Here is a 56150-nt window from a genome sequence, read left to right as displayed (position 1 = left end):
GATGAAATCATGATAATAAGTGGTGGACGGATAGCCCCAAGTCAATAATTTTAAGATTGTTTTAATTTGAAATTATGATGGAGCGCCGTGTGCGGTGAAAGTCGCATGCACGGTGTGGAGCAGGGGAAAAGGTGGAGATGATTTCAAAGCCTTACCTATTGCTATTAATAAAATATTTAGAATATTTGGTTGAGTATAATTCACATACAAATTTAACAGCAATTAGAGATATGAAAGATGCATTGGAAAAACATTTTTTAGATTCTCTTTTACTTCAGAATTTATTAGACAAAAAGCAGTGTAAAAAAGCCATTGATATAGGAACTGGAGCAGGTTTCCCAGGTATGGTTTTAGCTATATTTAATCCAGATATAGAATTTGTATTAATGGATTCTGTTGGTAAAAAAACAATATTTTTACAGAATGTAAAAGAGTTACTAAATTTAGAAAATGTTACAGTTATAAACTCTAGAGCTGAAGATTATATAACTTCTGAAAATAGAGAAACTTTTGATGTTGGGCTTTGTAGAGGTGTAAATAAGCTAAATGTAATTTTAGAATATATGATACCGTTTATAAAAATTAATGGTCATTTTTTAGCGCAAAAAATGGTTGGAACTGAAGAAGAGGATGAAGCAACAAATGCTTTAAATACTTTAGGAGCTAAAATAATAACAATACATAGATACAATCTTCCTCACTATGGTGATGAAAGATTGGTTGTAGAAATACTTAAAGATAAATTAACAGATATAAAATATCCAAGAAGAGCTGGTGTAGCTTTAAAAAAACCATTGTAAGAAAAAAATAAAATTTAGGGAGGGAAAGTTTATGATAATTTTTGAAAGATTAAAAAAATTAATATTCGTAACTTTTCCTCTTTTTATTTTTTTGAGTGGAGCATTGTTGATTAAAATTAATTTACCTAAGATAGTTGAAATTATACTAAAAGTAGCAATAGGACCAACAATATCTTCTCAAGAAATTAAATTCCCAAAATTTGGAGAAATAGAAATAAAAAACTTAGTGTTATCCAAAAACGATAAAGATATAATAAGAGCTCCAAAAGTTATAATCACTTATTCAAAAAAATCATTAAAAAACTTTAGATTAAAAGAAATAAACCTTGAAAATCCTTGGATTCATATTGAAAGAAAAGGAAGTGATGCAAATATAGTAGAAGCATTTTCTAATTCAAATAATCCAAGTTCGAATACAAAAGCAGGTACAACAGTTCCAATAGATATTATAACTGTTAAAAATGGAGTTTCAATATTTACAGACAATACATATTCTAGACAAATAAATCAAGATATAAAAAATGTGGATGGATATATTAAATTTGATAAAATCAAAGGACTCGATTTACAACTTAAAGGAAATAATAAAAATGAATTATATGAATATAGAATAAATAATTTAAATGAACCATTAAATATGAATATTATTTTGAAAAATGTGGAATTAAAATCAGAGTTAATTCAATATGGTTATGATGATAAGAATTTAAGTGAAGCAACAGGATTGATCAATATGAATTTAACAATAGCTACAAGTGGTTTAAAGGGATATGTTGAACTAATGGATGGAATTGTCAAATATGATGATTTGAATGAGTTAGTAAGAGATATAAATGGAAAAATTAAATTTGACGAAAAAGGAATAGGGATAAAATTTGAATATAATTTAAATAAAAATCCAGGTATATTTAATGTTTTTTATTCTGAAGAGTCAGGAGTAAAAGTAGAGTTTAAGTTTAAAGATTTACCATACTCAACTGCTAAAAGTTATAAATTATTAGAAGATTTAAATTTACCATTAGATGAACTGAAATTTAAAAATCTTGATGTTGAATTAACTTATAAACAAGATTTAGGATTTAAAGCTCAAATTCTTTATAATGCTTATCCTATTCTAAAACCTAAAATAAAATTAGAAAATTTAAATGGAAAATTAGAATTTGAAAATGGAATTTTAGGTTTATCTGGAAATAAATTAAAAATAACCTTGCTCGAAATTGATTACAAAAAAGATTTTACTTATAATTTAGATTTAAATTTAAGAGAAGAAGATTTGAAGTTTAAAGTAAAATCTAATTTTATAAATTTAGATGGAGAATATAATAAAAAAGATAAATTAATAAACTTGTATCAAAACTCTAAAAAGTCTTTTGTTTATGACCTGAAAAATAACAATCTAAATTTTATAAATTTAGAAGGTGAAAATTTAATAAATAATTATAAATTTTTTATAAAAGCAACTGAAGAAAATAAAACTATAAGAATTGAAGAGATTTCAATGATAAATGATGAAAATCAAAAAGTATTTCAAACGAAAGGTGAATTCAATACAGAAAATTTCAAATATAATTTAAAAGTTTATGCAAAAAATTTGAAAGAAAAAGAGTTGTTTGGAGAAAAAAAATTAGAAATAAAATTGGATTTTATAGGTGAAATATCGGGAGAAAAAGAAAAGTTTATATTAAGAGGAAATGTAAAAGATTTTAAAGTCAAAAATAAAGATGTGTCATTAGATAGTTATGCTAATATATCTATTATTAATAATAAAACTATTCAAGCTGAAATAGATGGTGAATTTAGAGAAGTAAAATATAAAAAATATGGAATTCAAGGTGTGAAAGTTAATTCAATCTATTCAGATGGAAAATTAAAAATTACTGATATAAGAAATGATTTGTTTAAACTTGTAGGAGAGGTAGATGTTTTAAAAAAGCATATTGATTTAAGTTATAATATAAATGGATTGATGAGTAATGAGTTTGAAAATAAACCATTAAATATTATACTAGAGGATGTAGAAGGAAAAATTGTAGGTAGTTTTAAAAATTTTGAAGCTTTGATAGATGTAAAAAAAGCATTTGTAGAGATGCCTAATAAAGAATTGGTACTATTAAATGGAACTATAAATTATAAAGATAATTTAATTTCAACAAAATATTTTAAAATAAATCAGAGTTTAGCAACAATAAATTACAATACAAATGAAAAATCAGGAGATTTTATTTTAAATATATTAGAAGAAAATTTAGCTAGATATTACAATTTCAAATCATTAAAGTATAGAATACTTTCTAGAGTTTCTGGAAAAATTGAAAAAAATAATATAAAAGCTGAAATTGCCATAAATATAGATAAAGCATACTTAAATGGAAAACCAATTCCAAATATAATGTCAAATTTAATTTATAAAAAAAATTCATTAGAGAATGTTTTGAAAATAGAAAATTTGGATATGTTAAATCTTAATGGAAAAAAAATATTATTTTCAAAGGGTCTGATAAATTTAATAGATAACACAATGGATTTCAATATTCCAACACAGAACGTAGCATTGAAAGATTTTGAGGGTATAATAAATACAAAAGATATGAATGGAAATATAAAAATAAAAAGTAGTATTAACGGTGAATTAAAAAACCTGAAATATTCATTAGAGTTATTTAATGGTAATTATGTGATAAAAGGATTTGAATTTAGTGGAATATCTTTAAATTTAATTGGAGATAAAGAAAAAATAGATGTAAATGAAGTATTAGCTTATTATCAGAAAAATGAGATTAGAGGAGAGGGAGAATATAAATTAAATTCTAAACAGTATGATTTTAATATATATTCTAAAAATATAGATTTAACTTTTTTAAATGCACTATTACCAAAAGAGGTAATAAGTGATGTAAGTGGCATAGCGAATATAGATGTTAAGCTTTCAAGTTTGTTAAAAAATAATAGTGGATATGTAGATTTAATAGATTTTAATGCTGATTTACCAAAAGCATTGCTTCATTTAAAAAAATTAAATATAATATTGAAAATAGATAATGAAAGGTTAACTGTTAATTCTTTAGTTGGAATACTAAATAAAGGAGAGATAAAAGGAAATGGTTATTTAGATTTACCTTCAATAGATGAGATTTCAGCAGATGAAGAATTCTATAAAAATCTAAAATATGCATTTAATTTATCACTAAAGAATGTGATTTATGAATTGAAAGATTATTTTAGAGTAGATATGTCAACTAATTTAACTTATTCTAAAAATAAGATTTCAGGAAATGTTATATTAAATAATGGAGAGATAACTGGAATTTTAAAAGAAGATAAAGGCTTGATTTTAACTGTATTAAACTTTATAATAGATAAAACAAGAAATATAATTGGAAAAAGTAAAAAATTAGGAGAAGATTTTGAAATAAAAGGAAGATTGGATGAAACCCCAGAATTTGATGTGAAAGTAATGATAAAAGATGGTATAGATATAAATATCTTAGATATTTCAACATTTGCTCAAGATATACAAGGAGTTTTACTAGGGAGGTTTGATTTATTTGGAAAAAATGATAATATAAATATAACAGGAGAGTTAGAAATCCAAAAAGGAAAATTTGTTTTAGGAAGTGAAGATTTTATAGTCACAAGAGCCTTGATTTTGTCTGATAAAAGAAATGGAAATATAACAGATTTTAATCCAAACCTAATTTTTGATATTTCCTCATTAACTTCAGGAGGAAATATAGAAATTTCTTTACAAGGAGAACTAAATAGTTTAAGATTAAATATAGTTACAAACCAAGGTAGTGAAAGCAGTAGTTTGAAAAATTTATTTGAAGGTAGTGGAACAGGTGGTGATAAAAATATTATTGCAATGCTGTTTAAAACCCTGATAGATAGTCAAATTTCTAGTACGTTATTAAGACCGATATCTAAAACAATAAAAAATACATTTCATATATCAAAATTTAGAATAGTTTCAGATGTTTTTAATCAAGAAGTTTTAGTAAACTCGGATAATCCAAAATCTCAAGATCCAAATGCTTTTAGTTTTGGAGCATACTTAGAAGCTGAAAATCCAATTTATAAAGACAAATATTTTTGGATTTTAAAATTAGGAATAATTGATGGAAGTAAATACGATCTTAGTGAAAGTACTACTGAAAATAAATCTAATGAGATTTCAAGTTCTGTTAATCAATTTGATTTTAAAGTTGAAAGAAGATATAGATCTGGTTGGTCTTATGGTGCTGGAGTATCTAGATTAAGTGAAACAAATATGATAGATGAAAAAAAAGAGGGGAATTTAAATTATTATGTTGATTTTAAATTCGAAAGAAAATATAATAATATAAAAGATATTTTTTTGAAATAAAAAATAATTGGAGGGCAATTTAGGATGAAAAAGCACCTGATAGGAATAGTATCGCTAATAGCTTCTATAGTTTCTTTTGGAGCAGAAGGAGAGTATTTAGTAAAAGGGGTAGAATTTAAAAATTTGAATGAAATACCTCAAGATGTTTTAATACAAAAGATGAGCTTAAAAAAGGGACAAGCATTCTCAACAGATGCATTATTAAAAGATTATAACAATATAAAAAAGAGCAATTATATAGAAGAATTATCAATTTATCCTCAAGTTTATGATGGTGGAATAAAGTTAGTTGTAGAAATAAAAGAAAAAAGAGATACAAAAGAATTGCTAGAAAAAGAGGGTATTTTACCAGCATCAGAAAGAGAAAGAGTTGACACATCATTAGTTGTTTCAAGTCTAGAAATAATAGGAAGCGTAAATGTACCAGTTAATGAAGTGATAAAAAAAATACCTATCAAAGCTGGGGGTTATTTCTCTAAAAATAAAATAGTTAGAGGACAAAGAGAACTTTTAGAAACGGGTATGTATAGAGAAGTAATGCCAGATGTTTATCAATATCCTGAAGGACTTGTTGTAGTTTATTCAGTTATAGAGAATCCAATTATAAATGGAATAACAATAACAGGAAATACTAAATATAGTGCTGAAGAATTAAAAGCCTTAGTAAATATTGAAAGTGGAAAAGTATTAAACTTAAATAAACTAAGAGATGCTAGAGATAAAATTTTAAAAAAATACAATGAAGATGGGTATGTTTTAGCAGAAATAGAAAATATAGATTTAACAGGAGCTAATAATCTTGAAATTTCTATAAATGAAGGTGTTATTGGTAATGTTGATTATACTAAAATGGTAACAAAACAAAAAGGACAAAGAAGAAAAGCTACAGATAATCTTTTAAAAACAAGAGATTATGTTGTAGAAAGAGAGATTGAAATTAAGCAAGGTGAAGTTTTCAATATAAATGATTATAATGAAACAGTTTCAAATTTAATGAGAACTGGTTACTTCAAAAATGTAAAATATGAAACAAAACCTGGTTCAGGAGATTTAGTTTTATTATTAGAAGAAGAAAGAACAGCAACTTTACAAGGAGCAATATCTTATGGTTCAGAAATTGGGTTCTTAGGTATGCTATCAGTTAAAGATATGAACTGGAAAGGAAAAGGTCAAGAGCTTGGAGTAACATTTGAAAAATCAGATGAAAACTATACAAGCTTCTCAATTAACTTCTCAGACCCTTGGATAAAAGACACAGATAGAATCTCTTGGGGTTGGAGTCTTTATAAAAATGAATATGAAAATAGTGACAGTGTACTTTTTAACGAAACAGATACATATGGAGCTAAAATTAACATAGGAAAAGGATTAACTAAAAATTTAAGACTAGGACTTGGAACAAAAGCTGAGTATATAACAGAAAAAGCCGATAAAGAAGAATTGGATATTTTAAGTAATGGAGAAGCTTTAAGAACAAAGTGGGAAGAAGAAAGAAGCTATGGATTATTTAGTATTTATCCATCAATAACTTATGATACAAGAAATAGTTACTGGAATCCTACATCTGGATGGTATGGAAAGTATCAAGTTGAAGTTGGATATGCAGATACTATAGATTCTGGAAGCTTTGCTAATACAACTTTAGAACTTAGAAAGTATCATAGAGGATTATTTAAAAAGAATACATTTGCATATAGAGCTGTTGGGGGAGTAATGACATCTTCAACTCCAGAATCACAAAGATTCTGGGTAGGAGGAGGAAGTACTCTTAGAGGTTATGATGGAGGATTCTATCAAGGAACTCAAAAAGTGACTGCAACAATAGAAAATAGAACTCAAATAAATGATGTTTTAGGATTTGTAGTATTTTCAGACATGGGAAGAGCTTGGGATTACCAAGGAGAAGATCCAGGGTACTTAAGAGAGGGTAGAGATGCTAAAGCTCCTGATGATGTAGCTACAACAGTTGGAGTAGGTTTAAGAGTTAATACTCCTGTGGGACCTTTAAGATTTGACTTTGGATGGCCAGTAGGGAATTCAGAAGAAAGTGGAATGAAATTCTACTTTAACATGGGACAATCATTCTAATAAATATATATACGGAGGATTTAAGATGAAAAAAATCGCATTAATTGGAATGCTAGCAGCATTATCAACATCAGCATTTGCTTTAAAAGTAGGATATGTAAATAGCCAAGAGCTTTTCGCAAAATATTCACAAACAAAAACTGTTAGAGATACTCTAACTAAAGAAAAGCAAACATTGGAAGCATCATTACAAAAACAAGAGATAGATTTACAAAAACTTCAAGTTGAATTACAAGGAAAAGGAAGTAAAGTAACAGATGCAGAAAAAAAATCTTTTGAAGGTAAAGTAACAGCTTTCCAAAAATTAGTAAGAGAATCTCAAGCTAAACTTTCAAATGAAGAAGCTAAAAAAATGCAAGAGATTGATAGACTAATAAACATTTCCATTCAAAATGTTGCTAGATCAGAGAAATATGATTATGTTCTTGAGCAAGGAGCAATAAAGTTTGGTGGAGAAAACTTAACTCCAAAAGTTTTAAATGTTATGGAAAAAAGCAAAAAAATAAATTAATTATATAATAAAGAGAGGGAGAATATGACTTATAAAATAGATAAGTTAATATCTCTTCTTGAATGTGAGGTAAAGGGGGATGCCAAAGTAAATATTACTGGGCTATCTCCCTTTTTTCAAGCTCAAGAAGGAGATGTTACTTTTGCATCAGATGAAAAGTTTTTAAAAAAATTGAATGAAACTAAGGCAAGTATAGTTATTGTACCTAAAGGAACAGAGTTACCTAATAACGGCAAAACATATTTATTAGTAACTTCAAATCCAAGATTTTTAATGCCAAAACTTTTAAATTTTTTTAAAAGAGAGATAAAAAAAATAGAAAAACTGAGAGAAGATTCATCTTTAATAGGTGAAGGAAGCTCTATAGGAATCAATTCTTATATAGGACACGATGTAGTAATAGGAAAAAATGTAATTATCTATCCAAATGTAACAATATGTCAAGGTGTAGAGATTGGAGATAATACAATAATTTATCCAAATGTAACTGTTAGAGAATTTAGTAAAATAGGAAAAGAGTGTGTGGTTCAACCTGGAGCAGTCATAGGATCTGATGGATTTGGGTTTGTAAAGGTAAATGGAAACAATACAAAGATTGAACAAATAGGATCTGTAATTATTGAAGATTTTGTTGAAATTGGAGCAAATACAACAATAGATAGAGGAACAATTGGAGACACAATAATAAAAAAATATACGAAAATTGATAATTTAGTTCAAATAGCTCATAATGACATTATAGGTGAAAACTGCTTAATAATCTCTCAAGTTGGAATAGCAGGAAGTACAGAGATAGGAAACAATACAACTTTAGGAGGACAAGTAGGTGTAGCAGGTCATCTAAAAATTGGAAGCAATGTTATGGTTGGAGCTAAGTCAGGAATAATAGGAAATATTGATGATAATCAAGTTTTAGCAGGTCATCCTGTTATGAATCTAAAAGATGATTTAAAGGTAAAAGCAGCACAAAAAAGATTGCCAGAACTTTTAAAAAGAGTAAAAGAGTTAGAAAAAAAAATTTAATAAAAAAAATCTAAAGGAGTTAAAATATCTTTTAGATTTTTTTATTTTTTTTAAATTAAGGTATTTAATTTAGAGATGTAACATGGTACAATATATAAAATAATAAAAATGAGGTAGTATAATGAAAAAGAGAATATTTTTTGATAAGTACGAAGAAATGAGATTTATATCCCATTTAGATATGCTTAGATTTGTAGATAGACTATTAAAGAAAGCACATATACCAATGAAATATACTCAAGGATTTCATCCAAGACCAAGAATTTCTTTAGGAAATCCAATATCGTTAGGAACAGAAGCTTTTAATGAATTGATGGATATAGAGTTATTAGAGCCAATGACAAATGAAGAAGTTTTAGAAAAAATAAATTCTGCAGCAGTTCCAGGATTTAGAGTTAATAAGGTTGAAACAGTAGAAGATAAAATAAGTATTGCAGATATTTATACAAATGCTTTATTTCAAATAGAAGGTTCAAAAGAGGACATAGATATTTTAGAGAATTTATTTAATCAAAATGAAATTATTGAAAGAAAAGAAAAAAAAGGTAAAATGTCTGAAAGAAACTTAGGAGAGAGAGTTAAAGATTTTTCAAGATTCCAGAATACCATAAATTTAGAATTGGTTAATACTTCACCAAATTCTTTCTTGATATTAGCAGGAGTAGATATAAAAAATGTCCACATAATAAAAAAAGGTTATAAAATATAAAATATATAATTAATTACAAAGGAGAAAAGATATGTTAGATTTAAGATTTATTCGTGAAAACATTGAAGTACTTCAAGAGATGCTTGTAAATAGAGGAAGTAATATTGATCTTCAAGAGTTTATAACGTTAGATACACAAAGAAGAGAGATATTAACTGAAGTTGAAACATTAAAAAATAAAAGAAATACAGAGTCTGCAGAAGTTGCTAGAAGAAAAAAAGCTGGTGAAGATGCGTCTGAAATTATAGCTGAGATGGGAAAAGTTTCTACTCAAATAAAAGAATTAGATGCTAAATTATCTATTGTAGAAGAAAAGGTAACTTACATTCAAATGACATTACCAAATGCATATCATTCAAGTACTCCAATAGGAAAAGATGAAGACGATAACGTTGAAGTAAGAAGATGGGGAACACCAAAAGAGTTTTCATTTGAGCCAAAAGAACACTGGGAATTAGGAGAAAATCTTGAAATTTTAGACTTTGAAAGAGGAGCTAAATTAGGTGGATCAAGATTTACAATATATAGAGGTGCTGCAGCAAGATTAGAAAGAGCTTTAATTAGTTTTATGCTAGATACTCATACAACAGAACACGGTTATATAGAGCATTTAACTCCAGTACTAGTAAGAAGAGAAATTTGTGAAGGAACAGGTCAACTTCCTAAATTTGAAGATGATATGTATAAAACAACTGATGATATGTTCTTAATTTCAACTTCTGAAATAACATTAACTAACATCCATAGACAAGAAATTTTAAATGAAAGTGATTTACCAAAGTATTACACAGCTTATTCACCTTGTTTTAGAAGAGAAGCAGGATCTTATGGAAGAGATTTAAAAGGATTAATTAGACAACATCAATTTAATAAAGTAGAAATGGTTAAATTAGCAACTCCAGAAACATCATACGATGAATTAGAGAAAATGGTAATTAATGCTGAAACAATTTTACAAAAATTAGAACTACCATATAGATTAATTCATCTTTGCTCAGGAGATATGGGATTTGGAGCAGCTAAAACTTATGACTTAGAAGTGTGGCTACCTGGACAAAATAAGTATAGAGAGATTTCTTCTTGTTCTAATTGTGCAGATTTCCAATCTAGAAGAATGGGACTAAAATACAGACCAGAAGGAAGCACAAAGAGTGAGTTCTGTCATACATTAAATGGATCAGGATTAGCAGTAGGTAGAACATTAGTTGCTATAATGGAAAATTACCAACAAGAGGATGGATCATTCTTAATTCCTGAAGTTTTAGTACCTTATATGGGTGGAATGACTATTGTTAAAAAGTAGTTTTTTAATCTTATTTGTTTTAAATCTACTAATTAAAGATATGAAAATTTTAGGGATTTTACTTTTTATTGGATTATGTTTAAATATATTCTTAAACAAAGAGTTATTAAAAAATTTAAAAAAATTAAAATTTTTAATTTTTATCTATTTAACTACTTTTTTTGCACAAATTTACTATCACCAAGAAGGAGAAGTTTTTTTTAAAATATACAGTATTTATATTACAAAAGGTGGAATTTTAAACTTTGCTTCAAGTTTTATAAGGATAATAAATCTAATTTTATTATCGTGGTTAGTAAATACTCAGAAAATATTGCCAAAAAGTTTATCATCATATCAGAGTATTATAGAGGATGTAATTGAGCTAATTCCTGAGGTTTTTAAGATTTTTAAAAGCAAAAGAAAGATAAAGTGGTTTTTTAGATATATTTTAAGTCAAATAAAGATGAAAAACTAATAGTTTCAAAAATTGATTTTAATAAAAAAATTTGTTATATTAATAGTATAAATAAAAACAATCAGGAGGAAAATTATGTCATATAATTATAAAGACTTAGGATTATCTAATACTAGAGAAATGTTTGAAAAAGCTAACAGAGAGCACTACGCAGTTCCAGCATTTAACTTCAACAACATGGAGCAAATGTTAGCAATCGTAGAAGCTTGTGCTGAAACAGGTTCGCCAGTTATACTTCAGTGTTCAACAGGAGCATTAAAATATATGACAAAAGAGGTAGCTCCATTATTAGCAAAGGCAGCTGTAGATAGAGCAAGAGCTATGGGATCAGATATACCAGTAGCACTTCACTTAGATCATGGACCAAACTTAGAAGCAGTAAAAGTTTGTATAGATGCAGGATTCTCATCAGTAATGATTGATGGATCTCATCATACATTTGAAGAAAATATAGCAGTTACAAAAGAAGTAGTAGAATATGCAAAGCAATTCGACGTAACAGTAGAAGCTGAATTAGGAGTTCTAGCTGGAGTAGAGGATGACGTTGTTGCAGAGCATCACATATTTACAGACCCAGAAGAGGTTGAAGAGTTTGTATCAAGAACTGGTGTAGATTCATTAGCAATAGCTATTGGAACTTCACATGGAGCTCATAAATTCAAACCAGGAACAGATCCTAAGTTAGAATTAACAGTATTAGCTGAAGTTGAAAGAAGACTTCCAGGATTCCCTATTGTATTACATGGATCATCAGCAGTACCTCCAAAATATGTTGAAGAAATCAAAAAATTTGGTGGAAAATTATCAGATGCAATCGGAATTCCTGATACAGAGTTAATGGGAGCTGCTAAATCTGGTGTTGCAAAAATCAATGTAGATACAGATGGAAGACTTGCATTTACTGCAGGAATTAGAAGAGTATTTGGAGAGCAACCAGGAGAGTTTGACCCAAGAAAATACTTAGGTGTTGCACAAGCAGAAATGAAAGCTTACTATAAATCAAAAATTAAGACAGTTTTCGGATCAGAAAACGCTTACAAAGCTGGAAAGTAATTTAAATTTAAAACCTGTAGAAATTTCTACAGGTTTTTTTGTTATTCATTTTTTTGAATGAAAGTGACATTGCTTTTTCGAAAAAAATATAGTAATAAATATAACAGATATTTTTATAAAAAAAGAGGGGGAAGATTAAAATGGCTTGTGAAAATAAATTGAAAAAAGAGATGTTTGATAAGCTTAAGAGTTATATAGATGAAATCGAAGATATAAATGGAGCTTTAATTTCAGTTTTACACAAGGGACAAGAAATTTTTGGTTATTTACCTAGAGAGGTTCAAGAGTTTATAGCGAAAGAATTAAAATTACCAATAGCAAAGGTATATGGAGTAGTTAGTTTTTATCATTTCTTTTCAATGACTCCTAAAGGAAAATATGCAATTTCAGTTTGTACAGGAACAGCTTGTTATGTTAGAGGAGCTGAAAAAGTATTAGATAGTATTAAAAATTATTTGGGAATAGGTGTAGGAGAAACAACTGAGGATGGATTGTTTTCAATAGATACTCTTAGGTGTATTGGAGCTTGTGGTTTAGCTCCAGTGGTATTGATAGGAAAAGATGTCTATGGAAAAGAAGATGTGAAAAATATGAAAAAAATATTAGAAAAATATAGAAAAGAATCTGTAGAATAAAATTATTTTCTAAAAAAGAATTTTAGGAGGGATAAAATGGGTATAAAAAAGAAGATACTTGTTTGTGGTGGAACTGGCTGTTTATCTACAAGAGCAGGACAAATAGTTGAAAATTTAAAAAATTCTATAGATAATCACTCTTTAAAAGATAGTGTTGAAGTTATACGAACAGGGTGCTTCGGATTTTGTGAAAAAGGGCCAATAGTAAAAATAATTCCAGAAAATACATTTTATATTGAAGTAAAACCCGAAGATGCTGAAAGAATAATAGTTGAAGATATAATTAGTGAAAAAAAAATAGTAGATTTATTATATATAGATCCTAGAAATGGTGAGAGAATTTTTGAAGGTGAAAATATGGAGTTTTATAAAAAGCAAGTTAGAATTGTTCTTAAAAATTCTGGGATAATTGACCCTGAATCTATTCACCAATATATTGCTGAAGGTGGATATGCAGCTTTAAAAAAAGTATTGACAACAATTACACCAGAAAGTGTAATAAAGTTAATTAAAGATTCTGGTCTTAGAGGAAGAGGTGGAGGAGGATATTTAACAGGTTTAAAGTGGGAATTCACTTCTAAAAATATAGCTGATCAAAAATATGTAGTTTGTAATGCTGATGAAGGTGATCCAGGAGCTTTCATGGATAGGTCTTTGTTAGAAGGTGATCCTCATATTGTAATAGAGGGAATGGTAATTGCAGGATATTCCATAGGTGCCACAAAAGGTCTTGTATATATAAGAGCTGAATACCCGTTAGCAGTAGAGAGACTAAGAAAAGCAATTGTTTCTGCAAGAGAAAATAAAATGTTGGGTAAAAATATTTTTAATACAGAGTTTGATTTTGATATAGAGATAAAATATGGTGCAGGTGCTTTTGTTTGTGGAGAAGAAACAGCTTTGATACACTCGATGGAAGGTGGAAGAGGAGAACCAACAACAAAGCCACCATATCCTTCGGAATCTGGATATTGGGGAAAACCAACTGTAGTTAATAATGTAGAAACATTAGCAAATATACCTCAAATTATTTTAAATGGTATTGAATGGTTTAGAAGCATTGGAACAAAAAATTCTCCAGGAACAAAAATTTTTGCTTTAGCTGGAAAAATAAATAATGTTGGGTTAGTTGAAGTTCCGATGGGAATAACTTTAAGAGAGGTAATTTTTGAAATTGGTGGTGGAATAAAAAATAATAGAAAGTTTAAAGCTGTTCAAACTGGAGGACCTTCAGGAGGATGCTTAACAGAAAAAGATTTAGATACACCTATAGATTTTGATACACTTTTGTCAAAAGGTTCAATGATGGGATCTGGTGGAATGATAGTACTAGATGAAGACGACTGTATGGTTGGAGTTTCAAAGTTCTATCTAGAATTCACTGTAGATGAATCATGTGGAAAATGTGCTCCTTGTAGAATAGGAAACACAAGATTATGGGAAATTTTAGATAAAATTACAAAAGGCGAAGGAAAAGAAGAGGATTTAGATCTTTTAAAAGAACTCTCAGAGACTGTAAAAACAACTTCACTTTGTGGTTTAGGACAAACATCTCCAAACCCGATATTATCAACATTAAATCAGTTTATAGATGAGTATTTAGAACATATACACGATAAGAAGTGTAGAGCTGGCCAGTGTGGAGCTTTAAGAAAATATTTGATAAATGATAAATGTGTTGGCTGTACTGCTTGTGCTCGTGTTTGCCCTGTTGCATGTATTGATGGAAAAGTAAAAGAGAGACATGTAATAGATCAAACTAGATGTATAAAGTGTGGAGCTTGTCATAATTCTTGTAAATTTACTGCAATAGATATAGTTTAGTGGAGGTAGTTATGAAAAATGTTATCGTCATAATAGATGGAAAAGAAGTCGAAACTTTATCGGGAACAACTATACTAGAAGCAGCTAAAAATGTAGGGATAAGAATACCTAGTCTGTGTTATATGAATATTCCAGAAATTGGATTTAAAAATGATTGTGCTTCTTGTAGAATATGTGTAGTGGAAGTAGTAGGTAGAAAAAATTTAGTTCCATCTTGTGCAACACCTGTTATACCAGGAATGATTATAAATACAAATACAATGGAAGTTTTAGAAAAAAGAAAAAATGTCTTAGAATTAATATTATCAAATCATCCTACTGATTGCTTAATTTGTGCTAAAAATGGGAAATGTGATTTACAAAATCTTGCTATGGAGTTTGGAATTAGAGATGTAAGATTTAAAGGAAAAATATTTAAATATAGAAGAGAAATATCACCTTCAATAGTTAGAGACTTAGATAAATGTATAATGTGTAGAAGGTGTGAAAACATGTGTAACAATATCCAAAAATGTGAAGTGTTATCAGCTATAAATAGAGGATTTAAGTCAGTTGTATCAACAGCTTTTGAACTAGACTTGGATAAAACTAATTGTACTTTCTGTGGACAATGTGTAGCAGTCTGTCCAGTAGGAGCACTCTATGAAAAAGATTACACTTGGGGACTTGTAAAAGATATAGCAAATCCAAGAAAAAGAGTAACAGTACAAGTTGCACCAGCAGTTAGAGTTGCATTAGGAGAAGAATTTGGATACGAACCAGGAACAGATGTTACAGGTAAATTAGTTACAGCATTAAAAAGGTTAGGTTTTGACGATGTATTTGATACAAATTATGCAGCTGATTTAACAATTATGGAAGAAGCAGCTGAATTTAAACAAAGGTTAGAAAAGTATATAAATGGAGATAAAAATGTTAAACTACCAATACTAACATCTTGCTGTCCTGCATGGGTTAATTTTATAGAATATCATTATCCAGATATGCTAGATATACCATCATCTGCAAAATCTCCACAACAAATGTTTGGTGCGGTATTAAAAAATATTTGGGCGCCCGCAAGAGGGATAAAAAGAGATGAAATAATAAATGTATCTATAATGCCTTGTTTAGCTAAAAAATATGAAGCATCTCGAGAAGAGTTCTTTACAGATGGAATTCCAGATGTTGATTATTCAATATCAACAAGAGAGTTAGCGCACCTTTTGAAGCAATCAAGTATAGATTTAAGCAAGATGGAAGAATCAGAGTTTGATAATCCACTTGGATACTCAACAGGAGCAGGAACTATCTTTGGTAGAACAGGAGGAGTAATAGAAGCAGCAACAAGAACTCTTTATGAATGGATGACAAATGAAACTTTAGAAGAAGTTAATTTTAAAGAGATGAGAGGAATGGAAAGTATAAAAATAACAGAAGTTAAAGTTGGAGATATAGTTTTAAGAATAGGTATAGCAAATGGCTTATCAGCAGCAAGAGATATATTAGATAAAGTAAAGTTAGGAGAGGAAATGTTCCATGCTATAGAAATAATGGCATGTAAAGGTGGATGTGTAGGAGGGGGAGGTCAACCTTATCATCATGGAAATTTTGAAAAAGTAATAAAAAGAGCAGAAGGACTTCAAAGAATAGATGATGGAAAAATATTTAGAAAATCACATGAAAATCCGTATGTACAATCATTGTATGAAAAATATCTAGAATATCCTTTAAGTTCAGAAGCTCATAGAATATTACATACGAAATACTACTCTAAAAAAGCTGAAAAATAAAATTTATACTAGAACAAAATAACAGTAGTATCAAACTACTGTTATTTTGTTGTCTTTAACTCTTTACAAAGGAATGACAATGTAATATAATCTTAGTAAAGAATATCAAAAATAGATAGCCTGTGGGAGGACAAATGATACGAGAAACTAGATTAGTAGAGAATTTTTTAGATATGGTAAAAATTTCATCACCTTCAAAAGATGAGAGAGCTATGGGAGATTACTTAATTAAAGTTTTAGAAGAGATTGGGTTAGAAGTAAAAGAAGATAATGCAGGAGAATTAAACGGTGGAAACTGTGGAAATATAATTGGAATTTTAAAAGCACCTGGAAAAAAAAGACTTTTATTTAGTGCACATATGGATACAGTTGTTCCTTGTGAAAAAGTTATACCTGTAGTAGAAAATGGTATTGTAAAATCTGATGGAACATCTATATTAGGTGGAGATGATAAAGGTGGAATAGCATCTATAATAGAGATGTTAAGAGTTATAAAAGAAAATAACTTAGAACATCCAGAAATAGTAGTAGTTTTTTCAATTGCAGAAGAAGTTGGATTATTAGGATCAAAATCGTTTGATATAGATAGCTATAAAGTAGATTTTGGTTTTATATTAGATTCAAGTGGAAAACCAGGAAAGATAGTAACAAAAGCTCCTTCAGCAGCAAGAGGTACAATAAAAATAATAGGAAAGCCAGCACATGCAGGAATATCACCAGAGAGTGGAATTAATGCGTTAACTGTTGCAGCACATGCAATCACAAAAATAAAACTGGGAAGAATTGATTTGGAAACAACTTCAAATATTGGTCTAGTAAGTGGTGGACAAGCTACAAATATAGTTATGCCTTCAGTAGTGCTAGATTACGAAGCTAGAAGTTTATCAAATGAGAAACTAAATTATTTACTTGAAGAAACATTTGAAACATTTAAAGTTGTTTGTAAAGAGTTTGGAGCAAAGATAGAATGGAATATAAAAGTTGAATATCCAGGTTTTGCTTTAGAAGATAATGAAGAAGTTATTGAAATTGTAAAAATAGCTTGTAAAAAATTAGGAATAGCTAGTGAAACGGTTTCTTCGGGTGGCGGAAGTGATACTAATATTTATAATAGCAAAGGAATTCCTTGTGTAAATCTAGCTGTTGGAATGTCAAAGGTTCATACTTTGGAGGAGTATATTGAGATAAAAGATTTAGTGGATTTATCAAAAATATTAATTGAAATTATAAAAGGGTAGATATGAAAACAGGAAAGAAGAAAAAGAAAGTATTGAATATTATATATTTATTTATAATAATAATGGTTATAGTTTTTTTTGCTAAAGATGTTTTTAGATATACAATGACAGAAATTGAAGAGTTATTATTGCCTATTCAATCGAAAATATATTTTTTAGGTAAAAAAGCAAAAGAAAGTACGGAAACAGTTATAAATTATAAAGAATTAGTAAATGAAAATACAGAATTAAAAAACATTATAACTGAAAAATCTTTAATCGGAGAGAAAAATCAAAGGCTATTAGAAGAAAATAATAGATTAAGAGAACTTTTAGAAATGAAAGAAAGCTTTAAATTTAAATTTAAGGTAGGTAAAATAAGTTTTCAACAAACAAGAGAGATGTATGAAAGTTTTGCAATAAATATTGGTGAAAAAGATGGTATACAAAAAAATATGCCTGTACTTTTCAAAGAATCTTTAATAGGTCGTGTTGAAAAGGTATTTAAAAATTATTCAGTTGTTCAGATGATTACTTTTCAAGAGTCTATAGTAAGTGCTACTGCAGCGGGAAATAGTATAGGAATAATTAAAGGTAATAGAAGTGAACAATTAACTTTTGAACCAGTTTCATTTCATGAGTCACAACTTAAAACAGGAGATAAAATTTTTACGTCAGGTATTAGTGATATCTATCCCAAAGGATTATCTATAGGAGAAATTTCAGATGTAAAAGTAAAATATGAAAACAATGTAGAATATATAGTTAAACTGCCATTTAATGTGGTTGATATAAATGAAGTAATTGTTCTTACAGAGGTGGAATAGGTGATAAAAAAAATATTTATATTTATGATTGTGGGCATATCAATTTTGGGATCAGAAAAGAGAATATCTAATATAAAGGATATCTATTCAGATGTAAAAGAAATAGTATATTTGAATGGAGAAGAAAGAAAAAAAGAATATAAAATAGAGTATGTATCTGAAGATTATTTAAGGAAAGAGATACTTTATCCAAATGTAAATAAAGGAGAAATATTTCAAGATGAAAATGGAATATCAAAAATTTTTATTCCTTTGTTTAATGAGGTTTCTGAAAATAAAAGTGAAGATATTAGCAGTTTTTTATCAATAATTAAAGAGTTGAAAAATAAAGATCAAAATGATAAAGATTTTATTAATAATTATTACCTAAAAAAAGTAAAAGAGATAAAGTATAAAGATACTTATATAATAAAAATAAAAGAGTTTAAAAAAATTGATGGATATTTATTACCTATAAAAATGCAACTTTTTGAAAAAGGAATTAAAGTAGCAGATTTAAACTTGCAAGATACAAAAGTTAATAGTGGCCTTAAAAGAAAGGAATTAAAAAAATGAACTTTATAAAAACTAAAGGATTAATAGTAAAAAAAGTAGATTTTGGAGAAGGAAATAGAATTATAACAGTTTTTTCTGAAAATCTAGGTAAAATTGATCTTTTAGTTAGAGGAATTAGGAAAAGTAAAAAAAGAGACCAGAGTTCGGTAGATTTGTTAACTCTATCAAATTTTACTTTTTACAAAAAAGGTGATAAATTTATACTTAATACAATTGATTCAATAGATTTTTTTTATGATTTAAAAAAAGATATAGATAAATTAGAAATTTCATCATATATTCTATCTGTTATAAGTGAGCTAATTTTACCAGGAGAGATAAAAAAAGACTTTTTTGAAAGAATAGAAAAAGCTTTATATTTTATAGTAAAAAATAAAAAATATAAAAATTTATTAATGCTTTTAAAAATGATGGATTGGATAATAAAAGAAGAAGGATATGGAATAAGGATGTCAGGAGAAAAATATTTTAATATATCCGAATCGGTAATAACTAATTTTGAGAATGAAAAAAACATTCTTTTAAAAAAAGAGTTATTTGAACTACTGTTAAGTATAAAGAAAAAAGTATCAATATCTGAAGATAAAGTTAGTATAGAAATGCTAACTGATGCAATTATTCTTTATGAAAAATATATAAATTGTCATTTAGATACAAATTTAAATCTAAAGAAACATTTATTTGGAGGTTACTTATGTTAAACATAGTTAAAATAACTGACTATATGTCAGAAGAACTAATATTACTCAACCTAAAAGCTAAAAATAAAGATGAAGTTTTAAAAGAATTATCCGCTTTAATAGTGAAATCAGAAAAAATTGAAAAAAAAGACTTTATATATAAAGCTCTTTTAGAGAGAGAGATTTTAGGAAGTACAGGTATAGGAAAAGGTGTTGCTATACCTCATGCTAAAACTGATGCAGCTCAGAGTTTAACAATAGCTTTTGGAATAAGTAGAGAAGGGGTAGATTTCAAATCTTTAGATCAAGAAAAAGTAAAAATATTTTTTGTATTTGCATCACCATTTAGAGATAGTCAAATTTATTTAAAAGTATTAGCGAGAATTTCAAGGTTAATAAGAGAAGAAAATTTTAGAGAAAAGCTTTTAAATTGTCAAAATACAAGAGAAATTTTAGGATGTATAAATAAAGAGGAAGCTTTATAGGGAGACGAGTATGAGATGTCCATTTTGTAATAGTGAAGATACAAAAGTAATAGATAGTAGAGCATTTGCTGAAAATAATTCTATAAGAAGAAGAAGAGAATGTAATAGTTGCGAAAAAAGATTTACCACTTATGAAAGAATAGAAGATAATCCTGTCTATGTTGTAAAAAAGAATAAAAGTAGAGAGCGATTTAATAAAGAAAAACTTTTAAGAGGTTTAGAAAGAGCAACTAATAAAAGAAACATAAGCAGAGATGATTTAGAAAAATTTATTATTGATGTAGAAAAAATAATACAAAACACTTTAAAGAATGAGATAACAACACAAGAATTAGGTGAACTTGTACTAAAAAAACTAAAAGAATTAGACGAAGTTGCATATGTTAGATTTGCATCTGTATATAAAGAATTTGACGATATAAAATCGTTTATAGATATTGTAGAAGATATAAAAAAGGATAAAATGCAATGAAAATTTTAATAATAAATGGTCCGAATCTAAATTTTTTAGGTAAAAGAGAGCCAGATATATATGGATATAAAACTTTAGATATAGTAAATAAAGAAATAGAGATGTTTGCAAATTTTTATAATATTGAAATAGAATTTTTTCAATCAAATCACGAAGGATTTATAATTGATAAAATTCAAGAAAGTTATAAAAATGTTGATTATTTAATAATTAATCCAGGAGCATTAACACATTATAGTATAGGAATGAGAGATGCAATTCTATCGACAAGTATAAAAACGATAGAAGTTCATCTATCTAATGTATACTCTAGAGAGAAATTTAGACATAAATCTGTAATTTCAGATATATGTATAGGAAAAATTGCGGGGTTTGGTATTGAAGGCTATAAAATGGCTGTTCAATACTTGAGCAATTTAAAGAAGTAGGAGGAGAAATGAGAATTTTATTTATGGGAACACCAGAATTTGCAGTTCCGTCACTAGATATATTAAGAAAAAAACACGAAGTCATAGCTATATTTACAAAAGTAGATAAGCCAAATACAAGAGGTAAAAAAATAAAATATACACCTGTTAAAGAGTATGGCTTAGAGAATAACATTCCAGTTTACCAACCAATATCAGTTAAAACTGAAGAAACATTCGAATTGGTGAAAGAGTTAAATCCAGATTTAATAGTAGTTGTAGCTTATGGAAGAATAATTCCAAATAATATAATAGAATTTCCAAAGTATGGAATAATAAATGTTCATTCATCTTTACTTCCAAAGTTTAGAGGAGCAGCTCCTATAAATGCAGCAATAATAGCTGGTGAAAAAGAGAGTGGGGTAACTATTATGGATATAGCAGAGGAACTTGATGCAGGAGATATAATATTAAAAGGATCAACTCCGATTCATGAGGAAGATACATTCTTAACTTTACACGATAGATTGAAAACAATAGGAGCTCAAAAATTATTTGAAGCTGTAAACCAGATTGAAAAAGGAATAGCAAAAAGAGAAGTGCAAAACCATGAAGAAGCAACATTTGTAAAACCATATAAAAAAACAGATTGTAAAATAGATTGGAATAAAACAGAAGAAGAAGTATTTAATTTTGTTAGGGGAATGAATCCATTTCCAACAGCGTACACATCTCATAATGAAAAAGTATTAAAAGTTTATTTAGTAGAAAAATACAATAAGATTTATGAAAAAAGTGAAAATGGAGAAGTAGTAGATTCAGTTAAAGGAAAAGGATTTGTTGTAAAAGTAAATAATGGAAGTGTAATTTTAATAGAAATAAAACCTGAGAATAAAAAAAGTATTTCAGGAAAAGATAGTATAAATGGAAATCTATTTAAAATAGGGGAAGTTTTAAGATAAAAAAAACGGGGGAAATATTAAAGATGAAAATCATAGAAAAAAATGATAAGATTTCAAAAAAAACTATACAAAGATTAACTATGTATTTAAAGTGTTTAGATAAATTTTCTCCAAATGAGTATATATCATCTGAAGAAATGGGAGTTTTATTAGGCTTAACAGCAGCTCAAATAAGAAAAGATTTTTCTAGTTTTGTAACGAATATAGAATCTTGTATAGGAATTAGGGGAAAAGGGTATAACGTAAAGTGTCTTTATGAAATGATTGAAAAAATATTGGGAATAAATAAACAAAACAATGTAATTATTGTTGGAGCTGGAAAATTAGGAAATGCTATTTTCTTAGAAGGAGATATAGAAAAACCAAGATTTAATATTGTTGGGATTTTTGATATCACAAAAAGTAGAATTGGTAAAGAGTATAAAGGAATAAAAATAAGTAATGTAAGTGATATTCCTAGAATAGCAGCCGAGCAAAAAATAGATATGGCAATTATAACAGAAAACAAATCAATAGCTCAGCAAGTAACAGATATAGTTATTCAATCAGGAATAAAAGCAATATTGAATATGACTTCTTTAGAAATAAAAGTACCAAGAGATGTTGTGATAGAGCATATAGATCTAAATAGAAAACTTCAAGAATTGAATTACTGGAAAAAAAAGGCGGAATAGTAATGAAAATTTTAGATGGAAAAAAAGTATCACAAAAAGTAAGAGATTCTATAAAAAATGAGATATTAGAAATAAAAGAAAAAATAGGAAAAGTTCCAGGTTTGGTAGTGATACAAGTTGGAGATAATGTAGCATCTAAGATTTACGTGAATTCTAAAATAAAACAATGTGCTGAGGTAGGGATAAAATCAACAAATTATATTTTACCTGCTGATGTAACTGAAGAAGAACTTTTAAGTAAAATAGAAGAACTAAATAAAGATGAAACAATTCACGGGATTTTAGTTCAGTTGCCATTACCTAATCATATTGATACACCAAAAGTAATAGAAGCAATACATATTAGTAAAGATGTAGACGGGTTCAAGCCAGAAAATTTAGGAAAAGTTGTTTTAGGTGATGAATCTGCATTAATTTCTTGTACTCCAGCAGGGATATTAAGATTATTCCAAGAGTATAAAATAGATTTAGAAGGAAAAGATGTAGTTGTTATAGGAAGAAGTAATATTGTAGGAAAACCAATGACAGCACTTTTGATAAATGAAGGAGCTACAGTTACTATTTGTAATAGTAAAACAAAAGAAATATCAGAAAAAACAAAAACTGCAGATGTTGTGATAGTTGCGATAGGAAGTGCAAACTTTTTAAAGGGGGACATGGTAAAAGATGGCGCTATTATAATAGATGTAGGTATAAACAGAAATGAAAGTAATAAAATTTGTGGAGATGTGGATTTTGAATCTGTAAAAGACAAAGCATCATATATAACACCAGTTCCAGGCGGAGTAGGACCTATGACTATAGCTATGTTGCTTAATAATACATTAAAAACATTTAAAAATGGAAAAAATATTTAGGGGAGAATTTAAAATGATCAAAAAAGAGTTTTATATTGTGGATAAGAGAATACTGCCAAATTCAATACAAAGTGTTATCAAGGTAAATGAAATAGTTCAATTGGAGAAAATTTCAAAATATGAAGCAATAAAAAGAGTTGGAATAAGTAGAAGTACTTACTACAAATACAAGGATTATATAAAACCTTTCTTTGAGGGTGGGAAAGAAAAAGTATTTAGTATATATTTATCACTAGAGGACAAGCCTGGAATCCTTGCAAGAGTTTTAGATATAATAGCTGGTGAACATATGAATATATTGACAATTGTTCAAAATATTGCAATTGATGGAATAAGTAGAGTAACAATATCTATTCAAACAACAGAAAACTTACTTAGAAAGATAGAAGAGATGCTAGAAAAAATAAGCTCTCTAGATTTAGTAAGAGAACTGAGAGTAATAGGTAGTAATTAAGGAGGATTAATGAAGTTAGATTTAGAGAGCATAAAAAAGTTAGCTAAGAGTATTGGTGAGCATAATTTATCTGAAATAAGTGTAGAAGTTAATGGAACAAAACTAACACTGAAAAAAGAAGAGGCCAAAGATGAATCTTTAACGCCTGTTAAATATATAAGTCATCCAGTAGAAGAAATAGCAGATGGTTATAAAGAGCTTGAAAGTGAATTAGAAGAAATTGAAGATGCGATAGAGATTACATCTCCAATGGTCGGGACATACTATTCAACACCATCTCCAGATTCTGAATCTTTTGTAAAGTTAGGAGATAAAATTGAAGTTGGAGATACTATTTGTATAGTTGAAGCTATGAAAATGATGAATGAAGTTAAATCAACTATATCAGGAACAATAGTAGCAATAAAAGCTATAGATGGAAAAGCTATAAAAAAAGGTGAAATATTATTTTTAGTAAAATAGAGGAAAGCGATTAGCTTTCCTTTTTCTTCTTTCAAAAGGACTCTATATTGTTTTTTATAGAGAATTATGATAGAATATAAAAGTATTCAATTAAAAAAACAAGGAAGGTGTATTATACAGTTGGACACATATCGTGATATGATTATATTGTTTGTATTAATTTTATTATCTGGTTTTTTCTCAGCGTCAGAAACAGCATTGACTTCTTTTAAAACAACTGATTTAGAAGATATTGAGAAATCAAATAAGAAAACAGCACATTTATTAAAAAAGTGGTTAAAAAGTCCAAATGAAATATTAACAGGAATGCTTTTAGGGAATAATATAGTAAATATATTAGCATCTTCAATAGCAACAGTTTTAGCAATTAATGTGATGGGCAATTCTCCTAGAAGTTTAGCTATAGTAACAGCAGTTATGACAGTTTTAATTCTTATATTTGGAGAAATAACACCTAAAATAATGGCAAAAAATAATGCTAAACATTTTTCAAAATCAGTAATAGTACCTATATATTATTTTGGTGTATTAATGAAACCGATTGTAAAAATCCTTATGTGGACTTCAATATTAATAGGAAGAATATTAGGGGTTGAAGTAAAGACAGAAAATATAATGTTTACAGAAGAAGACTTAATATCTTTTGTAAATGTAGGGGAAGCTGAAGGTATTATCGAAGAAGAAGAAAAAGAGATGATACATTCTATAGTTGGATTAGGTGAAACTAATGCAAAAGAAATTATGACTCCAAGAACTTCAATGTTTGCAGTAGAAGGAAACAAAACTTTGGATGATATTTGGGATGAAATGATAGAGGCTGGATTTTCAAGAATACCAGTTTACGAAGAAACAATTGATAATGTTATAGGTGTTTTGTATACAAAAGATGTTTTAAAACATTTAAAATCAAATAGTACAAATACTAAAGTAAAGGAATTAGTAAGAGAAGTTTACTATGTTCCAGAAACTAAATCAATAATAGAGATTCTTCAAGAATTTAAAAGTAAAAAAGTTCATATAGCTTTAGTTTTAGATGAGTATGGTGGAATAGGTGGAGTTTTAACAATAGAAGATTTATTAGAAGAAATTGTTGGAGAAATTCGTGATGAGTTTGACCATGAAGAAGAAGAAACAATTAAAGAAATAGAAGCTAATAGGTATGAAGTAGATGCTATGTTAGATATAGAAACAATAAATAAAGTTCTTAATATAGAGCTGCCAATTTCAGAAGATTATGAAAGCTTGGGTGGCCTTTTAATGTCTGAGTTAGGGAAAATTCCTTCAATAGGTGATATTGTAGAATTTATAGATGTAAAGTTAATTGTACTTGAAGTAGAGAAGATGAGAGTATCAAAAGTAGAGATACAAAGAGAGGATTAGTAATGAAAAGAATAAAAGCTAGTTTTTATAGTGGCTTAATTGCAATACTACCAATAGTTATTACAGTCTATATTTTTAACTGGATATTCCAAATTTTCTTTAACCTATTAAAAGATTCTTTTGTGACAGTTGGAATAAAAGCTTTGTTTTTAGAAGCAGGATTAGGGAAAGAACAAGATTTACATTTTTATACTCAAATACTAATAAATGCAATATCTTTTATAACTCTAATTGTAACCTTAATTATAATAGGAACTGCCATGAGAATATTTTTGTTTAAAAAATTAGGAAGTTTTTTAAATAATTTATTAGTTAAAATTCCATTGTTTAGTCAAATATATAGTACAATAACACAAATAATATCTTTGTTTGCCTCAGATAGACAAAGGTCTTATCAAAAGGTTGTAGCATTTGAATATCCAAAAGAAGGTATTTATAGTATGGGATTCATGACATCTAATAGCAATCATTTAATAGAAGAGATTACAGGTGAAGAGATGTGTAATATATTTTTACCGACATCACCTAATCCAACTTCAGGTATGTTTATAATGTTAAAGAAATCAGATGTAAAGATTTTAGATATAAAAGTAGACGATGCAATAAAACTTATAATTTCAGGAGGCGTAATATTACCACCAAAAAAATAAAAAGGAGAATAAGATGTTTAAATATCTTTTTTTAGTTTTTATACTCATTGGTTGCAGCAATACTGATACACTAAAAGTTTCAAAAAAATCTGAAACAAAAGAAGAAAAATATTTATTACTTAAAGGTGCTAATTTATATTCATCTGGAAAAAAAAGTGAAGCATTATTAGTATATGAAGAGATTTTAAAAATTAATAGTAAGAATATAGTAGCGTTAAGAGAAAAAGCTATAGTTGAAGGACAATTGGGAAATATAGATAAAGCTGAAAAAAATTTACTTCAAGTACTAGCATTATATCCAAAAGATAATTTAGCTTTAAAAAATTTAGCATATTTAAATTTTAATAAAAAGAAATACAAAAAAAGTCTAGAATATTTAGAACAGATACCTTTAGATTTTAGAGTAGACCAAGATTATTTTATGCTAGGTTATATTAACTTTTTAAATAAAAAATATAAAATATCCATTAATTATTATGAAAATATAGAGAATGAATCTATTTTTGATAATATATTATTTTTCGAATCATATTTGAAGAATTTGGAAAAAGTAGAAAAATTAAAAATAGAATCATTTTTAACAATAGAAAATAAAGTTAAAAATAGTAAATCAAATACATTAAAATTATCAAATTTTTATATGACTTCTTTAAAAAGAGATGATTTATCTGAAAGAGTTTTAAAAAACTATTTGACTAATAATAATATAGATAAAGAGGTTATAAATGCATTAATAAAATTATACTATAAAAATGGAGATAAAGAAAAAGTAAAAAAAGCTTCGAACTTAATTTCAAAATAATATAGATAATTATAAAAAATAAAAAATGAAAAATGAAAACGAGTGTTTTTTAGGAGGAACAAATGGATTTAAAAAAATATGTAGCATTAGTTGAAGATTACCCAAAGCCAGGAATAAAATTTAGAGATATAACACCTCTAATGGGAAATGGTGATGCGTATAGATTTGCAACAGATAAAGTTGTTGAATTTGCAAAAAATCATAATATAGATTTAGTAGTAGGACCAGAAGCAAGAGGATTTATATTTGGATGTCCTGTTTCTTATGCTCTAGGTGTTGGATTTGCACCAGTTAGAAAGCCAGGAAAATTACCAAGAGAAGTTATTGAATATGCTTACGATTTAGAGTACGGTTCAAATGTTTTATGTATGCATAAAGATTCTATAAAACCAGGGCAAAGAGTATTAATAGTAGATGATTTACTTGCAACTGGAGGAACGATTGAAGCTACAGTAAAGTTAATTGAAGAGCTAGGTGGAGTAGTTGCAGGATTAGCATTCTTAATTGAACTTGAAGATTTAAATGGTAGAGAAAAGTTAGAAGGATACCCAACACTAGCTTTAATGAAGTATTAATAACTTTAGGGCGGCACAGTGTTGTGTCGCCTTATTTGTATAGTCTTATCGGAAAGAGGTGTTTTATGAAATATTGGCAAGAAATAGAAAGTCAAATAGACAAACATAATTTAAAAGTAGATAAAGAAAAAATTAAAATGGCTTTCTTTTTTGCAGAAGAATGCCATATAGGACAATACAGAAAATCAGGTGATAGTTATATAATACATCCTGTAGAAGTAACCAAAATTTTGATTGATATGAAAATGGACACTGATGGTATAGTTGCAGGAATACTTCATGATATAGTAGAGGATACTTTAATAACAATTGCTGATATAAAGTATAATTTTGGAGATAAAGTTGCTCACCTTGTAGATGGAGTAACAAAGTTAGATCATTTACCAAATGGAACAAAAAATCAAGATGAAAATATTAGAAAAATGATAATAGCTATGGCAAAAGACGTTAGAGTTATCATTATAAAATTAGCAGATAGACTTCATAATATGAGAACATTAAAATTTATGCCCCCAGAAAAGCAACAAAGAATAGCCCATGAAACTTTATCCATTTATGCTCCACTTGCTCATAGATTAGGTATAGCAAAAATAAAATGGGAATTAGAGGATATGTCTTTATATTATTTAGAACCAGAAAAGTATAGAGATATAAAAGCTTTGATAGATGAAAAGAAAGATGAAAGAAAAAAATATCTAGCAGATATGGTAAATAATATAACTCATTTATTAAATGAAGTGCAAATTCTTGGAAAAGTAAAAGGGAGATTCAAACATTTTTATAGTATATATAAAAAAATGTTTGAAAAAGGAAAAGATTTTGATGGAATATTTGATTTAATAGGAATTAGAATAATTTTGAATTCTGAAGCAGAATGCTATAATACATTAGGAGTAATTCATAGTAATTATAGACCTGTACCAGGTAGATTTAAAGATTACATAGCAGTTCCAAAATCAAATAATTATCAATCAATTCATACAACTATAGTAGGTCCATTAGGTAAGTTTGTTGAAATTCAAATTAGAACTGAAAGTATGGATAGAGTAGCAGAAGAAGGAATAGCTGCACATTGGAGTTATAAAGAAAATAGAAAAATAAGTAAAAAAGATCAAGTATACGGCTGGTTAAAAAATATAGTCGAATTAAACCAAGGTGCTGAAAATACCCAAGAATTTATAAAAGAAGTAACAGGAGATATTGTAAAAGAAACAGTTTTTGTATTTTCTCCTAAAGGTGATGTAGTTGAATTAGCACAAGGCGCTACACCAATAGATTTTGCTTTTAATATACATACTGAAATTGGAATAAAATGTATAGGTGCAAAAGTGAATGGAAAAATAGTACCTTTAGAATATAAATTGCATAATGGAGATAGAGTAGAAATTATAATATCTAAAACAGCAAAAGGACCAGGAAATGATTGGTTAGATATCGTTGCAACTCAAAGTGCAAAAAGTAAAATAAAGAAATGGTTAAAAGATCAAAAATTAGATGAAAATATTAAAATAGGAAAAGAATTAATAGAAAAAGAGTTACATAAAATTGGAATTTCTTTAAAAGAATTTGAAGATGGAGCTATTTTAAAGAAACATTTAGAAAAGCATAATATGCCAACTTTAAATGATTTTTATTTTCATATGGGTGAAACTAAAAGTAAAGTAGAAATTATAATAGCTAAAGTAAAAATAGAGCAAGAAAAACATAAAATATACGAAGATAATAAAATAGAAGATTTTATTAAAGAACCAATCAAGAAAAAATCAGCTAAAAAAGATGATCAAGGAATAATTATTGATGGAACTGAAAATACTTTAATTAGATTCGCAAGATGTTGTACACCATTGCCAGGAGACGACATAGCTGGATATGTAACTAAATTAACAGGAATAGCAATTCATCGAAAAGATTGTCCAAATTATTTAGCAATGGTAAATAATGATCCTGCAAGAGTTATAGAAGTAAATTGGGATGAAAAATTATTAGATGTACCTTCTAAAAAAAGTAAATATATATTTGTATTTACAATAGCAGCAATGGACAGACAAAATATATTAATGGATATTGTCACAACTATTTCAAATCATAAAATAAATGTATTATCTTTAAATTCTCATAATATGAAAAAAGGATTAGATACAATAGCTATAATGAAAGTAACAGTAGAGTTAAATAATAAAGATGAATATAAACAATTAGTTAATCATCTATTAAAAATAAAAGATGTAATATCAGTCGATAGATAGGAGAGAGAAAAATGAGTAAAAAATTACCAGTAACGTATGAATTATACGGTAAAGATGGAAAAGCTAGAATAGGGAAGATAACAACACCACATGGTGAAATTGAAACACCTGTATTTATGCCTGTAGGAACTCAAGCAACAGTAAAAGGAATGACTCCAGAAGAGCTAGAAGAGATGGGATCTGAAATAATTTTAGGAAATACATATCATTTATATTTAAGACCTAGTGATGTATTAGTTGCCAAATTTGGTGGATTACATAAGTTCATGAATTGGAAAAAACCAATATTAACAGATAGTGGAGGATTCCAAGTATTCAGTTTAGGAGACTTAAGAAAGATTCAAGAAGAGGGAGTATACTTTAGATCACACTTAGATGGATCAAAGCACTTTATTTCTCCAGAGAAATCAATCAATATTCAAAATAACTTAGGTTCAGATATAGTGATGTTATTTGATGAGTGTCCACCAGGGATGTCATCAAAAGAATATTTAATTCCATCTATTGAAAGAACAACAAGATGGGCAAAAAGATGTGTTGAAGCTCATCAAAGACCTAATGAACAAGGATTATTTGCAATTGTTCAAGGTGGAGTTTATGAAGATTTAAGAGATAAAAGCTTAAAAGAATTAGGAGAGATGGATGAGCACTTCTCTGGATATGCAGTTGGAGGATTAGCTGTAGGAGAGCCAAGAGAAGATATGTACAGAATTCTTGATTATATCGTAGAAAAATTGCCTGAAGATAAACCTAGATATTTAATGGGTGTAGGAGAACCTTTAGATATGTTAGAAGCAGTAGCATCTGGAATAGATATGATGGATTGTGTACAACCTTCTAGAATAGGAAGACATGGAACAGTATTCACAAAATATGGAAGACTTGTAATAAAAAATGCAGCTTACTCTGAAGATACTAGACCACTAGATGAAAGCTGTGATTGCTATGTTTGTAGAAATTATAGTAGAGGTTATATAAGACATCTATTTAAAGCTGGAGAAATATTAGGTGGAAGATTAGCAACTTATCATAACTTACATTTCTTAATAAAGCTTATGAAAGATTCAAGAACAGCAATAAAAAATGAAAGATTTAATGAATTCAAATCTGAATTTGAAGCCAATTATAAAATGGGAAAAGCAAGTGACACAATAAAACCAATAAAATTTGATAAATAAAAGTAAAACCAGGTCAAATTTGACCTGGTTTTACTATAACTTTGTAAATTTAGTTTTGAATTCATTTTCAGAACGAACAAAAATGATCTCCTTACCATTACAATCTAAAACTCTTTCTGAAAAAACTTTGTATAAATACATTGTTTGTCCATCTTGTTCATTTGTACAATTCAAAATATTATAATTCAAAACTTCATAAAGTTTTCCATTTTTATTATTTTTCCATAACTCTTTATTCATAAAACTCCTTCAAACAGTAATTTCACCACATATTTCACTTTCCATATATAATTTAATATCTTCAGAAGATAGATTCTTACCTAAAAGATACATAAGTTTAGTAATAGCAGCTTCTGGAGTCATATCTCCACCACTTATAACTCCAATTCGTTTCAATGCACTACTGGCTTCATACAATCCCATTTTAACAGCACCAGTTGGACATTGACTGATGTTAACAACACTAACTCCTGAATTTATAATATGTTCTAAAGAAGCTATAAATTCCTTTGAAGTAGGAGCATTTCCATTTCCATATGTTTTTAAAATGATACCCTTAATTTCCGAATGGACATCTACTAAAGTTTTTATATATAATGGATTCATTCCTGGAAAAATTTCAACTATAAGAACATTTCGATTGATAAAAGGATCAATATAAAATTCATTTTTAGGCATACCTAAAACCTTTTTATCATTTATTTTAATTTCACAACCTATTTCTCCTAGAGGAGTATAGTTTGGTGATGAAAATCCAAAGTAATTTGTAGCATCAATTTTTCTTGCACGATTTCCTCTTAAAAGTTCATCTCTAAAGCAAATTGTAACTTCAGGAATACTTTTAACACCATAAATTCTATTTCCAGCTATTTGAATTGATGTAATCAGATTTTGAAGAGCATCGCTTCTTGGAGTGATTAAAGGAACTTGAGAACCAGTTAAAACAACTGGTTTATCAAGATTTTTAAGCATAAAAGATAGAGCAGATGCAGTAAATGACATAGTATCTGTTCCATGAAGAATTACAAAACCTCTATATTTATAGTAATTTTTTTGTATAATTTCTAAAATATCAATCCATATATCAGGATTCATATCAGAAGAATCAATTAAAGTGGGGATTTGACAATATTCAGCAGGGAATGTTTCTAGTAATGGATGGTTTTTAGATACTTCATGCCAACTTTTAGCAGGTCTTAAAGGACTATTTTGATTATTATCTTCACTATTTACCATTCCAATAGTACCACCAGTATTTATAATAAGAATTTTTTCCAACATCTAAATCCTCCTAAATTTAAACCCCTAGGAGACTAGGGGTTTAAGTTTTTCTTATATATCTTTTAAGAAGATATTTTGGCTTCTATCAGGTCCAACTGAAACAACAGTTATAGGACATCCTAAATATTCCTCAACTCTAGCAAGGTATTTTTTACAGTTCTCAGGTAACTGGTCATAATCTTTCATATTAGTAATATCTTCAGTCCATCCAGGTAACTCTTCATATATTGGTTTAGCAAAAGCTAACTTTTCTGTAGAAGCAGGAACAGTTGTATAAACTTTTCCATCAATTTCATAACCAGTACAGATATTTAAAGTGTCTAATCCACTTAAAACGTCAATTTTTGTGATAACAACATCTGTTAATCCGTTTATATCAACAGCATACTTACCAACAACTAAGTCTAACCATCCACATCTTCTAGGTCTTCCAGTAGTTGATCCAAATTCTCCACCAACTTGTCTGATTTTTTCTCCTAAATCATTGTTTAATTCAGTAACGAAAGGACCTTCTCCAACTCTCGTTGTATAAGCTTTCATAACTCCAATTATTTTATCGATTTTTTTAGGTGAAATTCCAACACCTGTAGTAACTCCTCCACTTGTAGGAGAAGAAGAAGTAACATAAGGATATGTACCATAATTGATATCAAGCATCATAGCTTGAGCTCCTTCAAATAAAACGAATTTATCGTCATCTAAAGCTTTGTTAATTTCAGGAGTAGCATCAATGATTCTATGCTTTAATCTTTCAGTATATCCTTTGTAATCTTCAAATATTTCATCAAAATTCATAGTTGGAGCATTGAATATTTTTGTGAAAAGTTCATTTTTTTCTTCTAAGTTCATTTTTAATTTTTTAGCAAATAGTTCCATATCTAATAGATCTACAGCTCTAATTCCAACTCTTGAGAATTTATCAGAGTAACAAGGTCCAATTCCTCTTTTAGTAGTTCCAATTTTATTTTCTCCACTTCTTTCCTCTTTTAATATATCAAGTTGAATATGGTAAGGCATAATAAGGTGAGCTCTATCACTTATAAATAGGTGATCTACTTTAGCTCCTTTAGCTTCTAATGTATCAAGTTCTTTTAAAAGTACCTTTGGATCAACAACAACACCTGGTCCAATTATACATTTACCTTGTCCATGTAACATACCAGATGGTAGTAGATGAAGAATAAACTTCTCTCCATTTACAACAACAGTATGTCCAGCATTATTTCCACCTTGGAATCTAACAACATAATCTGCTCTATCTCCAAGAACATCTATAATTTTTCCTTTTCCTTCGTCTCCCCATTGAGTTCCAACTACAACATATCCAGCCATTTAAATACCTCCAAGTATTATTTCTTTATTTGATTTTCTTTATTTCAATATAGTTAATATTTTTATTGTGTTTACATATAAATAAATCTTCAAATTCTGTTCTTATATTATCATTAACCTTAGGGCTATTATGTAAATCAGCTGTATGATATACAACTTCATAATTAGTTAAATCTTTAGCAAATTCTAAAACATCAGCATAATATTGATCATGATCAGTTTTAAAGAATAAAGTACCATTGACTTTCATTATAACATCTAAAAGTTGAAATAGTCTAGGTTGAAGTATTCTATTTTTTTCATTTCCTTCCCATGGATCTGGGAAATTAATATAAAGTCCTTCAATTTCTGATTCACCAATAAATTTTGTGATATCTTCACCACGTCTTCTTAAAAAAACAACATTATTAAGATCTCTTTTAACAGCTTTAGTAGCTGATAAAACTAATCTTTTGAATCTTATTTCAAGAGCTAAGTGGTTTCTCTCAGGGTATTTAGCTGCCATACCAATAGCAAAATTACCACTTCCTGATCCTATTTCAAGATATACAGGGTTATTATTACCAAAAGCTTTTTGGTTCCAATTTTCTCTGTAAGAATCCATAATCTCACTATTATAAATAATATGATTAGGATATTCAACTAATTTAACCATATAGGGGTTATAATTAATTCTAGGATTAGTAAAGAAGTGTTTCCAAAGAGTGTCTTCTAATCTTTCTTTCATTCTTCCTCCATAAATTTAATCGTTTTTTCAGCAGCATTTTGATTACTTTTGAAAAATTCTTTTATTTTATTTTCAGAAACAGGGTTTGTTTCTAAAAGGTTAATAGCATTTAAAAATTCATCTTTATTATTAATTTTATGACCAATACGCAGAGTTAGAATATCTTTAGAGATATCTTTAACATTTTGCAAATAAGGTCCAAAAATAGGTGTTTTGCCATAGAAAAGAGGTTCAAGTAAACTATGACCACCTATATTAACAAGAGTTCCACCAACAAAAACAATATCAGCAATAGCATAAAACTTTCTAAGAACTCCCATTTTATCAACTATTAAAACTTCAAAATTATCAGAATTAGAATGGTTCTCTAAGTTGGATAATTTTGTATATTTTAAATTTGAATTATCCAATAATATTTCAATATCTGGAATTCTTTCTAAGTGTCTAGGAACAAGGATAAAAAGAGTGTTTTTTAGTTCTTTTGAAATATCAATAAGAATAGAATCTTCACCTTCTCTAGTACTTCCAGCAACAAATATTTTTTTTGAATCAGCTTTAATTAAATATTTTAAATTTAACATCTCTTTTTTTGAGAATTCTTCAAAGGAAATGTCAAACTTTAAATTCCCAGTAACAAAAACTTTATTTGAATTTGCTCCTAGTTGTATAATTCGATTTTTATCTTCTTCAGATTGCATAAAAAATCCATCGATTTTAGAAAAAATAGATTTTAAAAGAAAAATTATTTTTTTATATTTAGGAAAACTTTTCATAGATATTCGACCGTTAACAATATAAACTTTAGCTACTTTGCTAGCTAAAGTTATTAAGTTTGGCCAAATTTCAGTTTCTATTAAAATAACTTTAGAAACATTTATTCGTTTGAAAATCATTTTTAGTACAAAAAAATCGTCTAAAGGAAATCTCAATATAGATATTCTATCATCTTTTGAATATTTATTCAAAGCTATTTCATAACCAGTTTCAGTAAAAACTGTAATTAAAATATAATCATTGAAATTTTTTTTTATTTTTTTTATTAAAGCATCTGAAAGATTAACTTCTCCTACAGAAGAACAATGAAGCCATATGTATTTTTCGTTCCTTTTTAAAATAGATAAGTTTTGAAATAATCTATTAAAGATAAATTTTCTTTTTTGTGATTTAAATAATAAAAAAAGAAATAAAAAAGGATAAAAAATTACTCTAAGTAAATTGTAAATCATTTTTATACTCCGATTTTATTTTGTATTAAATCAGATATAGCCTTTATACTTTCTTCTATATTCATAAAACTTGTATCTACTTCAACAGCATCTTCAGCTTTTTTTAAAGGACTTTCTTTTCTAGTAGAATCTGTATTGTCTCTTTCTAGAATGTCTTTTAAAACTGTTTCAAACTCTTCAATAATACCTCTAGATAAATAATCTTTAACTCTTCTTTTAGCTCTTTCTTCAGCTGATGCAATTAAGAAAACTTTTAAGTCAGCATTTGGAAAAACAACAGTTCCAATATCTCTTCCATCTAAAATAACTTTTTTACCTTTACTAATATATCTTTGTAAATCTACTAGTTTAATTCTAACAGCTTTAATAGCAGAAACAGCAGAAACTATTTTAGTAACTTCAGGAGTTCTTATTTCTATAGAAACATCTTCATTATTTAAAATAAACTTCTCATCAATAATATCAACAGTGATATTATCTAAAACACTTTCGACAGCATTTTCATCAAAAAAATTGATATTATTTTGAAGCATATAAAGAGCAACCATACGGTACATAGCTCCAGTATCAAGATATGTTAATCCAAAGTTTTTAGCAATAACTTTAGCGATAGTACTTTTACCACTACCAGCAGGTCCATCTAAGGCAATAATATAATTTTCCATAAAATCCTCCTAGGCTTTAATAAGAAGTGCTCTCCACTCTTTATCTTTTTTTATTTCTAGTATTTCAAGCCCTTTTTCTTCGACTTGCTTAATAATTTCAGGTAATTTATCTTCAATAATACCTGAGAAGATAATTAATCCGTCTTTTTTAACAACTTTAAAGATATCTCTTAATAGAAGAAGAATAACATCAGCTAATATATTAGCAACAACAACATCAAATTTCTTATCTTTAACAATTGAGATTAAATCTCCTAAGAATACTTTAGCGGTTTCAGGAGAAATCTTATTTAATTCTAAATTTTCTTTTGTAGCTTCAACTGCAAGTTCATCAATATCAGTTCCATAAATATCTGTAGCTCCTAATTTTTCAGCAGCAATCATTAATATTCCTGAGCCAGTACCTACATCTATAACAGAATTATTAGGTTTTATATTCTCTTCCATAATTTTAAGACAAAGAGATGTAGTAGGGTGAGAACCAGTACCAAAAGCTCTACCTGGATCTAGTTCAATAACTAATTCATTTTCTTCAGCTTCATATTCTCTCCAAGTTGGTTTTACAACAAACTTTTCACTAACTTTTTCTGGATATAAATATTTTTTCCACCCATTTTGATAATCTTCTTCTTCATATTCATAGAAATCAATACTAAAAACAACATCATCTCGATTGTTAAATTTCTCTTCGATAGCATTTTTAATCAAATCATTTCTTCTTTGAGAATAACTATTCATAGGGAAGTATGCAGAAACTGCATGATTAACCATCAAGAATTGCTTTTCATCTTTGTAAAAGTCTAATGGATTTTTTGTTTTTAATGGCTCATCAATTTTTAAACCAGTAGCTCCAAATCCATAAAAAAGATTACAAATTTCTTTTTGAGTATCCTCAATAAAATCACTGTCAAATATAATTTTTATCTCTATAACTTTCATAAAAACCTTCCTAATTAAATATTCCTAACTCAAAAAGAGAAAGGTTGATTCTTTCAATTTTTACACATTCACCAGTTTCATCATCTAGCTCAATGTCTAATCCGTTAATTCTTTCTTTCCCTTCAGCGATTTCAAATTTTTGTGGTAAAGCAGTTAAAAATTTGGGAATAATCGACTCTTTAGTCATTCCGATAATACCATTATCAGAACCAGTCATTCCAACATCACTAATATAACCTGTTCCTTCTAAAAGAATTTTGTTATCAGCAGTTTGAACATGTGTATGTGTACCATAAACAACTGAAACTTTTCCATCTAAAAAATTAGCTAAAGCTAATTTTTCTGATGTAGCTTCAGCATGGAAATCAATAATGATATGCTTACATTCTTTTCTGATTTCCTCTATAAGAGCATTAGAAGTTGTAAATGGACAATCAATAGGAGGCATAAATACTCTCCCTTGAAGAGATACAACAGCTATTTTATTTCCTTGTTTATCCTTTAAAATAGAATAACCATTTCCTGGAACTCCTTTAGGATAATTGTATGGACGAAGAAGTCTATTAGTTCTATCTAAATAATCATAGACTTCTTTTTTATCCCAGATATGATTACCACTTGTTACAACATTAACTCCCCAATCTAAAATTTCATCACAAAGCTTACCAGTGATTCCAAATCCTGCAGCTGCATTTTCTCCATTAACTATTATAAAATCATAGTTACTTTTATATTTATCAAGATATGCTTTTAAAGTTGTTCTACCAGGATTTCCAACAACGTCACCTATAACTAAAACTTTCATTAATTACCTCATTTCTATATTTATATTATCAAAAAATATTATAACATTTTTTACTAGAAATTAAAACTTAAAAAATAGTTTTTAAAAAAAGAAATTGTGAGTTGACAACTACACAAAAATGGTGTATTATTTGTTTGAATAATTAAAAAATTAGGAGTGACGCACATGTTAACTAAAGATGAATTTTTAAAAAAAATAGGACAAACAGAAGAAGAGTTAAAAGAAAAAGGTCTTGAGCTAATGTTCGTAGGTGAAATTGGATATGGTGATGGAGAAGATGATGGTTGGGACGTAGTTTATATAGATCCAAGCAGATGTGTTGAGGTAGGATTGGGTTGTAAATGTACTGTTGGTGGAACTTTACACGACAAATTATAATATATAAAATTTAAGAAGACAAAGACGAAAAACTTTGTCTTTTTTTTATTTAAAAAATATTTTAAATAATAGAAAAAAATATGTTATAATTTGAGTATAATCATTTGAATAAGGAGCACGAAATGAAAAGTAGTGGTTTAGTAAAGGGAAAAAATGGAAATAAGCTAACAGTTTCAATATATAAAGAGAGTTCTTGTTCACATTGTAATAATTGTAGTGATAGCTCTAAAATATCAAATACTTTAGTTTTTGTATGTGAAGATAGTAATATAAAAGTTGGAGATATTATAAAATTTGAGATGGAAGATAATAAGATTTTTAAAGCAGCATTTATAGTTTATATAGCACCATTAATTTTTATGATTCTTGGATATTTCTTAGGGGAAAAATTAAATCTAACTGAAGGAAAAAGAATATTAATGAGTTTTGGAAGTTTAGTGTTAGCTTTCTTAGGAGTATTTATTTATGATAAAATTATTATAAAAAATAAAATAGAAAAATTTATAAATATTATAGAGGTAGAAAAAAATAGTAGGTGAATTTAAAAATGTTAAAAAGAATATTACTAACTTTTTTTATATTAGCTCAATTTTTATTTGGAAAATATTCACAAATAGATTATTCAAAAATTTCAAATAAAAATGGTAAAATTTTCGTTAAAAATAGCAAGAAACCTTTTACAGGAATGGTAACTTTTGAAAAGGATAGAGAATTTTATAAAAATGGTGTGCCCGAAGGAAAATGGTTATCTTTTTATAAAAATGGTAAAATAAAAGCAATTGAAAATTGGCAAAACGGAGAATTAAATGGAAAGTATGTTTTGTATAATCAAAAAGGATATAAAACATTTCAGACATACTACTCAAAAGGTAAAGATAATGGTTTATTTAAATTATATCATGAAAATGGTAAACCACATATAATAGGTAAATTTAAAAATGGTCAAGCTATAGGAATTTGGAACTATTATAATTCAAATGGAAAATTAGTAGGAAAAAGAGACTATACAATAGATATAGATCATTTTGACCAAACTAACTAAGGAGAAAATAAAAATGAAAATAAAATTAAAAAAATATTTTAAAAGTTCAATGTTAATAAATCCAGAAAAAGCAAAAAGTTTTTTTGATAGAATAAAAGAAGTTTTAAAAAAAGAAGAAGAAATCACATTGGATTTTACAGGAATACAAGCAACCACATTAGTATTCTTATTTGTTCTTTTCACTAATTTATGGAATGAATACGGAAATGAGTTGAAAAATAAATTAACAATAAAAAATGCATCAGAAGGATTATTTGGTCAGATGATCTATTTAAAAGAAAACTATAAAGATTTGAAATCAAAGTACGTAGGTATACATCAAAATTTTGAGATTGCATATATAGGATAATTGTTGACAATTTTAATAAAAAATGTTAACATGAGAAAGTGAATAAACTATACTAAAAAGGGTGTGAAATTATGTTTTTTGAAGAAGTAGAAAATGAAATATATAGCAGTACGTTTGATTCAATTTATTATGCACTACTAGAAGAGTTTAAAGAAGGTAAATTAACTATAGAAAGGTTAATGATGAATATAGATGAGCAGCAACAAATTTTATTAAACTGTTTATTTGAAGGAGAAACAAAATTCGCATATGCAAGTGCAACAGTAGATGCACATCAGTATGCTTTGGCAGTAATAAAAAAAGAATTAGTTCAATAGTAGATTTTAAAGGGCAATTTAACTTGCTCTTTTTTTTATAATGAAAAGTTCAAAATAGAACATTTTAAAATAATATAATGTTCTAAAAAAATTCTTGACAGAAAAGTGTTCTTATTATATACTTATTGTGAGACCAAATTTGATTGAATAGATCTATATACCCCCCAAAAATCTATTTTAATCTTTTTTATTTTTTAACACTCCCCCGTGTTATAAAAAAAGCCCTCCTCCCCAGGAGGGCTTTTTTTATTTCAGAGTAATTTTTTTATAACTATATATCTATTTTTATGAGCGGTTAAAACAGTAAAAAATCATAAAAAAAGATGCTCTAAAAAGAACACCTTTTATATATTTAACTAATTAATCTTTTTTCTTCATTTGAGGGAAGAAAATAACATCTCTAATTGATGGAGCGCCAGTTAGAAGCATTATAGCTCTATCAATACCAATACCTAATCCACCAGTAGGAGGTAAAGCATACTCTAAAGCTTCGATATAATCATCATCGATAACAGCAGTAGCTTCGTCATTTCCTAATAAAGCTTCTTCAACTTGAGCTTCTAATCTTCCTCTTTGATCAGCTGGGTCATTTAGCTCAGAGAATGCATTAGCGTACTCTCTAGCATCGATAAATAACTCAAATCTATCAGTAAATCTTCCATCTTCAGAATTTCTTTTAGCTAAAGGAGAGATTTCAACTGGATGACCGAAGATAAATGTAGGTTGAACAATATGCTCTTCACATTTTTGCTCAAAGAATTCATTGATAATATGCCCAACCGTAGTCATATGATCAGCAACATGAACACCATTTTCTTTAGCTAAAACTTTAGCTTCTTCAAGAGATAAAACTTGCCAGAAGTCAGCACCAGTTATGTCTTTTATCATATCAACCATATGAATTCTATTGAATTTTTCAAGATTGATTTCTTTACCATTGTATTCTATAGTAGTAGTTCCTAAAACTTCAGTTGCTAGATATTGAAATAGATTTTCTGTTAAGTCCATCATATCATTATAGTCAGCATACGCTTGGTATAATTCCATCATTGTAAATTCAGGATTATGTCTAGTTGACATTCCTTCATTTCTAAAGTTTCTATTTATTTCATAAACTTTATCAAAACCACCAATTACTAATCTTTTTAAGTAAAGCTCAGGAGCAATTCTTAAATATAATTCCATATCAAGAGCATTATGATGAGTTATAAATGGTCTTGCAGCAGCTCCACCAACGATAGGGTGCATCATAGGAGTTTCAACTTCTAAAAACCCTTTAACATTTAAGAATTCTCTGATTCCGTTTATAATTTTAACTCTTTTTACGAAAGTTTCTTTAACGTCTCTATTCATAATAAGGTCTACATATCTTTTTCTATATCTAGTTTCAACGTCAGTAAGACCGTGGAATTTCTCAGGAAGTGCTCTAACATTTTTAGAAAGTAACTCAACCTTAGAAACTCTTAAAGTTATTTCACCTTTTTGAGTTGTAAATAAGTGACCTTCAACACCAATTATGTCTCCAGCTCCTAATTTTTTAACTATTTCAAAAGACTCTTCACCTATTTGATCTTGTCTAATGTAAACTTGTATTCTTCCAGTTTGGTCTTCAATATGAGCAAAAACAGCTTTACCTTGCTCTCTGAATCCCATTATTCTTGCAGCTGTTTTAAAAATAGTTTCTGCTTCTGGAGAAGATGCTAAAAGATCTCCAATCATATGAACTTTATCATATTTTTTTCCAAACGGGTAAACTCCTAAAGCTTCAATTTCTCTTACTTTATCCCATTGCTCCATTACAAGACGTTCTTTTCCAACTCTATCAAAGTATTTTTCCATAGTTTTTCTCCCTTTTAAATTTATAGTTTCAATAAATATATGCTACTTTTTCTGCCCCAAGTACTGCTAGGGCTATTTTCTCTAGATTTTCTTAGATAATCTTTAGCTTTTTCAACTTCACTTTTTTTATGATATATAACACCTAAGTAATAGTAAAGTTCAGATGTATTTTCATCTGGATTAGAAACTTTTTGAAACTCGGTGAATGCTTTATCAAAATTATTCATTAAGAAATGTGTTTTACCACGATAAAAGCTAAGTTCAGAAATTTTTGTAGAAGTATTTTCAGCTTTATTAAAGAATATTAAAGCTTCATTATAACTTTTACGATTAAGAGCTTCTATACCATTTGATATATTCTCAGAAGAATCAGAAGTTGAAACTTTTTCAGGAATATTATCTATTAAAGTAGGTTTAGTTACTTCTAAATCTGGGGTTGTTAAAGTTGAAGTACTAGGAGTTACTTTTAAAGAAGAATCATTTAAACTTAAGTAGTAATTTCCTTTTTCATTATCTCCACTCTTTATATATAAGTTTCCAATTAGTAGAGCTAGTTCTGAACTCTGAGAGTCACTATAGAATTTTTCTAAAAATTGTAACTCATCTAATGAAGCATTATTTTTAGCTTTAACAGTTCTCATTATTTCAGTATTTAATTTTAAATTATTTCGATTATAATCTAAATAATAGTTATTAATAATAAAGTTCCCAGATGGACTTTTATCTTCAAAACTAAGAAGTTTTATTTTCTCGTTTTCATTAAGAGAGAAATTTTCTTTTAAATATCTAATTTCTTTGTTAATTAAAAGTTGGTTGTTATTTTTAGAACTAATTTCTAAAACCATAAACGCAACATCTTTTTGCTTGCTATTCGTAGGGAATGCAGCGAGATATAGTTGAGAACTTTTAACTAACAAATCTAAATTTTTATTATTGTAGCCGTTTAGAATTATATCATAATTATCTTTCTCAGTAAAATTATATTTCAATTTATTTTTTATTTTAACATTGCCTATGTATGTGAAGCCATTATAAATTTCAGCAATATATTCGCCTTCATATAAACTATTGAAGTTTAAAATGTTGCTAATTATAGAGAAAGTATAATCATTTTTTATTGGAGAGGAAATAATTTTAACTCTGTCAGCATTAATATTATTAATAACTAAAGTTTCACCAGCGTAAACTTCCATAGGAGATACTATTTGTGATGGTAAATAACTTCTAATAGAATTAGAAGAGATATCTCTTTTAATAAGATCATACAAATAGCTTACTCCAGATTCGTTTAAGAAAAAATTATCCTGTTGTAAAATTGGATTGCTAATACTAGAAACAACAACTGGTTTTTGAATAGGTATTTGTGTTTGAAGGTTATTACAGCTAAAAAGTACTAAAGTTGTTGAAGAAATTAAAATTATTTTTTTCATTACCCCTCCTTTAATAAAAAATAGAGCAAAGATATTGCTCTATTTTAGTTTTTATGGTATTTCAATTATCTCAATATCTAATTCGTTTATTTCTATATTATTATCATATATAACATAGGTAGTTGTCAACTTATTTTCAGAATAAGAATACTTTTTACAAGAAACTGTAAAATTTCTGTTAAAATAAGAAGTGTTATATAAAAAATTTGTTTTTATTTTAGGGTTTATAGTAAGATTACTTTCGATTTCACCAAATCTTAAAATTTGAGTAGAATGAAGTGAAATCCTTATCTCACCTTTTCCATATTTATTATCATAAGAGAAAATAGAAATATCATTTTGAATTTCTTTTTTTGCGATCATTTTTTGCGAGATTTTTTCTCCAAAAGAATCAATACTATTAATTATAATTTTAGCCATTAATAATATTCCTTATCATCATCGTCATATCCCAAATCATCATAATAATCATGATCAAAAGAATCTTCACGATCATAATATTCATCATCATCCCAATCGCCAATGCTACTATCAGCACCTAAGTACTCTTCCTTCCAAAAGTCTAAAACAGCATTAACTTCATTAGTGTCATCAATGAGTGTTAAATAATCCTCATCTTCATCACACAAAAATATATAGTTTGTTCCGTCAGAATCCTCTGTAATAAGATATTCTTTATCTCTTATTATAAGAGTTTCTAAAACTGTTATTTTAAACTCCTCGTCATCCAATTTGTGATAAAAAGTTTCTCCTTGTGAATACATTGTTTCCTCCTAATAAATTAAAAAATAAAATATAAAAATATAATTAAAAACTACTTGTGATATTTGGTATTTTTAATTATACTAAACCATCTATATATTTGTTCGATTAATATCAGTCTCATTAACTGATGTGGAAAAGTCATTTTAGAGAAGCTCAGTCTTAAATCTGAAATTCGTCTTATTTCATCTGAAACACCATATGATCCACCAATTATAAAATTGATTGTGCTATCACCATTTACACATATTTTCTCAATGTGTGTAGCCATTTCTTCAGAAGAAAAATTTTTCCCACTAATATCTAAAAGTATTTTAAAACCTTTATTTTTTTCAAGTGTCTCTAAAATAGCTTTAGATTCTTTCTCAATAGAAATATTTCTATTTGAATCATTACCATCTTCTTTTAATTCAAAAACTTTTAATTTTCCAAATGCTTGAAGTCTTTTAGTAAACTCTTGTATTCCATCAAGAATGTATTTATCTTTGATTTTTCCAATACAAATAATATTAATATTCATTTTCTTTTAAATCCTTTCTGCATATCTAATAAACTTATTTTAAAAGTTATTGGTCTGCCGTGTGGGCAAGTAAAACGTCCTATTTTATGAAGCTGAGATATGAGTTTTTCCATTTCTGGAATGTTTAATTTTTCATTAGCTTTTATAGCTCCTCTACAAGCCGTAGAAATAATCATATTTTCAATGACCTCATTTTTAGAATTAACTTTATTTAATCCAATGAGAATTTCAAAAAAAATATTTTCAAAAGAATCTTTAGTCTCTAAAACAGGAACAGACCTAATTAAAAAATCCAAATCATTAAATTGGTCAATTTCAAATCCAAAGTCTTCAAAAAAATGTATTTTATCTTTAAGTAATTCGATTTGTTTTAGTGTTAAAGAAACTTTAATAGGTACGAGTAAAGTTTGAGATGCAATTTTATGTTGTTGATATTCGTTTTTAAGTTTTTCATAAAGAATTCTTTCGTGAACAATATGTTGATCATACACAATAAGCTCATTGTCCTCTTCAACTAATATAAAGGAATTAGAGAATTGACCGATGATCTTCATATTTTTGGGAAAGTCTTTATTTATAGATTTTTTTTCAAAAGTAATGTCAACTTCATTTTTCATCTCTTCGATCAATTTTTTTTTTGATGTTCTTGATACTTCTAGATTGTTATTCTGGAAAATATCTGTAGAAATTATATTTTGAGGCAAAGATGAATTGTTATTACTTTCTAAAGAAGTTTGAATTTCTGCTTTTATTTCTACCACTCTTTTTATATCATTAAAATCAAAAATTTCAAAATCTTTTTTTTGATTTTTTAATTTTTTTATATCTTCAATGTTAAAATCTTCAAATTTAATATCCTCTTTTTTTATTTCGAAAGTAGGATTAGTAAAGTCTTTATTGAAATTTAAAGCAGAATCTGTAATTGAAAAAACTTCATCGTAAATTTTTTTTTCATCAGAAAACTTTATGATTTTTTTTGAAGGGTGTACATTAACGTCAATAGATTTCGGATCTACTTTCAAATTGACTATAGCAAAAGGATATTTACCCTTCATCAAATGAGTATAATAACCATCAACAAGAGCTTCTTCAATAATTTTAGCTTTAACAGGTCTGTTATTAACAAAAGTGAAAATATAATCTTTAGTCGATCGAGTTATAGATATATTTCCAACATAACCAAATTCAACTTTTTTTAAATTTTTTAGAATAGAGATTCCAAAAAGCTCAATTAAAGTATTTTCGATACCTTTTCCACTTGTCCTAAGATTTTCTTTACCATCGATGCTAAGAACAATAGAAACTTCTGGATTAGCAAGAGCCTCATGCAATACAATCTCTTTAATTTTAACGTTTTCAGTTGAATCTTTTCTTAGAAACTTTAATCTAGCAGGTGTATTAAAGAAGAGATCTTTAATATCTATTTCTGTACCTTGACTTTTTTGAATTTCTTTTAGATTTGTTATTTTTCCAGCAGACACATTGATTGAATGGCCGATATTATCTTCTTTTCTTTTTGTAGAGATAGTCAGTTTAGAAACAGCTGATATAGAAGAGAGAGCTTCCCCTCTGAAACCATATGTACTAAGATTAAAAAGGTCATTTTTAGAGGAGATTTTACTAGTAGCATGTCTCTCGATACAAAGAAGTAAGTCTTCTCGTGACATTCCTTTACCATCATCAATAAATTTTACATCTTTTCCACCCTTTTTAACATCTATTCGAATATATTTGCTATTTGCATCAAGAGAATTTTCTAAAAGCTCTTTTATCAAACTAGAAGGGTTTTCAACCACTTCTCCAGCAGCAATCATATTAGAAAGAGATTCATCTAAAATTTTAATAAGTCCCAAAATATCACCGCCCCGAAAAATTATAACATTATTTATTATTATACAGATTTGAAATAATTTCAACTTTTTTTTTTGAAAATATAAATTTTATACTAAAAAATATATGATATAATAAAAATATAAACGATTTATAGGAGCTGAAAATGAAGTTTTTACAGGTAGTTATATTGTCAACAACCCTTGTAATTAGGAGCTTTTCTTATAATGTTGATGATTATATATTTTTAAATAAAGGTATAGTGGCAAATGAAAATAAAGATTATAAAAAAAGTTTATTTTTTTATGATATTTACCAGAAAAATTTCATATATTCATACCCATTAACAAGCAACTACGCAAAATATTATATTGCTAAAAATTATATGGATATGGGAAGATTAGATGATGCACTTTTATGGTTTTCAAGAGCTGTTTATATTCCAGCTAGTTATTTAAAGCAAGAGTTAAAAAAAACTAATTTTTTTCAATACAGAAGAGATTTTTTTATTGGAGAAATATATATGGAAAAAGATGAAAAAGAAAAAGCATTGGAATATTTTGAAAGATTAATTTTAGATTATTATGATCCAGTCTTAGAAGTTCATGAAAAAAAAGCTCTTCAAATTTTAAGAGAATTAGATATAAAATATGATTATATATATTCTATAAAATATGATAATGCAATAAATCTTATTGATAAAATTTCAGAAAGTGAACAATTAAAAATAATTAATTATTTTTATGAAAAAAGAAGTTATTCTGAAGTAGTTCAGATAATAGATAAGTTAAATAATTATGAAAAAATAGATTTTAAATTAAAATTAGTGTACATTCGTAGCCTTCTAAAAATAGGTGGAAATAGAAGAGTGATTGAAATAACAAATGATGCAAAATCAGAGCAGATAATATTTTTAAGAGGAGTAGCTTTTGAGCAAAGTAAAGATTTTTCAAGAGCTATATATAATTACAAAAGCATAAAAGATTTAAGAGTTAAAGATAGATCTTTATTTAGAATTGCTAGGATTTATTATCAATTAGAAGATTATAAAAAAGCTCGAGATATAATAGAAAAAATCAAAAATCAAGATGAGAATATGAAGAGTTTAAATATAGATATATATATAAAACTAAAAAATAAAAAGAGATTTATAGAGAACTACAATGAGTTTAAAGAAATGTATCCTCAAAATCATAAAATGGGATTATATTATATGGTGTACAATAAATTAAATAAAAAAATAAATAACCCTTGGGAATTGGCTGATTACAATATATTTTTTTCGAGTAATTATGTGGTTAGAAATTATACTTCTTCACTAGAGGATTATAAAGTTGAAAATGGTTATAAAGAAGAGGTTTTAAAAAATGCATTAAATCAAATTGGTGAGTTTAAAAAACCTGAACTTTTAGAATTGGCTGTTCAAAGTACAACCTTCGATTTGGATATAGAATCTGTTCAAGATAAGATAACAATAATGGATAGCTATATAAAAAGTAAATTTTATAAAGAAGCTTTTATTAAAATGGATAAGTTTAAAAAGGATTTCTATAGATATAGAAATTTATTGCACTATTTATATCCAAAGTATTATAGAAGTGAAGTTGAAAAAGCTAGAAAAAAAACTATTCTTCCTCAATCTTTGATATATACAGTCATATATACAGAAAGTGGTTTTGATAAAGAAAATATAAAGTTTGGAAAAATAGGATTGATGGGAATACCAAAAGAGTTGATAAAAGGAAGAGAAGAACAATACTATAATCCAGAAAAGAATTTAGAAGAAGGTATTGAAAGATTAAAAGAGATTTATGTGCGACACGTTTCGTAATTAAAAGTTACGACATGTTAAAAGTAGCTTAGAGAAGTGAATTAACATAGAACTATATTTTCGAGAAGTAGAATGAAGGAGTAACGCCCTGAAATGCTTCCTCTGATACTCCGATATGCGATTAAGTTCTAACTAAACTTAACCGTATAAAGCTCGGTAAAGTCGGTTGAGAGTTATCCCTAACAGTTAAGCTGAGGAAATGCGAACCAGAGGTGGTCGAGATAATGATAGATCGGGAGTCAATCTATATGGTAAGAATGCACGCATGTGCTGACAAAGTTTTGAATGTACGGCTCTAAATTTTTATACAGTAGAAATGTTGTAACCACAAAATTGTGGTGTAAGTGGCGATCAGTAAAAATATAAATTATGAAACTCGCTATACTGTTAAAGGCAGTATGTAGCTTACAGGGTTATAGAAACTACCTAAGTAGATTTAACGATAGAAAGTATGGAACGTGGAAAGCAAGACACAACAAAGACCTAGTTAGAGGGTTGGTGAATATAAGTTGAAATTTGACGAAATTTCTTTAGTCTTGTGAGAGTAGGGGCACAGTACGAATGAAACCATGATAATAAGTGGTGGACGGATAGCCCCGAGTCAATAATTTTAAGATTGTTTTAATTTGAAATTATGATGGAGCGCCGTGTGCGGTGAAAGTCGCATGCACGGTGTGGAGCAGGGGAAAAGGTGGAGATGATTTCAAAGCCTTACCTATTGCTATAATAAACACAATGGGATAGTTTTGAAAACTTTAATAGAATATATATATGGAGAAGAGTTTTTTAAAACTTTAAATTTTGAATTAGATGGAGATTTAAATCTTGAAACAATATTAGATGAGAAATTACAAAAAGAAATAGAAGAGATTGTTTATACATATGCTTTTTATAGTGCAATATACAATTAAGCTATAGAATAAAGGAGAAAAGCGAATGAGAAATACTAAATGGTTATTCAAATCAGAAGAATTTAAAAGTGAAAATAGATATATAGACAAAGACATAGAGCAAATTCTTTATAATAGAGGAGTAGAGTCGAAAGAAGAAGTGGATTTTTTTATAAATGGAACTTTAGAAAATTTGATGAATCCAAGTGATTTAGCAGATGTTGATAAAGCTGTTCAAAGAATAATAGAAGCAAAAGAAAAAAAAGAAACAGTTTGGATATATGGAGATTATGATGTAGATGGAATTACATCCACATCACTGTGTTATTTAGCTTTAAAAGAGCTAGGCTTAGAAGTGAAATACTATATTCCGTTAAGAGATGAAGGTTATGGACTTAATAAAGAAGCTTTGAGCTATATAAAAAAAGAAGGTGGAAATTTAATAATAACAGTTGATTGTGGAATTTCCTCTATAGCTGAAGTAGACCATTGTAATAGTTTAGGAATAAATATTATAATAACAGATCATCATGAAATAAATAATATTTTACCTGAAGCATATGCTGTCATAAATCCTAAAAGAAAAGACAATAAAAGTGAGTATAGATATTTTGCAGGAGTAGGGACAGCTTTTATGTTACTTTTGGCTTTGTTTAAAAAAGAAAACAAAAAAAATGATATATATAAATATTTGGATATAGTTGCAATTGGAACAATAGCTGATATTGTTCCTTTGAAAGGCGAAAATAGACTTTTGGTAAAAAGAGGATTAGAGCTTTTGAAAAGTAGTAAATGGAAAGGTTTGAATATGTTGATGAAAAGATTGTATGAGAATCCAATTGATAAAAAATTTGATACTTATGATGTTGGATTTATAATAGCTCCTATATTTAATGCTGCAGGAAGATTGGAAGATGCTAAAACAGCAGTAGAATTATTTGTAAATGACTCTCATGTTGTTTGTGATAATTTAATTTATGATTTAATCAATAAAAATAGTGAAAGAAAAGTTATTCAAGAAGAAATACTTAAAAAAGCAATTCAAAAAGTAGAAGAAAATAAGTTGGATGAAAATAGTGTTATAGTTGTAGCTGAAGAAAATTTTCATCATGGTGTAATTGGAATAGTGGCGTCTAAAATTCTAGATAGATATTATAAGCCTACGATAATTATGGAAGTAAAACCAAAAGAAGGAATTGCAACAGCTTCATGTAGAAGTATAGAATCTTTTAATTTGATAGAAGGGTTAAACTCTATGAAAGATCTGTTTGTAAAATATGGTGGTCATGCTGGTGCAGCAGGATTTTCGATTCCAATTCAAAATATTGAAGAGTTTTCAGAAAGAATAAATAAATATGCTTTTGAAAATTTGAGTATTGAAGATACTAAAAAACCAATTAAAATAGATTGTGAACTTTCAATGATAAAAATATCTTTTGATTTAATGGATAAGTTATCATTGTTAGAACCATATGGATTTGGGAATGCATCACCGTTATTTTCTATAAAAAATTGTAAATATTTGAATTTTAGAGCGATAGGAAAAGAAAAAAATCATTTAATGATGGATTTAATAAAAGATGGAGTAGAAATAAAAAATTGTGTATGGTTTAATAGTGAAGACATGCTTGACATAATTTTAGAGAATAAAAATATTGATGTCGCATTTAAATTAAAGATGGAAACTTATAAAGATAAGTATCAATATAAAATATTTATAGAAGATATAAAGCCTTCAAAAAAAACAATTAACAATTATAGTGAGTTTGAAGCTTTGTGCAGTATAAAATTTCCAATCAAATCAATTTTTTATACAAGAAGAGATATTGATAATGAAAAATTAAATATAAGTTTTTTATCTGATGATGTATCAATAAACATTGGAAGAAATAGCATAGGGTTTTTGGATAATCAAACAAAAATATTATTGAAAAAAATGAAAGAATACTATGGGTATAATTTTAAAATTAGTATAACGAATATAGTGAAGAAAGATGAGAATTTCAATGTACATGTATTGATAGATAAAGATGATTCTTTTAAAACCTTATCTATAGAACCTGGAGCTATTTTTAAAGATATAAAATCATCATTGATAGGAGAATTAGATTACAATTCTTTACAAAAAAAAGTCTTAAAAGCAATATTTAAAGATAAAAAAAACGTAATAGTTAATTGTGGTAATAAAAGAGGAGTAAAAACTATCATAAAAACTATACAGCATTACTATGCTCTTATGAATAAAAAAACGTTTGTAGCAAAAGATGTAGAAAAAAAAGAAGAAGGTTACGATTATTACATATATATTGGGAACAATATAAAAGAATTGAAAGAGTATAATTTAATTATAACGACAAAAAAAATGGAATGTCCAGGGTATGAATATATTCAAGATGATTTTAGTGTTTTGAAAAATATAAAAATTGTAGAAGAAAAGGAAATGGAATATTTAGATAAAATATTTAGTTTTAAGTTACCATTAAAAGATAAAATTGAAGCTATTAAAGAGATAAAATTAGGAGTGCAATATTTTGCGACAGAGGATATAAATATCATTTTCTAAAGATTGATATTGTAGATATACTAAGTAATTAAAGCCTAAAGAGGAAAAAAATAAAAAAACAGTATAAATACTATACAAAGATATTTTTTTATAACTCGAAATGGTGGTGAAGTTATGTATAAAGAATTGACTGCAAAAATAAGAATTTCATTAAAAGAACAATGGTTTTATCATATGATTGTCGGAATATTTTTTTTGCTTTATACAGCTATTGTTATACTTGGGAATGGAATTTTTTTAGATAATATTATTAAAATTTTAGGTTTCTTATTTTTATTAACTGGAATTGGTAATTTAATATATTCTTTTTCTGGAATAGGAGAGAGAGAATTTCATTGGGGCGAAATCTTTTTTTGGGGGTTGTTTGAAGTTTTTTCAGGTTGGGTTTTATTGTCGAATAAAATCTTGGAAATAGAGCAAGAATTAATAGAAGAAGTTAGTTTGGTAGTTGAAAAAGTAGTAGCTTCTAAAATAGAACTTCGAGGGTATTTGGTGATGTTTTATATAGGCACTTTTTTAACATTTAGAGGAATAAATCATATTGTAATGACAATATATAACAACGAAGGAATTTTACAGAATAAAACACTGGTAATGGTAAAAAGGATACTTGTATTTGATGGCTTTGTAGATTTGATATTTGGAATAGTTGTGACATTAATGATGTATTTAAATCAAAGTAGTTTTCCATATGTAATTTTTATATATGTTTTTATAACATCCATAACTACAATTCTATTTAGTTTTGCATCAAAATATTCTATAAAGATAGAAAAAGATATTTCGATTGAAAAAGAGACAACTTAGAATATAAAGTTGTCTCTTTTTTTACGATTATTTAATACTTGATTTGAAATCATCAAGTTTTTTATAAAGTAAAACAGCACCAGTGTTTAGTAATTTATCTTTGATAAATTCATTGGTTGGATTTTCAAAGTAATCGGTAGCAATTAGAGTAGCTAGACCATGTCCAATAAGCCAACAATCTAAAAATAAATCATATTTGAATTCTATAGGCAAGTTGTTGAATCTTTCATCTTTTTCCATTTCAACTCTCATTACATCTCTAAATTTTTTTAATAAATTTGCATAAGAGTTATCTCTAAGAAAAATAGATTTAAAAAGTTGTTTTTCATCTTTAGCAAACCTACAAAGTCCAATACCACTATTTAGAAAAACCATATCTGTTTCAGGTTCCATGACATATTGTAAAAATATTTTTTTAGCTTCCTCTATTAGCTCTGTTTTAAGTTCATCCATAGATGAATAACAGCTATATATAGGTGCTGGAGAGCAGTTTAAGGCTTTAGCTAAATTTCTAGCTGTGATTTCATCTAAACCGTATTTCTCAAACATCTCGAAAGCTTTATTGTGTATTTGTTCTTTTTTAAAAATTGCTTTTTTTGGCATTTATCCTCCTGAAATTAGAATTTCTTTACGAAGTTAACACCTATACTAGATATTTCTTTTTCGTATTTTATATTTTCAACAGTTCTAGAATCATAGAAATAGTGGTTAAATGCAACTGTCCACTCTGTTGAATCATTTGGTTTGTATTTGAATCCAGTTCCAACCATAGTTGAATCTAGAGCGTATTCTGTTGCAGCAAAACTCTTATCAGGTGCTCCTGTATCTGCATAATTAAATCCAACAAGCCAAGCAAACTTCTTATTAATCCAATACTCAGAACCTAAAGAAACTTCCCAACCGTTATCGTAATCTACATTCATACCTTCAACTCTATCCATAGTAGCAGATTCATTAAAGTAATAATTTCCACCGATAAAGGTTGTCCATTGATCGGTTACTTTGTATGATGCTCCAAGAGCAGCTAATGTAGGCAAATCTCTTCTTGTTTTTATACCATCTCTATATACAGGGTATTTTTTTAATAAAACACCTTCGATAAATTCTCCAGAAGGATTATCGTTTCCATTTGTAGTTGAATTAGTTTTGAAATCTAATTTAATTTTACTATCATATCTGAAACCGACATTTAATTTGTTGTTAGGAGTATAATTTAAACCAAGTTGAGAACCAATTCCAAAAGCCTCTCTTTCGGCATCAATAGATATTTCTTTAGCGTTAGCAAAGTTAAGAGTTGTCTTTGCATTCATAGTTCTTTTACCGTAAACTCCTCTTAAAGCAACTGATGCAGACCATTTGTCATTTAAATTATATGCTTTACCTAGAGTTGTTTGAACATAAACATTAGAACCTTTAACTTGAGTGTTTTTTAAAAACTTATTTGCATCAAAAGGCCCCAAAGCTAAAGGAATGCTTTTTTTATATGCAAGAGATGCTCCCCCACCTATTCCACCCATAGTCCAGAAGTATGCTCCGTCATCTGTTTTTTTATAAAGTGCAAAATTTGGAATTGGAGATGATAAGTCAGTTGAAAAATCATTTCCGTCTTCATTCATATTTTGGTCGCCGAAAGCATACTGAAGTCCCCCGACCATGTAAGTTCCGTTTTCTAGCCTCATAAGACCAGCAGGGTTAAAGTAAACTGTTGATCCAATATTTATAGCTCCTTGCTGTGCAGGGTTCCCACCATACTCAGCTGAGTAATTTTGAATGTGATCGATGGATGCTCCCATAGTAGAAACGTTTAAACCAGCGATTAAAGTTAAAAGTAATATTTTAAATTTGTGCATAGATATATCCTCCCTAGTAATTAACTATTACTAGTGTAATATAACACACACGTTTAAAAATTACAAGTGTTTTCTTACGTATTTTATATAAGTAAAACCATTATATTTCAATTCTTTAACAATATTAAACTGCTTTAAATTAATTTCTGGGAAATAAGTATCTCCGATATAATTACCTTTAATATGAGATATATGTAATTCATCAACAAAAGGTAGAAAGTGTTGGTAGAGAGCGCTTCCACCAATAATAAATATTTTTTTATTAAATTGAGCTTGTAGCAAAGACGCTTTTTTAATAGCTTTATTCGTACAGTTGAAAACATGAATACCTTCGTGTAAGAAGTTTGGTTTTTTTGTTAAAACTATATTGAATCTATTAGGAAGAGGTTTCCCAATAGATTCAAAAGTTTTTCTACCCATTATTACAATATTGTTTGAAGTGATACTTTTAAAAAGATTTAAATCTTCGGGAAAATCCCAAGGAATCTGATTGTTCGATCCAATAAGATGATTATCATCCATTGCAACAATAAGAGAAAGCATATTATTATTCTCCTAAATCAAAATCATTTTGTCTTAAAGCTTCATAAAGAACAATTGCAGCAGAATTAGAAAGATTTAAAGATCTACCCATTTTAATCATTGGAATAGTTATGCATGTGTCTACGTTTTCTTCTCTAATATTTGCAGGAATTCCTCTTGACTCTGGTCCGAAAACAATGAAATCATTTGATTTGTATTTTACATCAGAATATTTTTGAGTTGTTTTTGTTGTAGCAAAAAAGAAGTTAGATTCAGGATAAGCTGCTCTTAATTCTTCGTAGTTTTCCCAAATTTTTAAATCGATTAATTCCCAATAATCAAGACCAGATCTTTTTATTTGTTTTTCATCTAAAGAAAAACCTAAAGGTTTTATTAAATGTAATGTTGTATTAGTGAGAACGCAACTTCTTCCGATATTACCAGTGTTGTATGGAATTTCAGGTTCCATTAAGACTATGTTCATAAAAAATCCTCCTAAAAATATTATTTTAAAAATATAAATAATTTTAACATAAAAATATTTATAACACAAAAACATATTGACAAAATATTCTTTAAAAAAAAATTTTGAAAAAATAAAAAAAACTTATTGACGAAGTTTAAAAGTTGTGGTACTATTATTTCTGTAAGCGACGAACTGTCGTAACTAAAAATAAGAATAATATTAAGGACATTAGCAACCGAATAGAGAAAATAGTCAGAAGTTGTGTAAACAACAAAATACCAGTAATGGTAAAACCATTTAGATGGTTAAAAGGTGTAAAGAAAGTCTAAGGACTTAAAAATATATTTGAATGAAGAGT

56 protein-coding genes and 1 pseudogene are annotated in these 56150 nt (G+C 27.6%); 39 read left to right on the top strand and 18 right to left on the bottom strand.

What is annotated here, in order from left to right; all coding sequences use genetic code 11:
• The first annotated feature begins 137 nt into the window (after positions 1-137).
• The 30 genes and pseudogenes from rsmG (at position 138) to tgt (ending at position 31421) form a co-directional block, all read left to right on the top strand.
• Entirely contained in the window at positions 138-800 is a 663-nt protein-coding gene (gene rsmG / locus ACRCZX_RS05515; RefSeq protein WP_438581934.1) for a 16S rRNA (guanine(527)-N(7))-methyltransferase RsmG, read from the top strand.
• Between the two features lie 31 nt (positions 801-831).
• A complete protein-coding gene (locus tag ACRCZX_RS05510; protein WP_438581933.1) occupies positions 832-5163 on the top strand; it encodes a translocation/assembly module TamB domain-containing protein in 4332 nt (1443 codons plus the stop codon).
• Positions 5164-5187: 24 nt separating this feature from the next.
• A complete protein-coding gene (locus tag ACRCZX_RS05505) occupies positions 5188-7251 on the top strand; it encodes a BamA/OMP85 family outer membrane protein (protein ID WP_438581932.1) in 2064 nt (687 codons plus the stop codon).
• A 25-nt stretch (positions 7252-7276) separates the two neighbouring features.
• Positions 7277-7762, top strand: a complete 486-nt coding sequence (locus ACRCZX_RS05500) for an OmpH family outer membrane protein (protein ID WP_438581931.1) — start codon at positions 7277-7279, stop codon at positions 7760-7762.
• A 24-nt stretch (positions 7763-7786) separates the two neighbouring features.
• Positions 7787-8785 (top strand): UDP-3-O-(3-hydroxymyristoyl)glucosamine N-acyltransferase, encoded by a 999-nt coding sequence (gene lpxD / locus ACRCZX_RS05495; protein ID WP_438581930.1) that lies wholly within the window; start codon positions 7787-7789, stop codon positions 8783-8785.
• Between the two features lie 121 nt (positions 8786-8906).
• On the top strand, positions 8907-9494 hold the full coding sequence (locus tag ACRCZX_RS05490; protein ID WP_438581929.1) for a TIGR03936 family radical SAM-associated protein: 588 nt from the start codon (positions 8907-8909) through the stop codon (positions 9492-9494).
• 31 nt (positions 9495-9525) lie between these two features.
• Positions 9526-10797, top strand: coding sequence for a serine--tRNA ligase (gene serS, locus ACRCZX_RS05485; RefSeq protein ID WP_438581928.1), 1272 nt, complete (start codon positions 9526-9528; stop codon positions 10795-10797).
• Positions 10784-11254, top strand: a complete 471-nt coding sequence (locus ACRCZX_RS05480; protein ID WP_438581927.1) for a hypothetical protein — start codon at positions 10784-10786, stop codon at positions 11252-11254. Before serS ends, ACRCZX_RS05480 begins: the two co-directional genes overlap by 14 nt.
• Positions 11255-11329: 75 nt before the next feature.
• Positions 11330-12307 (top strand): class II fructose-1,6-bisphosphate aldolase, encoded by a 978-nt coding sequence (gene fba, locus ACRCZX_RS05475; protein WP_438581926.1) that lies wholly within the window; start codon positions 11330-11332, stop codon positions 12305-12307.
• 140 nt (positions 12308-12447) lie between these two features.
• Positions 12448-12942: an NADH-quinone oxidoreductase subunit NuoE family protein gene (locus tag ACRCZX_RS05470; protein ID WP_438581925.1), complete on the top strand. Its 495-nt coding sequence runs from the start codon at positions 12448-12450 to the stop codon at positions 12940-12942.
• A gap of 9 nt (positions 12943-12951) precedes the next feature.
• Positions 12952-14766: pseudogene (locus ACRCZX_RS05465) on the top strand (NADH-ubiquinone oxidoreductase-F iron-sulfur binding region domain-containing protein); the annotation flags it as partial.
• 11 nt (positions 14767-14777) lie between these two features.
• Complete coding sequence (locus ACRCZX_RS05460; RefSeq protein WP_438581924.1) at positions 14778-16538, top strand: NADH-dependent [FeFe] hydrogenase, group A6; 1761 nt, start codon at positions 14778-14780, stop codon at positions 16536-16538.
• A gap of 134 nt (positions 16539-16672) precedes the next feature.
• Positions 16673-17776 (top strand): M20/M25/M40 family metallo-hydrolase, encoded by a 1104-nt coding sequence (locus ACRCZX_RS05455; RefSeq protein WP_438581923.1) that lies wholly within the window; start codon positions 16673-16675, stop codon positions 17774-17776.
• A gap of 2 nt (positions 17777-17778) precedes the next feature.
• Positions 17779-18582 carry a rod shape-determining protein MreC gene (mreC, locus tag ACRCZX_RS05450; RefSeq protein ID WP_438581922.1) on the top strand — a complete coding sequence of 268 codons (804 nt, stop codon included), beginning with the start codon at positions 17779-17781 and terminating at the stop codon, positions 18580-18582.
• Entirely contained in the window at positions 18583-19137 is a 555-nt protein-coding gene (locus ACRCZX_RS05445; RefSeq protein WP_438581921.1) for a hypothetical protein, read from the top strand.
• Complete coding sequence (gene recO / locus ACRCZX_RS05440; RefSeq protein ID WP_438581920.1) at positions 19134-19838, top strand: DNA repair protein RecO; 705 nt, start codon at positions 19134-19136, stop codon at positions 19836-19838. The genes ACRCZX_RS05445 and recO overlap by 4 nt, the downstream gene beginning before the upstream one ends.
• Positions 19832-20302, top strand: coding sequence for a PTS sugar transporter subunit IIA (locus ACRCZX_RS05435; RefSeq protein ID WP_438581919.1), 471 nt, complete (start codon positions 19832-19834; stop codon positions 20300-20302). The genes recO and ACRCZX_RS05435 overlap by 7 nt, the downstream gene beginning before the upstream one ends.
• A gap of 10 nt (positions 20303-20312) precedes the next feature.
• A complete protein-coding gene (gene nrdR / locus ACRCZX_RS05430; protein WP_438581918.1) occupies positions 20313-20774 on the top strand; it encodes a transcriptional regulator NrdR in 462 nt (153 codons plus the stop codon).
• On the top strand, positions 20771-21202 hold the full coding sequence (gene aroQ / locus ACRCZX_RS05425) for a type II 3-dehydroquinate dehydratase (RefSeq protein ID WP_438581917.1): 432 nt from the start codon (positions 20771-20773) through the stop codon (positions 21200-21202). The genes nrdR and aroQ overlap by 4 nt, the downstream gene beginning before the upstream one ends.
• 8 nt (positions 21203-21210) lie before the next feature.
• Positions 21211-22143 carry a methionyl-tRNA formyltransferase gene (gene fmt, locus ACRCZX_RS05420; RefSeq protein WP_438581916.1) on the top strand — a complete coding sequence of 311 codons (933 nt, stop codon included), beginning with the start codon at positions 21211-21213 and terminating at the stop codon, positions 22141-22143.
• Positions 22144-22166: 23 nt separating this feature from the next.
• Positions 22167-22817, top strand: a complete 651-nt coding sequence (locus tag ACRCZX_RS05415) for a redox-sensing transcriptional repressor Rex (protein ID WP_438581915.1) — start codon at positions 22167-22169, stop codon at positions 22815-22817.
• Positions 22818-22819: 2 nt separating this feature from the next.
• The gene (folD, locus tag ACRCZX_RS05410; RefSeq protein ID WP_438581914.1) at positions 22820-23674 is read left to right on the top strand and encodes a bifunctional methylenetetrahydrofolate dehydrogenase/methenyltetrahydrofolate cyclohydrolase FolD; all 855 of its coding nucleotides are present in this window, start codon (positions 22820-22822) and stop codon (positions 23672-23674) included.
• Positions 23675-23687: 13 nt separating this feature from the next.
• Positions 23688-24128, top strand: a complete 441-nt coding sequence (locus ACRCZX_RS05405) for an ACT domain-containing protein (RefSeq protein ID WP_438581913.1) — start codon at positions 23688-23690, stop codon at positions 24126-24128.
• A gap of 9 nt (positions 24129-24137) precedes the next feature.
• Entirely contained in the window at positions 24138-24590 is a 453-nt protein-coding gene (locus tag ACRCZX_RS05400; protein ID WP_438581912.1) for an acetyl-CoA carboxylase biotin carboxyl carrier protein, read from the top strand.
• A 120-nt stretch (positions 24591-24710) separates the two neighbouring features.
• A complete protein-coding gene (locus ACRCZX_RS05395) occupies positions 24711-25970 on the top strand; it encodes a hemolysin family protein (protein WP_438581911.1) in 1260 nt (419 codons plus the stop codon).
• Between the two features lie 2 nt (positions 25971-25972).
• Positions 25973-26620 carry a DUF502 domain-containing protein gene (locus ACRCZX_RS05390; protein WP_438581910.1) on the top strand — a complete coding sequence of 216 codons (648 nt, stop codon included), beginning with the start codon at positions 25973-25975 and terminating at the stop codon, positions 26618-26620.
• A 13-nt stretch (positions 26621-26633) separates the two neighbouring features.
• Positions 26634-27422, top strand: a complete 789-nt coding sequence (locus tag ACRCZX_RS05385) for a tetratricopeptide repeat protein (RefSeq protein WP_438581909.1) — start codon at positions 26634-26636, stop codon at positions 27420-27422.
• Positions 27423-27484: 62 nt separating this feature from the next.
• Positions 27485-27997 (top strand): adenine phosphoribosyltransferase, encoded by a 513-nt coding sequence (locus ACRCZX_RS05380; protein ID WP_438581908.1) that lies wholly within the window; start codon positions 27485-27487, stop codon positions 27995-27997.
• A 65-nt stretch (positions 27998-28062) separates the two neighbouring features.
• On the top strand, positions 28063-30243 hold the full coding sequence (locus ACRCZX_RS05375) for a RelA/SpoT family protein (RefSeq protein WP_438581907.1): 2181 nt from the start codon (positions 28063-28065) through the stop codon (positions 30241-30243).
• Positions 30244-30254: 11 nt separating this feature from the next.
• The gene (gene tgt / locus ACRCZX_RS05370; protein ID WP_438581906.1) at positions 30255-31421 is read left to right on the top strand and encodes a tRNA guanosine(34) transglycosylase Tgt; all 1167 of its coding nucleotides are present in this window, start codon (positions 30255-30257) and stop codon (positions 31419-31421) included.
• 33 nt (positions 31422-31454) lie between these two features.
• On the opposite strand, the gene ACRCZX_RS05365 is transcribed toward tgt, so the two are convergent.
• The 8 genes from ACRCZX_RS05365 to ACRCZX_RS05330 are packed head-to-tail and all read right to left on the bottom strand — an operon-like array spanning position 31455 to position 38396.
• Complete coding sequence (locus tag ACRCZX_RS05365; RefSeq protein WP_438581905.1) at positions 31455-31661, bottom strand: hypothetical protein; 207 nt, start codon at positions 31659-31661, stop codon at positions 31455-31457.
• A gap of 9 nt (positions 31662-31670) precedes the next feature.
• Positions 31671-32702 carry an asparaginase gene (locus tag ACRCZX_RS05360; protein WP_438581904.1) on the bottom strand — a complete coding sequence of 344 codons (1032 nt, stop codon included), beginning with the start codon at positions 32700-32702 and terminating at the stop codon, positions 31671-31673.
• Positions 32703-32753: 51 nt separating this feature from the next.
• A complete protein-coding gene (locus ACRCZX_RS05355) occupies positions 32754-34034 on the bottom strand; it encodes an adenylosuccinate synthase (protein ID WP_438581903.1) in 1281 nt (426 codons plus the stop codon).
• Between the two features lie 25 nt (positions 34035-34059).
• Positions 34060-34761, bottom strand: coding sequence for a tRNA (guanosine(46)-N7)-methyltransferase TrmB (gene trmB / locus ACRCZX_RS05350; protein ID WP_438581902.1), 702 nt, complete (start codon positions 34759-34761; stop codon positions 34060-34062).
• Positions 34758-35987, bottom strand: coding sequence for a 3-deoxy-D-manno-octulosonic acid transferase (locus ACRCZX_RS05345; RefSeq protein ID WP_438581901.1), 1230 nt, complete (start codon positions 35985-35987; stop codon positions 34758-34760). The genes trmB and ACRCZX_RS05345 overlap by 4 nt, the downstream gene beginning before the upstream one ends.
• 2 nt (positions 35988-35989) lie before the next feature.
• Positions 35990-36652, bottom strand: coding sequence for a (d)CMP kinase (cmk, locus tag ACRCZX_RS05340; RefSeq protein WP_438581900.1), 663 nt, complete (start codon positions 36650-36652; stop codon positions 35990-35992).
• A gap of 9 nt (positions 36653-36661) precedes the next feature.
• Complete coding sequence (prmA, locus tag ACRCZX_RS05335) at positions 36662-37591, bottom strand: 50S ribosomal protein L11 methyltransferase (RefSeq protein ID WP_438581899.1); 930 nt, start codon at positions 37589-37591, stop codon at positions 36662-36664.
• A 10-nt stretch (positions 37592-37601) separates the two neighbouring features.
• Complete coding sequence (locus tag ACRCZX_RS05330) at positions 37602-38396, bottom strand: TIGR00282 family metallophosphoesterase (RefSeq protein ID WP_438581898.1); 795 nt, start codon at positions 38394-38396, stop codon at positions 37602-37604.
• Positions 38397-38561: 165 nt separating this feature from the next.
• Between ACRCZX_RS05330 and ACRCZX_RS05325 the strand changes: the two genes are divergently transcribed.
• From ACRCZX_RS05325 to ACRCZX_RS05305, 5 genes are all read left to right on the top strand, one after another.
• The gene (locus ACRCZX_RS05325; RefSeq protein ID WP_438581897.1) at positions 38562-38774 is read left to right on the top strand and encodes a hypothetical protein; all 213 of its coding nucleotides are present in this window, start codon (positions 38562-38564) and stop codon (positions 38772-38774) included.
• Positions 38775-38896: 122 nt separating this feature from the next.
• On the top strand, positions 38897-39313 hold the full coding sequence (locus ACRCZX_RS05320; RefSeq protein WP_438581896.1) for a SoxR reducing system RseC family protein: 417 nt from the start codon (positions 38897-38899) through the stop codon (positions 39311-39313).
• An 8-nt stretch (positions 39314-39321) separates the two neighbouring features.
• Positions 39322-39816 (top strand): toxin-antitoxin system YwqK family antitoxin, encoded by a 495-nt coding sequence (locus ACRCZX_RS05315; protein WP_438581895.1) that lies wholly within the window; start codon positions 39322-39324, stop codon positions 39814-39816.
• A 13-nt stretch (positions 39817-39829) separates the two neighbouring features.
• Positions 39830-40165: an STAS-like domain-containing protein gene (locus ACRCZX_RS05310; protein ID WP_438581894.1), complete on the top strand. Its 336-nt coding sequence runs from the start codon at positions 39830-39832 to the stop codon at positions 40163-40165.
• Positions 40166-40236: 71 nt separating this feature from the next.
• A complete protein-coding gene (locus tag ACRCZX_RS05305; RefSeq protein ID WP_438581893.1) occupies positions 40237-40482 on the top strand; it encodes a hypothetical protein in 246 nt (81 codons plus the stop codon).
• A 360-nt stretch (positions 40483-40842) separates the two neighbouring features.
• On the opposite strand, the gene lysS is transcribed toward ACRCZX_RS05305, so the two are convergent.
• From lysS to mutL, 6 genes are read right to left on the bottom strand one after another with little or no spacing between them, the layout of a single operon-like run.
• Positions 40843-42321: a lysine--tRNA ligase gene (lysS, locus tag ACRCZX_RS05300; RefSeq protein WP_438581892.1), complete on the bottom strand. Its 1479-nt coding sequence runs from the start codon at positions 42319-42321 to the stop codon at positions 40843-40845.
• 20 nt (positions 42322-42341) lie between these two features.
• Complete coding sequence (locus tag ACRCZX_RS05295; protein WP_438581891.1) at positions 42342-43751, bottom strand: tetratricopeptide repeat protein; 1410 nt, start codon at positions 43749-43751, stop codon at positions 42342-42344.
• 51 nt (positions 43752-43802) lie between these two features.
• Positions 43803-44171 carry a DUF1934 family protein gene (locus ACRCZX_RS05290; RefSeq protein ID WP_438581890.1) on the bottom strand — a complete coding sequence of 123 codons (369 nt, stop codon included), beginning with the start codon at positions 44169-44171 and terminating at the stop codon, positions 43803-43805.
• A complete protein-coding gene (locus ACRCZX_RS05285) occupies positions 44171-44515 on the bottom strand; it encodes a hypothetical protein (protein ID WP_438581889.1) in 345 nt (114 codons plus the stop codon). Before ACRCZX_RS05285 ends, ACRCZX_RS05290 begins: the two co-directional genes overlap by 1 nt.
• A 50-nt stretch (positions 44516-44565) precedes the next feature.
• On the bottom strand, positions 44566-45033 hold the full coding sequence (gene rlmH, locus ACRCZX_RS05280) for a 23S rRNA (pseudouridine(1915)-N(3))-methyltransferase RlmH (RefSeq protein ID WP_438581888.1): 468 nt from the start codon (positions 45031-45033) through the stop codon (positions 44566-44568).
• Positions 45030-46886: a DNA mismatch repair endonuclease MutL gene (gene mutL / locus ACRCZX_RS05275; protein WP_438581887.1), complete on the bottom strand. Its 1857-nt coding sequence runs from the start codon at positions 46884-46886 to the stop codon at positions 45030-45032. The genes rlmH and mutL overlap by 4 nt, the downstream gene beginning before the upstream one ends.
• Before the next feature lie 143 nt (positions 46887-47029).
• On the opposite strand from mutL, the gene ACRCZX_RS05270 reads away from it, so the two are divergent.
• The 4 genes from ACRCZX_RS05270 to ACRCZX_RS05255 all read left to right on the top strand — a co-directional run bounded on the left by ACRCZX_RS05270 (position 47030) and on the right by ACRCZX_RS05255 (position 52954).
• Positions 47030-48694: a tetratricopeptide repeat protein gene (locus ACRCZX_RS05270; protein ID WP_438581886.1), complete on the top strand. Its 1665-nt coding sequence runs from the start codon at positions 47030-47032 to the stop codon at positions 48692-48694.
• A 746-nt stretch (positions 48695-49440) separates the two neighbouring features.
• The gene (locus tag ACRCZX_RS05265; RefSeq protein ID WP_438581885.1) at positions 49441-49605 is read left to right on the top strand and encodes a hypothetical protein; all 165 of its coding nucleotides are present in this window, start codon (positions 49441-49443) and stop codon (positions 49603-49605) included.
• A gap of 25 nt (positions 49606-49630) precedes the next feature.
• Entirely contained in the window at positions 49631-52147 is a 2517-nt protein-coding gene (gene recJ / locus ACRCZX_RS05260; RefSeq protein ID WP_438581884.1) for a single-stranded-DNA-specific exonuclease RecJ, read from the top strand.
• A 114-nt stretch (positions 52148-52261) separates the two neighbouring features.
• The gene (locus ACRCZX_RS05255; RefSeq protein ID WP_438581883.1) at positions 52262-52954 is read left to right on the top strand and encodes a hypothetical protein; all 693 of its coding nucleotides are present in this window, start codon (positions 52262-52264) and stop codon (positions 52952-52954) included.
• A 27-nt stretch (positions 52955-52981) separates the two neighbouring features.
• On the opposite strand, the gene ACRCZX_RS05250 is transcribed toward ACRCZX_RS05255, so the two are convergent.
• From ACRCZX_RS05250 to ACRCZX_RS05235, 4 genes are read right to left on the bottom strand one after another with little or no spacing between them, the layout of a single operon-like run.
• Complete coding sequence (locus tag ACRCZX_RS05250; RefSeq protein ID WP_438581882.1) at positions 52982-53557, bottom strand: TetR/AcrR family transcriptional regulator; 576 nt, start codon at positions 53555-53557, stop codon at positions 52982-52984.
• Positions 53558-53571: 14 nt separating this feature from the next.
• Positions 53572-54804, bottom strand: a complete 1233-nt coding sequence (locus ACRCZX_RS05245; protein ID WP_438581881.1) for an OmpP1/FadL family transporter — start codon at positions 54802-54804, stop codon at positions 53572-53574.
• Positions 54805-54864: 60 nt separating this feature from the next.
• A complete protein-coding gene (locus ACRCZX_RS05240; RefSeq protein WP_438581880.1) occupies positions 54865-55347 on the bottom strand; it encodes a dihydrofolate reductase in 483 nt (160 codons plus the stop codon).
• A 4-nt stretch (positions 55348-55351) separates the two neighbouring features.
• Positions 55352-55810 carry a tRNA (cytidine(34)-2'-O)-methyltransferase gene (locus ACRCZX_RS05235; RefSeq protein WP_438581879.1) on the bottom strand — a complete coding sequence of 153 codons (459 nt, stop codon included), beginning with the start codon at positions 55808-55810 and terminating at the stop codon, positions 55352-55354.
• Positions 55811-56150: the final 340 nt, after the last annotated feature.

The organism is Cetobacterium sp. (assembly GCF_051658645.1).
Lineage (GTDB): Bacteria > Fusobacteriota > Fusobacteriia > Fusobacteriales > Fusobacteriaceae > Cetobacterium_A.
The sequence above is the reverse complement of the archived record's forward strand: the minus strand, read 5'-3'. Positions and strand labels throughout refer to the sequence as shown.

Excerpts from the sequence above, each read along its gene's own strand:
- rsmG (WP_438581934.1), top strand. The coding sequence starts at position 138 with ATGATTTCAAAGCCTTACCTATTGCTATTAATAAAATATTTAGAATAT.
- ACRCZX_RS05510 (WP_438581933.1), top strand. The coding sequence starts at position 832 with ATGATAATTTTTGAAAGATTAAAAAAATTAATATTCGTAACTTTTCCT.
- ACRCZX_RS05505 (WP_438581932.1), top strand. The coding sequence starts at position 5,188 with ATGAAAAAGCACCTGATAGGAATAGTATCGCTAATAGCTTCTATAGTT.
- ACRCZX_RS05500 (WP_438581931.1), top strand. The coding sequence starts at position 7,277 with ATGAAAAAAATCGCATTAATTGGAATGCTAGCAGCATTATCAACATCA.
- lpxD (WP_438581930.1), top strand. The coding sequence starts at position 7,787 with ATGACTTATAAAATAGATAAGTTAATATCTCTTCTTGAATGTGAGGTA.
- ACRCZX_RS05490 (WP_438581929.1), top strand. The coding sequence starts at position 8,907 with ATGAAAAAGAGAATATTTTTTGATAAGTACGAAGAAATGAGATTTATA.
- serS (WP_438581928.1), top strand. The coding sequence starts at position 9,526 with ATGTTAGATTTAAGATTTATTCGTGAAAACATTGAAGTACTTCAAGAG.
- fba (WP_438581926.1), top strand. The coding sequence starts at position 11,330 with ATGTCATATAATTATAAAGACTTAGGATTATCTAATACTAGAGAAATG.
- ACRCZX_RS05470 (WP_438581925.1), top strand. The coding sequence starts at position 12,448 with ATGGCTTGTGAAAATAAATTGAAAAAAGAGATGTTTGATAAGCTTAAG.
- ACRCZX_RS05460 (WP_438581924.1), top strand. The coding sequence starts at position 14,778 with ATGAAAAATGTTATCGTCATAATAGATGGAAAAGAAGTCGAAACTTTA.
- ACRCZX_RS05455 (WP_438581923.1), top strand. The coding sequence starts at position 16,673 with ATGATACGAGAAACTAGATTAGTAGAGAATTTTTTAGATATGGTAAAA.
- mreC (WP_438581922.1), top strand. The coding sequence starts at position 17,779 with ATGAAAACAGGAAAGAAGAAAAAGAAAGTATTGAATATTATATATTTA.
- recO (WP_438581920.1), top strand. The coding sequence starts at position 19,134 with ATGAACTTTATAAAAACTAAAGGATTAATAGTAAAAAAAGTAGATTTT.
- ACRCZX_RS05435 (WP_438581919.1), top strand. The coding sequence starts at position 19,832 with ATGTTAAACATAGTTAAAATAACTGACTATATGTCAGAAGAACTAATA.
- nrdR (WP_438581918.1), top strand. The coding sequence starts at position 20,313 with ATGAGATGTCCATTTTGTAATAGTGAAGATACAAAAGTAATAGATAGT.
- aroQ (WP_438581917.1), top strand. The coding sequence starts at position 20,771 with ATGAAAATTTTAATAATAAATGGTCCGAATCTAAATTTTTTAGGTAAA.
- fmt (WP_438581916.1), top strand. The coding sequence starts at position 21,211 with ATGAGAATTTTATTTATGGGAACACCAGAATTTGCAGTTCCGTCACTA.
- ACRCZX_RS05415 (WP_438581915.1), top strand. The coding sequence starts at position 22,167 with ATGAAAATCATAGAAAAAAATGATAAGATTTCAAAAAAAACTATACAA.
- folD (WP_438581914.1), top strand. The coding sequence starts at position 22,820 with ATGAAAATTTTAGATGGAAAAAAAGTATCACAAAAAGTAAGAGATTCT.
- ACRCZX_RS05405 (WP_438581913.1), top strand. The coding sequence starts at position 23,688 with ATGATCAAAAAAGAGTTTTATATTGTGGATAAGAGAATACTGCCAAAT.
- ACRCZX_RS05400 (WP_438581912.1), top strand. The coding sequence starts at position 24,138 with ATGAAGTTAGATTTAGAGAGCATAAAAAAGTTAGCTAAGAGTATTGGT.
- ACRCZX_RS05390 (WP_438581910.1), top strand. The coding sequence starts at position 25,973 with ATGAAAAGAATAAAAGCTAGTTTTTATAGTGGCTTAATTGCAATACTA.
- ACRCZX_RS05385 (WP_438581909.1), top strand. The coding sequence starts at position 26,634 with ATGTTTAAATATCTTTTTTTAGTTTTTATACTCATTGGTTGCAGCAAT.
- ACRCZX_RS05380 (WP_438581908.1), top strand. The coding sequence starts at position 27,485 with ATGGATTTAAAAAAATATGTAGCATTAGTTGAAGATTACCCAAAGCCA.
- ACRCZX_RS05375 (WP_438581907.1), top strand. The coding sequence starts at position 28,063 with ATGAAATATTGGCAAGAAATAGAAAGTCAAATAGACAAACATAATTTA.
- tgt (WP_438581906.1), top strand. The coding sequence starts at position 30,255 with ATGAGTAAAAAATTACCAGTAACGTATGAATTATACGGTAAAGATGGA.
- ACRCZX_RS05365 (WP_438581905.1), bottom strand. The coding sequence starts at position 31,661 with ATGAATAAAGAGTTATGGAAAAATAATAAAAATGGAAAACTTTATGAA.
- ACRCZX_RS05360 (WP_438581904.1), bottom strand. The coding sequence starts at position 32,702 with ATGTTGGAAAAAATTCTTATTATAAATACTGGTGGTACTATTGGAATG.
- ACRCZX_RS05355 (WP_438581903.1), bottom strand. The coding sequence starts at position 34,034 with ATGGCTGGATATGTTGTAGTTGGAACTCAATGGGGAGACGAAGGAAAA.
- trmB (WP_438581902.1), bottom strand. The coding sequence starts at position 34,761 with ATGAAAGAAAGATTAGAAGACACTCTTTGGAAACACTTCTTTACTAAT.
- ACRCZX_RS05345 (WP_438581901.1), bottom strand. The coding sequence starts at position 35,987 with ATGATTTACAATTTACTTAGAGTAATTTTTTATCCTTTTTTATTTCTT.
- cmk (WP_438581900.1), bottom strand. The coding sequence starts at position 36,652 with ATGGAAAATTATATTATTGCCTTAGATGGACCTGCTGGTAGTGGTAAA.
- prmA (WP_438581899.1), bottom strand. The coding sequence starts at position 37,591 with ATGAAAGTTATAGAGATAAAAATTATATTTGACAGTGATTTTATTGAG.
- ACRCZX_RS05330 (WP_438581898.1), bottom strand. The coding sequence starts at position 38,396 with ATGAAAGTTTTAGTTATAGGTGACGTTGTTGGAAATCCTGGTAGAACA.
- ACRCZX_RS05325 (WP_438581897.1), top strand. The coding sequence starts at position 38,562 with ATGTTAACTAAAGATGAATTTTTAAAAAAAATAGGACAAACAGAAGAA.
- ACRCZX_RS05320 (WP_438581896.1), top strand. The coding sequence starts at position 38,897 with ATGAAAAGTAGTGGTTTAGTAAAGGGAAAAAATGGAAATAAGCTAACA.
- ACRCZX_RS05315 (WP_438581895.1), top strand. The coding sequence starts at position 39,322 with ATGTTAAAAAGAATATTACTAACTTTTTTTATATTAGCTCAATTTTTA.
- ACRCZX_RS05310 (WP_438581894.1), top strand. The coding sequence starts at position 39,830 with ATGAAAATAAAATTAAAAAAATATTTTAAAAGTTCAATGTTAATAAAT.
- ACRCZX_RS05305 (WP_438581893.1), top strand. The coding sequence starts at position 40,237 with ATGTTTTTTGAAGAAGTAGAAAATGAAATATATAGCAGTACGTTTGAT.
- lysS (WP_438581892.1), bottom strand. The coding sequence starts at position 42,321 with ATGGAAAAATACTTTGATAGAGTTGGAAAAGAACGTCTTGTAATGGAG.
- ACRCZX_RS05295 (WP_438581891.1), bottom strand. The coding sequence starts at position 43,751 with ATGAAAAAAATAATTTTAATTTCTTCAACAACTTTAGTACTTTTTAGC.
- ACRCZX_RS05290 (WP_438581890.1), bottom strand. The coding sequence starts at position 44,171 with ATGGCTAAAATTATAATTAATAGTATTGATTCTTTTGGAGAAAAAATC.
- ACRCZX_RS05285 (WP_438581889.1), bottom strand. The coding sequence starts at position 44,515 with ATGTATTCACAAGGAGAAACTTTTTATCACAAATTGGATGACGAGGAG.
- rlmH (WP_438581888.1), bottom strand. The coding sequence starts at position 45,033 with ATGAATATTAATATTATTTGTATTGGAAAAATCAAAGATAAATACATT.
- ACRCZX_RS05270 (WP_438581886.1), top strand. The coding sequence starts at position 47,030 with ATGAAGTTTTTACAGGTAGTTATATTGTCAACAACCCTTGTAATTAGG.
- recJ (WP_438581884.1), top strand. The coding sequence starts at position 49,631 with ATGAGAAATACTAAATGGTTATTCAAATCAGAAGAATTTAAAAGTGAA.
- ACRCZX_RS05255 (WP_438581883.1), top strand. The coding sequence starts at position 52,262 with ATGTATAAAGAATTGACTGCAAAAATAAGAATTTCATTAAAAGAACAA.
- ACRCZX_RS05250 (WP_438581882.1), bottom strand. The coding sequence starts at position 53,557 with ATGCCAAAAAAAGCAATTTTTAAAAAAGAACAAATACACAATAAAGCT.
- ACRCZX_RS05245 (WP_438581881.1), bottom strand. The coding sequence starts at position 54,804 with ATGCACAAATTTAAAATATTACTTTTAACTTTAATCGCTGGTTTAAAC.
- ACRCZX_RS05240 (WP_438581880.1), bottom strand. The coding sequence starts at position 55,347 with ATGCTTTCTCTTATTGTTGCAATGGATGATAATCATCTTATTGGATCG.
- ACRCZX_RS05235 (WP_438581879.1), bottom strand. The coding sequence starts at position 55,810 with ATGAACATAGTCTTAATGGAACCTGAAATTCCATACAACACTGGTAAT.